Source organism: Nocardioides sp. LS1 (genome assembly GCF_003865225.1).
GTDB lineage: Bacteria > Actinomycetota > Actinomycetes > Propionibacteriales > Nocardioidaceae > Nocardioides > Nocardioides ginsengisegetis.
In genome coordinates this window covers 1-57,671 of sequence record NZ_BIFF01000006.1, presented here as the reverse complement: position 1 = coordinate 57,671, position 57,671 = coordinate 1, and the positions used below count along the sequence as shown (strand labels likewise).

At 72.5% G+C, this 57,671-nt stretch carries 50 protein-coding genes and 1 tRNA gene (1 of these 51 running past the window's edge); 39 read left to right on the top strand and 12 right to left on the bottom strand.

Annotation, left to right across the window (positions count from 1 at the left end):
• Both EJF31_RS17805 and EJF31_RS17800 read left to right on the top strand, forming a co-directional pair.
• Positions 1-37, top strand: partial view of a hypothetical protein gene (locus tag EJF31_RS17805; protein ID WP_125038524.1) — the end only. 488 nt of this gene lie to the left of the window's left edge; the window shows 37 of its 525 coding nt (coding positions 489-525); its start codon lies beyond the left edge, outside the window; its stop codon occupies positions 35-37.
• 11 nt (positions 38-48) lie between these two features.
• Positions 49-378, top strand: coding sequence for an MGMT family protein (locus EJF31_RS17800; RefSeq protein ID WP_260430942.1), 330 nt, complete (start codon positions 49-51; stop codon positions 376-378).
• Here the strand turns inward: EJF31_RS17800 and EJF31_RS17795 are convergent.
• Genes EJF31_RS17795 through EJF31_RS22175 form a run of 3 tightly spaced genes read right to left on the bottom strand, consistent with a single transcriptional unit; the run spans position 341 to position 3,995 of the window.
• On the bottom strand, positions 341-1,753 hold the full coding sequence (locus EJF31_RS17795; protein WP_125038522.1) for a DUF1116 domain-containing protein: 1,413 nt from the start codon (positions 1,751-1,753) through the stop codon (positions 341-343). The two genes, EJF31_RS17800 and EJF31_RS17795, sit on opposite strands and share 38 nt — an antisense overlap.
• The gene (locus tag EJF31_RS17790; RefSeq protein ID WP_125038521.1) at positions 1,750-3,195 is read right to left on the bottom strand and encodes an FdrA family protein; all 1,446 of its coding nucleotides are present in this window, start codon (positions 3,193-3,195) and stop codon (positions 1,750-1,752) included. The genes EJF31_RS17795 and EJF31_RS17790 overlap by 4 nt, the downstream gene beginning before the upstream one ends.
• The gene (locus EJF31_RS22175) at positions 3,192-3,995 is read right to left on the bottom strand and encodes a DUF2877 domain-containing protein (RefSeq protein WP_221767650.1); all 804 of its coding nucleotides are present in this window, start codon (positions 3,993-3,995) and stop codon (positions 3,192-3,194) included. The genes EJF31_RS17790 and EJF31_RS22175 overlap by 4 nt, the downstream gene beginning before the upstream one ends.
• A gap of 75 nt (positions 3,996-4,070) precedes the next feature.
• Between EJF31_RS22175 and EJF31_RS17775 the strand changes: the two genes are divergently transcribed.
• The 16 genes from EJF31_RS17775 (at position 4,071) to EJF31_RS17700 (ending at position 24,964) form a co-directional block, all read left to right on the top strand.
• Positions 4,071-5,354: a CdaR family transcriptional regulator gene (locus EJF31_RS17775; RefSeq protein ID WP_125038520.1), complete on the top strand. Its 1,284-nt coding sequence runs from the start codon at positions 4,071-4,073 to the stop codon at positions 5,352-5,354.
• Between the two features lie 178 nt (positions 5,355-5,532).
• On the top strand, positions 5,533-6,921 hold the full coding sequence (locus tag EJF31_RS17770) for a uracil-xanthine permease family protein (protein WP_125038890.1): 1,389 nt from the start codon (positions 5,533-5,535) through the stop codon (positions 6,919-6,921).
• 27 nt (positions 6,922-6,948) lie between these two features.
• Entirely contained in the window at positions 6,949-7,776 is an 828-nt protein-coding gene (locus EJF31_RS17765) for a xanthine dehydrogenase family protein subunit M (RefSeq protein ID WP_125038519.1), read from the top strand.
• Positions 7,773-8,282: a (2Fe-2S)-binding protein gene (locus EJF31_RS17760; protein ID WP_125038518.1), complete on the top strand. Its 510-nt coding sequence runs from the start codon at positions 7,773-7,775 to the stop codon at positions 8,280-8,282. Before EJF31_RS17765 ends, EJF31_RS17760 begins: the two co-directional genes overlap by 4 nt.
• A complete protein-coding gene (cutA, locus tag EJF31_RS17755) occupies positions 8,279-10,675 on the top strand; it encodes an aerobic carbon-monoxide dehydrogenase large subunit (RefSeq protein WP_125038517.1) in 2,397 nt (798 codons plus the stop codon). Before EJF31_RS17760 ends, cutA begins: the two co-directional genes overlap by 4 nt.
• On the top strand, positions 10,672-11,319 hold the full coding sequence (locus tag EJF31_RS17750; RefSeq protein ID WP_125038516.1) for a carbon monoxide dehydrogenase subunit G: 648 nt from the start codon (positions 10,672-10,674) through the stop codon (positions 11,317-11,319). The genes cutA and EJF31_RS17750 overlap by 4 nt, the downstream gene beginning before the upstream one ends.
• Positions 11,319-12,704, top strand: a complete 1,386-nt coding sequence (locus tag EJF31_RS17745; protein WP_125038515.1) for an amidase — start codon at positions 11,319-11,321, stop codon at positions 12,702-12,704. The genes EJF31_RS17750 and EJF31_RS17745 overlap by 1 nt, the downstream gene beginning before the upstream one ends.
• Before the next feature lie 23 nt (positions 12,705-12,727).
• The gene (locus tag EJF31_RS17740; protein WP_125038514.1) at positions 12,728-14,287 is read left to right on the top strand and encodes a SpoIIE family protein phosphatase; all 1,560 of its coding nucleotides are present in this window, start codon (positions 12,728-12,730) and stop codon (positions 14,285-14,287) included.
• A 606-nt stretch (positions 14,288-14,893) separates the two neighbouring features.
• Complete coding sequence (locus tag EJF31_RS17735; protein WP_260430941.1) at positions 14,894-15,568, top strand: 1-acyl-sn-glycerol-3-phosphate acyltransferase; 675 nt, start codon at positions 14,894-14,896, stop codon at positions 15,566-15,568.
• Positions 15,569-15,656: 88 nt separating this feature from the next.
• Positions 15,657-17,816, top strand: a complete 2,160-nt coding sequence (locus EJF31_RS17730) for a hydantoinase/oxoprolinase family protein (RefSeq protein WP_125038512.1) — start codon at positions 15,657-15,659, stop codon at positions 17,814-17,816.
• Entirely contained in the window at positions 17,816-19,795 is a 1,980-nt protein-coding gene (locus EJF31_RS17725; RefSeq protein WP_221767649.1) for a hydantoinase B/oxoprolinase family protein, read from the top strand. The genes EJF31_RS17730 and EJF31_RS17725 overlap by 1 nt, the downstream gene beginning before the upstream one ends.
• Positions 19,792-20,496, top strand: a complete 705-nt coding sequence (locus EJF31_RS17720; protein ID WP_125038511.1) for an SDR family oxidoreductase — start codon at positions 19,792-19,794, stop codon at positions 20,494-20,496. Before EJF31_RS17725 ends, EJF31_RS17720 begins: the two co-directional genes overlap by 4 nt.
• A gap of 12 nt (positions 20,497-20,508) precedes the next feature.
• Complete coding sequence (locus EJF31_RS17715; RefSeq protein WP_125038510.1) at positions 20,509-22,005, top strand: CoA-acylating methylmalonate-semialdehyde dehydrogenase; 1,497 nt, start codon at positions 20,509-20,511, stop codon at positions 22,003-22,005.
• An 88-nt stretch (positions 22,006-22,093) separates the two neighbouring features.
• A complete protein-coding gene (locus EJF31_RS17710; protein WP_125038509.1) occupies positions 22,094-22,804 on the top strand; it encodes a hypothetical protein in 711 nt (236 codons plus the stop codon).
• Positions 22,805-22,908: 104 nt separating this feature from the next.
• The gene (locus EJF31_RS17705; protein WP_125038508.1) at positions 22,909-23,844 is read left to right on the top strand and encodes a carbamate kinase; all 936 of its coding nucleotides are present in this window, start codon (positions 22,909-22,911) and stop codon (positions 23,842-23,844) included.
• Between the two features lie 25 nt (positions 23,845-23,869).
• Positions 23,870-24,964 (top strand): ring-opening amidohydrolase, encoded by a 1,095-nt coding sequence (locus EJF31_RS17700; RefSeq protein ID WP_125038507.1) that lies wholly within the window; start codon positions 23,870-23,872, stop codon positions 24,962-24,964.
• A gap of 32 nt (positions 24,965-24,996) precedes the next feature.
• Here the strand turns inward: EJF31_RS17700 and EJF31_RS17695 are convergent, their stop codons facing one another.
• A complete protein-coding gene (locus EJF31_RS17695; protein WP_125038506.1) occupies positions 24,997-25,593 on the bottom strand; it encodes a TIGR03086 family metal-binding protein in 597 nt (198 codons plus the stop codon).
• Positions 25,594-25,849: 256 nt separating this feature from the next.
• On the opposite strand from EJF31_RS17695, the gene EJF31_RS17690 reads away from it, so the two are divergent.
• The 3 genes from EJF31_RS17690 to EJF31_RS17680 are packed head-to-tail and all read left to right on the top strand — an operon-like array spanning position 25,850 to position 30,893.
• Positions 25,850-26,770 carry an ABC transporter ATP-binding protein gene (locus EJF31_RS17690; RefSeq protein ID WP_260430940.1) on the top strand — a complete coding sequence of 307 codons (921 nt, stop codon included), beginning with the start codon at positions 25,850-25,852 and terminating at the stop codon, positions 26,768-26,770.
• Entirely contained in the window at positions 26,767-28,128 is a 1,362-nt protein-coding gene (locus tag EJF31_RS17685; protein WP_125038504.1) for an ABC transporter permease, read from the top strand. The genes EJF31_RS17690 and EJF31_RS17685 overlap by 4 nt, the downstream gene beginning before the upstream one ends.
• Positions 28,125-30,893, top strand: a complete 2,769-nt coding sequence (locus EJF31_RS17680; RefSeq protein ID WP_125038503.1) for a bifunctional YncE family protein/alkaline phosphatase family protein — start codon at positions 28,125-28,127, stop codon at positions 30,891-30,893. Before EJF31_RS17685 ends, EJF31_RS17680 begins: the two co-directional genes overlap by 4 nt.
• Positions 30,894-30,953: 60 nt before the next feature.
• Here the strand turns inward: EJF31_RS17680 and EJF31_RS17675 are convergent, their stop codons facing one another.
• The gene (locus EJF31_RS17675) at positions 30,954-32,111 is read right to left on the bottom strand and encodes a CaiB/BaiF CoA-transferase family protein (RefSeq protein ID WP_125038502.1); all 1,158 of its coding nucleotides are present in this window, start codon (positions 32,109-32,111) and stop codon (positions 30,954-30,956) included.
• An 82-nt stretch (positions 32,112-32,193) separates the two neighbouring features.
• Here EJF31_RS17675 and EJF31_RS17670 point away from each other — a divergent pair, with 82 nt between their 5' ends.
• Genes EJF31_RS17670 through EJF31_RS17660 form a run of 3 tightly spaced genes read left to right on the top strand, consistent with a single transcriptional unit; the run spans position 32,194 to position 39,353 of the window.
• Positions 32,194-35,445, top strand: coding sequence for an ATP-dependent DNA helicase (locus tag EJF31_RS17670; protein ID WP_125038501.1), 3,252 nt, complete (start codon positions 32,194-32,196; stop codon positions 35,443-35,445).
• Positions 35,442-38,693 (top strand): ATP-dependent DNA helicase, encoded by a 3,252-nt coding sequence (locus EJF31_RS17665; protein ID WP_260430939.1) that lies wholly within the window; start codon positions 35,442-35,444, stop codon positions 38,691-38,693. The genes EJF31_RS17670 and EJF31_RS17665 overlap by 4 nt, the downstream gene beginning before the upstream one ends.
• A 9-nt stretch (positions 38,694-38,702) precedes the next feature.
• Positions 38,703-39,353, top strand: a complete 651-nt coding sequence (locus tag EJF31_RS17660) for an SDR family oxidoreductase (protein ID WP_125038500.1) — start codon at positions 38,703-38,705, stop codon at positions 39,351-39,353.
• Between the two features lie 3 nt (positions 39,354-39,356).
• Here the strand turns inward: EJF31_RS17660 and EJF31_RS17655 are convergent, their stop codons facing one another.
• Together EJF31_RS17655 and deoD are read right to left on the bottom strand one after the other, a co-directional pair.
• Positions 39,357-40,418: an NAD(P)-binding domain-containing protein gene (locus EJF31_RS17655; RefSeq protein ID WP_125038499.1), complete on the bottom strand. Its 1,062-nt coding sequence runs from the start codon at positions 40,416-40,418 to the stop codon at positions 39,357-39,359.
• Between the two features lie 27 nt (positions 40,419-40,445).
• The gene (gene deoD / locus EJF31_RS17650; protein WP_125038498.1) at positions 40,446-41,162 is read right to left on the bottom strand and encodes a purine-nucleoside phosphorylase; all 717 of its coding nucleotides are present in this window, start codon (positions 41,160-41,162) and stop codon (positions 40,446-40,448) included.
• A gap of 47 nt (positions 41,163-41,209) precedes the next feature.
• Between deoD and nudC the strand changes: the two genes are divergently transcribed.
• Positions 41,210-42,121, top strand: a complete 912-nt coding sequence (gene nudC, locus EJF31_RS17645) for an NAD(+) diphosphatase (protein ID WP_125038497.1) — start codon at positions 41,210-41,212, stop codon at positions 42,119-42,121.
• Positions 42,122-42,178: 57 nt separating this feature from the next.
• Here nudC and EJF31_RS17640 read toward each other — a convergent pair whose 3' ends face one another.
• Positions 42,179-42,430 (bottom strand): mycoredoxin, encoded by a 252-nt coding sequence (locus EJF31_RS17640; RefSeq protein ID WP_125038496.1) that lies wholly within the window; start codon positions 42,428-42,430, stop codon positions 42,179-42,181.
• Between the two features lie 78 nt (positions 42,431-42,508).
• Here EJF31_RS17640 and EJF31_RS17635 point away from each other — a divergent pair, with 78 nt between their 5' ends.
• The 5 genes from EJF31_RS17635 (at position 42,509) to EJF31_RS21965 (ending at position 45,933) form a co-directional block, all read left to right on the top strand.
• Positions 42,509-44,548: an ATP-dependent DNA helicase UvrD2 gene (locus EJF31_RS17635; protein ID WP_125038495.1), complete on the top strand. Its 2,040-nt coding sequence runs from the start codon at positions 42,509-42,511 to the stop codon at positions 44,546-44,548.
• Between the two features lie 142 nt (positions 44,549-44,690).
• Positions 44,691-44,912 carry a hypothetical protein gene (locus EJF31_RS17630; RefSeq protein WP_125038494.1) on the top strand — a complete coding sequence of 74 codons (222 nt, stop codon included), beginning with the start codon at positions 44,691-44,693 and terminating at the stop codon, positions 44,910-44,912.
• 142 nt (positions 44,913-45,054) lie between these two features.
• Positions 45,055-45,378: a WhiB family transcriptional regulator gene (locus EJF31_RS17625; protein WP_125038493.1), complete on the top strand. Its 324-nt coding sequence runs from the start codon at positions 45,055-45,057 to the stop codon at positions 45,376-45,378.
• Positions 45,379-45,460: 82 nt separating this feature from the next.
• Positions 45,461-45,616: a hypothetical protein gene (locus EJF31_RS17620; RefSeq protein WP_246377084.1), complete on the top strand. Its 156-nt coding sequence runs from the start codon at positions 45,461-45,463 to the stop codon at positions 45,614-45,616.
• A gap of 143 nt (positions 45,617-45,759) precedes the next feature.
• On the top strand, positions 45,760-45,933 hold the full coding sequence (locus EJF31_RS21965; RefSeq protein ID WP_182541638.1) for a hypothetical protein: 174 nt from the start codon (positions 45,760-45,762) through the stop codon (positions 45,931-45,933).
• Between the two features lie 6 nt (positions 45,934-45,939).
• Here EJF31_RS21965 and EJF31_RS17615 read toward each other — a convergent pair whose 3' ends face one another.
• Both EJF31_RS17615 and EJF31_RS21960 read right to left on the bottom strand, forming a co-directional pair.
• The gene (locus EJF31_RS17615) at positions 45,940-46,815 is read right to left on the bottom strand and encodes a hypothetical protein (RefSeq protein WP_125038491.1); all 876 of its coding nucleotides are present in this window, start codon (positions 46,813-46,815) and stop codon (positions 45,940-45,942) included.
• A gap of 144 nt (positions 46,816-46,959) precedes the next feature.
• Complete coding sequence (locus EJF31_RS21960) at positions 46,960-47,118, bottom strand: DUF5679 domain-containing protein (RefSeq protein WP_091115022.1); 159 nt, start codon at positions 47,116-47,118, stop codon at positions 46,960-46,962.
• Positions 47,119-47,310: 192 nt separating this feature from the next.
• Here EJF31_RS21960 and EJF31_RS17610 point away from each other — a divergent pair, with 192 nt between their 5' ends.
• From EJF31_RS17610 to EJF31_RS17600, 3 genes are all read left to right on the top strand, one after another.
• Positions 47,311-48,120 carry an enoyl-CoA hydratase/isomerase family protein gene (locus EJF31_RS17610; protein WP_221767648.1) on the top strand — a complete coding sequence of 270 codons (810 nt, stop codon included), beginning with the start codon at positions 47,311-47,313 and terminating at the stop codon, positions 48,118-48,120.
• Positions 48,121-48,448: 328 nt separating this feature from the next.
• Positions 48,449-49,486 (top strand): PHP domain-containing protein, encoded by a 1,038-nt coding sequence (locus EJF31_RS17605; protein ID WP_125038490.1) that lies wholly within the window; start codon positions 48,449-48,451, stop codon positions 49,484-49,486.
• 8 nt (positions 49,487-49,494) lie between these two features.
• Positions 49,495-50,040, top strand: coding sequence for a M48 family metallopeptidase (locus tag EJF31_RS17600; RefSeq protein WP_125038489.1), 546 nt, complete (start codon positions 49,495-49,497; stop codon positions 50,038-50,040).
• Between the two features lie 16 nt (positions 50,041-50,056).
• Here EJF31_RS17600 and EJF31_RS17595 read toward each other — a convergent pair whose 3' ends face one another.
• Entirely contained in the window at positions 50,057-50,599 is a 543-nt protein-coding gene (locus EJF31_RS17595) for an NUDIX hydrolase (RefSeq protein WP_221767647.1), read from the bottom strand.
• Positions 50,596-51,948 carry a zinc-dependent metalloprotease gene (locus EJF31_RS17590; RefSeq protein ID WP_125038488.1) on the bottom strand — a complete coding sequence of 451 codons (1,353 nt, stop codon included), beginning with the start codon at positions 51,946-51,948 and terminating at the stop codon, positions 50,596-50,598. The genes EJF31_RS17595 and EJF31_RS17590 overlap by 4 nt, the downstream gene beginning before the upstream one ends.
• Before the next feature lie 55 nt (positions 51,949-52,003).
• On the opposite strand from EJF31_RS17590, the gene EJF31_RS17585 reads away from it, so the two are divergent.
• The 6 genes from EJF31_RS17585 (at position 52,004) to EJF31_RS17560 (ending at position 57,540) form a co-directional block, all read left to right on the top strand.
• A complete protein-coding gene (locus EJF31_RS17585; protein WP_125038487.1) occupies positions 52,004-52,432 on the top strand; it encodes a molybdenum cofactor biosynthesis protein MoaE in 429 nt (142 codons plus the stop codon).
• A gap of 71 nt (positions 52,433-52,503) precedes the next feature.
• A complete protein-coding gene (locus tag EJF31_RS17580; protein WP_185736339.1) occupies positions 52,504-52,737 on the top strand; it encodes a hypothetical protein in 234 nt (77 codons plus the stop codon).
• 42 nt (positions 52,738-52,779) lie between these two features.
• Complete coding sequence (locus tag EJF31_RS17575; protein ID WP_125038486.1) at positions 52,780-53,829, top strand: PDZ domain-containing protein; 1,050 nt, start codon at positions 52,780-52,782, stop codon at positions 53,827-53,829.
• A gap of 21 nt (positions 53,830-53,850) precedes the next feature.
• On the top strand, positions 53,851-54,450 hold the full coding sequence (locus EJF31_RS17570) for a PPA1309 family protein (protein ID WP_221767646.1): 600 nt from the start codon (positions 53,851-53,853) through the stop codon (positions 54,448-54,450).
• Between the two features lie 3 nt (positions 54,451-54,453).
• Positions 54,454-57,393 carry a UPF0182 family protein gene (locus EJF31_RS17565; RefSeq protein ID WP_125038485.1) on the top strand — a complete coding sequence of 980 codons (2,940 nt, stop codon included), beginning with the start codon at positions 54,454-54,456 and terminating at the stop codon, positions 57,391-57,393.
• Positions 57,394-57,466: 73 nt separating this feature from the next.
• Positions 57,467-57,540, top strand: a tRNA-Met gene (locus EJF31_RS17560).
• Positions 57,541-57,671 lie beyond the last annotated feature (131 nt).

Here is a 57,671-nt window from a genome sequence, read left to right as displayed (position 1 = left end):
GCTCGTCGCCACCGTGGCCTTCACGGGCCAGGAATGAGGGATTCTCCCGTGTCCGACCGGATCGACCCCGAGCTCTACGCCGAGCACGTCCTCTCCTGCGTCGAGCAGGTTCCGCGCGGCCGGGTCACGACGTACGGCGCCATCGCCGAGGTCGTCGGCGCCCACCTGGGCGGCGGCGGGCCGCGCCAGGTGGGCTCGATCATGGCGTCCTACGGCGGTCCGGTGCCGTGGTGGCGCGTCGTCCGTGCCGACGGCTCGCTGCCGGCCAGCCACCACGACGAGGCGCGGCAGGCCTACCTCGAGGAGGGCACGCCGCTGCGCCCGTCCGGCAGCGTGGACATCAGGAAGGCGTTCTGGCGCCCGCCCGAGATCGGCTGAGCTCGGCCAGGCGGGCCAGGGCCGCCGGGAAGATGTCGGCCGGGGGAGTGACCAGGCCGGCGCCGACCTGCCCGACGCCGGCGACGCGGCCGGCCATGCCGGTGTTGATCTGGGGCAGGATCCCGGTGCGGCAGACGCGGGTCACGTCGATGCCGCTGGGCACGCCCTGGAACTCCAGCACCGGCACGGTCCAGCGGGGGTTCTCACCGAGCGTGATCTCGTGCATCCGCCGGGTCGTGGCCAGCGCGTCGGGGACCGAGCCGCCGACCAGCCGCACGATCGCCGGGGCGGTGGCCATCGCGAAGCCGCCGATGCCGGCGGTCTCGGTGATGGCCGAGTCGCCGATGTCCGGGTTGGCGTCGTCCGGGCCGTAGTCGCCGAGGTAGAGGCCCTCGGCCACCTGCGCCGGACCGGTGAACCACTCGTCGCCGGTGCCGGCGACCTGGATGCCGAAGTCGGTGCCGTTGCGGGCCATCGCGACGACCATCGTGGAGCCCTCGATGCCCCGGGCGGCGTCGAGCGCCAGCTTGCAGGCGGGCATCGCGAGGTTGAGGAAGAAGTGGTCGTTGCCGCCGACGAAGCGCAGCGACTCGGCCACGTCGGCGCTGTCCATGCCGCTGCTGACCATCGCGGGGGCGAGGTCGCGCAGCAGCATCAGGGTCCCGGCGCGGTTGCGGTTGTGGGCCTCGTCGCCCATCTGCAGCATCTGGGTCAGGATGCCGGTCACGTCGACCGGTCCGGTGCCGCGGACCGCGCGCTGGAGCAGCGGCCCGAGCACCTCGCGCATCCAGCGGAGCCGGGTCAGCACCTCGGGGGAGTAGGCGCCGTAGCGCAGCACCTTGCCGAGGCCCTCGTTGAGCGAGCAGTGGGTGCGCCGGCCGGTTGCGGGGTCCTCGAGCACGAACATCCACATGCTCGGGGTCACGACGCCGGCCATCGGGCCGACGGCCGCGTGGTGGTGGCACGGGTCGAGGCTGACGCCGTCGCCGGTCTCGAAGAGGCGTACGGCGTCCTCCGGGTCGTCGACGAGCCCCTCGAGGGCCGCCCCGCCCATGAGCGCGCCGCGGAGCGGGCCGGACGCGCGGGCCCACTCGATCGGCGGGCCGGCGTGCAGGAACTGGCCGCGCTCGAGGCCGAGCACCTCCGAGGCGGGGGCGACGTCGACCAGCATCGCGGAGACGTCGAGCATCGCGGCCAGGGCACGGGCGTTGGCGTCGCGGCGGAGCGGGTCGGCCGCGACCGTGGCGAGGTCGGACTCGGTGCCGGTCATCGGCGGGCGCCAGTCGACGCGCGTCACGTCGACAGCCTGGGCCGCGACGGCGTCGGCGAAGAGGTCGGCGCCGGCCGAGATGACGTGGGTGGGCGTGGTGGTCATGCGGAGGCTCCCTGGCTGGGCTGCACGGACTGGACGAGCTCGATCGCACGGCGGGTCGCACGGGCGTTGGACATGTGCACCTCGGCGCCCGCGCCGACCAGCGCGCGGACCTGCGTCTCGAGGCCCTGCGGGTCGCCGTCGGTGCCGATGACGGCGACGACGAGCGGCTTGTCGATCGCGGCGAGGACCGGCGCCAGGGCGGTGCCCGGGTCGGGCTCGGCGCCGTGGCCGAGGACGACGTCGAGCAGGATCACCGCGGTGTCGGGGTCGGCGGCGGCCTTGGCGAGGTGGTCGAGGCGCAGCGTCGGGTCGATCATCGGGTGGGCGCGCCCGGCGGTGTAGGCGTCGTCGCCGAAGTCCACGAACGTGTGGCCCGCGTCGGTGCCCAGCGCGGCGGCCGCGAGCAGCTTGGCCTCGCTGGCGAGGGTGCCGCCGACGAACAGGCCGCGCAGGAGGGTGCCGCCGGTCGGGGCGGCTGCCTCGCCGCAGACCGGCCAGGTGGGGACCTCGCGGCCCATCCGGGCCAGGACGGCCTCGGCGGCGTCGGTGAGGTCGGGCTGGCCGGCGCCGAGGAGGGCGAAGGACACCGGCGTGGCCAGCGTGTCGGCGTACGCCCGGATCTCGGCGGCGACGTCGGCGGCCGGCGGCTTGGACACCACGACGATCAGCTCGACGGCAGGGTCGGCGTCGAGGCGGCGCATGGCCTCGCGGGTGGCGAGACCACGGACCTCGGAGGACAGGTCGCGCCCGCCGACGCCGAGCGCCGACGTGACTCCCACGCCGGCGTGGTCGAGCAGGGCGAGCAGCTGCTGGCAGCCGGTGCCGGAGGCCGCGACGATGCCGACGGGGCCGGGATCGACGGCGTTGGCGAAGCCGAGGCCGAGGCCACCGACGACGGCCGTGCCGCAGTCGGGTCCCATGACCAGCAGCCCGCGCTCGGCGGCCGTCCGCTTGAGGGCGAGCTCGTCCTCGACGGACACGTTGTCGCTGAAGACCATCACGTCGCGGCCGGCGTCGAGCGCGTCCATCGCCTCGACCAGCGCGCTGGCGCCGGGCACCGAGACCAGGACGAGTGCGTCGGCGGCGTCCCGGGCGGCCGTGGCGGTGGTGCGGTGCGGAGCCACCTCGGCGGTGCTGTCCGAACGGCGGTTGGCGTCGGCCAGCGCCCGGTCGACGCCGGCCAGGGCCGCCTCGAGGGAGCCGCCCTCGGCCAGCCTGATCGCCACGACCATGTCGTTGGCGGTAGCGGTCGGGGGGACCTCGAAGCCCATCTCGGTCAGCACCTCGATGTTGAGGCCGGTCGCCATCGCGACCTGGGCGGCGGCGACGCCGTCGACGCCCTGGACGGCGCGGCTGACCTGCAGCAGGGTGACCGAGTCGGCGTAGGCGCCGCTGCGCAGCTCCACGTGGGTGGTGCTGGCGCTGGTGTCGGGGCGGCTCATGCCGCCACCTCCTTCTGGTGGGTCGAGATCGGGGGACGGGGCAGGCTGGCCAGCGCCAGGCGGGCGCCGTACAGGAGGGCGGCGCCGGAGCTGTGCCCGACGGACTGGAGGACGGCCGCCCGGTCGGCCTCGGCGGGGGTGCCGAGCGCCGCGAGCCACGCCGAGAACTGCGGGAGCACCTCGCCGTGGAGGGCACAGTCGAGCAGCGTCGCGGAGAGCAGGGTGGTGCCGGGCAGGAGTGCGCGGACGGCCTCGTCGACCTCGGGGGTCGGCACGCCGGCGGCCCGGTGGGCGGCCAGCCACCCGCAGAGCAGGTCGTCGCCGGAGGGGGTCAGCCCGTCGCCGCGGCCGACGAGGCGCGCGACGTCGTCGAGCCCGAGCGGGCGCCCGACCAGGCCCAGGGGTGCGACGAGCCCGACCACCGTGGTCGGGGGGATGACCTGGGTGATCGGGCTCGCCGTGGTGCCGGAGGCCCGAGGATCGAGCCGCGGTGCGGAGACACAGAGCACCCGACCGACCACCAGCGGCGTGCCGTCGAGGTGGAGGACCCCCGCTCGAACGTACGCCGAGCGTCCGGCGACCGCTCCGAGATCGGCATTTCTTGACCTGAGCGCGCAGGGCACCGCCGAGGCGGCCGCGGAGACGACCCCGAGGCACCAGCCGTCGAGGTCGACGTAGACGGCGTCACGGCCCCGGTGGACGACCCGGAGGGAGCCGTCGGGGGCGGCCCGCAGCCGGTCCCGGACGCGCGGCGGGGCGCTCACGGGGAGGCTGGCCGGCAGGCCGGGGGAGGGGCTCACCGAGTCGACGCTAGTGGGGAGGATTACCGTTTGCCGATGTGAGGTTGTGCCAACGATCGGCCGGACAGGGTGCACATGTTGATAAGCGGTAGTTCGAGCAACGACCGCGACGCTGCGAGCGCCGCCCTGGCGCGCGTCGACGCCCTCCACACCGGGCTGACCCAGATCGTCCTCGAGGGCGGCAACCTCGACGGGATCGCCGCCGAGGTGGCTCGCGTGCTCGACGTCGGGGTGCTGTTCACCTCCAGCGACGGGCGGGTGCGGGCGCAGGCGATCCGCGAGGACCTGCAGGCCCTCCTCGAGGAGCACCACCTCGTCGACCCCACCGGCCGGATCCGGGTCGAGCGGGTCGGCAACGACGGCGTCCCGATGGGCCCCGGCGAGGTGCTCGGCCTCCGCGTCGCCGCCGGCGGCACCGACCTGGCCCGCCTCGTGTGCGTCCGCTCGACCGAGAAGATCTCCAGCGACGACGTGCACGCCCTCGAGCGCGCCGCCGCCGTGGCCGCCCTCCTGCTCACCCGCGAGGAGGCCGTGACCGCGGTCGAGAACAAGTACCAGGGCGACTTCCTGCGCGACCTGTTCCTGCGCCGGGCCGGCGACGAGCAGTACGTCGCCGAGCACGCCGACACCTTCGGCTGGGACCTGCGTCGGCCGGTCGTGGTCGTGGCGGCCGAGATCGACCCGCCGACGGGTGAGGACGCCGCGGCCTCGCGGGTGCAACGGCGCCAGTGGCAGGAGCGCTTCTCCGCGGCCTGGCGCCAGGTCAGCCGCAACCTCGACACCGGAATCCCGACCGTCGACTTCTCCTCCGAGGTCGTCACGCTCCTGCCGCTGGCGGAGGGGGACGACGACCCGGTCCCCGGCCACGACGTCGTACGCCGTGCGGTGACCGCGGTCTCCGGCGACAAGGGCGGCGGCCGCCGGCCGTTCTCCGTCGGGGTGAGCCGGGTCGCCCACTCGCTCGACGAGCTCCCCGACGCCTACGGCCAGGCCCGTCGGGCCGTCGACGTGGGGCGCCGGGTCAACGGGCCGGCGTCCACGACCTTCTTCGACCAGCTCGGCCTGCACCGCCTCATCGCCCTGGTGCCCGACCACGCCGAGCTGAAGTCCTTCACCAAGGACGTGCTGGGGCCGCTGTCCGAGCAGACCACGGAGGCCGCGGACCTGCGCGAGACCCTGCAGGTCCTGCTCGACACCAACTTCAACGTGGCCGAGGCCGCGCGCCTGCAGTTCTTCCACTACAACACGATGCGCTACCGGGTCTCCAAGCTCGAGCGGCTGCTCGGGCCGCTGTCCACAGACCAGCACCTGCGGCTGGACGTGGCCGTGGCACTGCGGGTCCTGGAGATCACCGGCTGACCACGCCCGCATGACGCGCGCCAGGCCGATCCCGTCTCGTGCCGCGCCGACAACACCTGCCAGCGGCACCGGTGTTCCTTCGGCATCTGTCGCCGTCGAGGGTGTGTCATGGCTCTCATAAGTTGAGGGCCTCGGGGCCACCCCAGCGTTCAGCGAGGAGAAAACGTCAATGTCAACGATGTTCAAGTGGGACGTGGTCGACCCGGCCCCCGGTGAGCCGGTCGGACCGCGTCAGCGGCTCAGCTGGGGCCGCACCGCCGGCCTCGGCGCCCAGCACGTGGTCGCCATGTTCGGTGCCACGTTCGTCTTCCCGTTGGTGATGGGGCTCGACCCCAACCTCGCCATCATGTTCTCGGGCATCTGCACCATCCTGTTCCTGCTGATCTGCAACAACCGGGTGCCGAGCTACCTCGGCACCAGCGCGTCGTTCGTGGCCAGCGTGGCGGCGATCCGCACCTCCAACCCCGCGGGTGACTCCGCGGACGTCACCGGCGCGATCATGGTCGCCGGCATCGTGCTGCTGCTGGTGGGCGTGCTCGTGCACTTCGCCGGCGCCGGCCTGATCCACAAGATCCTGCCGCCGGCCGTGACCGGTGCCGTGGTCATGCTGATCGGCTTCAACCTGGCGCCGGTCGTGGCCCAGATCTACTGGCCCCAGGACCAGTGGGTCGCGCTGCTCACCGCCACGTTCATGGTGTGCGCCGCCGTGCTCTTCCCGGGCTTCTGGTCGCGGATCGCGGTCTTCCTGGCCCTGATCTTCGGCTACCTCGTGTCGTGGCTCTTCGACGGCATCTTCGGCCAGATCACCTCGGTGCTCCCGACCGGTCCCGACGCGGTCTCGCACGACCGCGTCAGCTGGGCCGGCGTCAAGGCCGCCGACTGGATCGGCTTCCCCAGCGGCACCCTGTCCGACGGCGTCTCCGTCGTGCACGGCCCCAGCTTCTCCCTGACCTTCATCCTGCTCGTGCTGCCCGGTGTCATCGCCCTCATCGCGGAGAACACCGGCCACGTCAAGGCGGTCGCGGAGATGACCGGCGAGGACCTCGACCCCTACGTGGGCCGCGCGATCGGTGCCGACGGCCTGGCCACCGCGCTCGCCAGCGCGTTCGGCGGCTCGCCGACCACGACGTACGCCGAGAACATCGGCGTCATGGGTGCCACCAAGGTCTACTCGACCGCTGCCTACTACGTGGCCGCCGCGGTCGCGATCCTGCTCGGCCTGTGCCCCAAGTTCGGCCAGATCGTCAGCGCCACCCCCGGTGGTGTGCTCGGCGGCATCACGGTCGTGCTCTACGGCATGATCGGCCTCGTCGGCGCCAAGATCTGGGTCGAGAACCGGGTCGACTTCGGCAACCCGGTCAACCTCGTGGGTCTCGCCGCGGGCATCATCGCCGGCATCGGCGGCGTCACGCTGAAGTTCACCGACAACTTCTCGCTCAGCGGCATCGCCCTCGGCACGATCCTGGTGATCCTCTACTTCCACCTGGTCAACCGGGGCACGCACGGCACCAACGTGATCACCGTCGGTGACCACCCCGTGCACCAGCCCACCGAACACAAGCACTGACCCGCACCACCAAGCACTGAGGAAGTTGTGAAACCAGCACCGTTCGACTACCACCGCCCGGGGACCCTCGCCGAAGCACTCGAGAGCCTGGCCGGCCGGCCGAACGCCAAGGTGCTGGCCGGAGGCCAGAGCCTGGTCCCGTTGCTGTCGATGCGGCTCGCGGCCCCCGCGATGCTCGTCGACATCAACGGGCTCCCGGGCCTGGCCGACATCACCGTCGACGGGTCGGGCGTGCGCATCGGCGCGCTCGCCCGGCACGCCGACGTCCTCGCCTCGCCCGACGTCCGCCGGGTCCAGCCGCTCGTCCCGCTGGCCCTGGCCAACGTCGCCCACGCGACCATCCGCAACCGCGGCACCACCGTCGGCTCGATCGTGCACGCCGACGCGGCCGCCGAGATGCCCGTCGTGCTGAGCCTGCTCGGCGGCTCGGTCGACGTGGCCTCCGTCCGTGGCACCCGCACCATTCCCGCCGACGAGCTGTACGTCGGCCCGCTGGAGTCCTCGCTCGCCCACGACGAGATCGCCACCTCCGCCTTCTTCCCGGCGCTGGCGCCGGGCGCCGGCGTGGCCTTCGAGGAGATCGCCCGTCGCCACGGCGACTACGCCCTGTGCGGCGTGGCCGCGCTGGTCGACGGCGACTCGGTGCGGGTCGGCTACGTCTCCGTCGCCGACGTCCCGACCGTGGTCGACCTGACCGGCGTCCCGCTCGAGCAGATGGGGGAGGCCGCGCTCGCGCACCTCGACCCCGCCGACGACATCCACGCGACCGCGGCCTACCGCGCCCAGCTGGTCCGCGTGCTCACCACCCGCGTCGTGCGCGCTGCGCAGGAGAACGCGAAGGAGAACCAGTCATGACCGAGCAGCTCCACGACGTACGCCTCGTCATCAACGGCACCACCCACGACGTGCAGGTGCCGGCCCGGCGCCTGCTGTCCGACGCGATCCGGCACGACTGCGGCCTGACCGGCACCCACGTCGGCTGCGAGCACGGCGTCTGCGGCGCGTGCACCGTCCTGGTCGACGGCCGTCCGACCCGGTCCTGCCTGATGTTCGCGGTCTCGGCGGTCGACACCGAGATCACCACCGTCGAGGGGCTCACCGAGGCGGACGGCTCGCTCAGCCCCGTGCAGCAGGCCTTCTCGGACTGCCACGGCCTGCAGTGCGGCTTCTGCACGCCGGGCTTCCTCACCACGATCACCGCCGGGCTGCGCGAGAACCCCACGCCCACGCACGAGGAGTGCCGCGACATGATCGCCGGCAACCTGTGCCGCTGCACCGGCTACCAGAACATCGTCAAGGCCGTCGAGCGCGCCGCCGAGCTGATCACGGCAGGCTCGACCGACGACAGGGACGCGTCGTGACCACCAAGCTGATGGGCCAGGGCGTCAAGCGCGTCGAGGACCAGCGCTTCCTGCGCGGCCACGGCCGCTACGTCGACGACATCGGGGTCGACTCCAGCGAGAAGCTCCTGCACGCCGCTGTCCTGCGCTCGCCCCACGCGCACGCCCGGATCGTCGACATCGACGTCGACGAGGTGCTCGACATCGACGGCGTCCACGCCGTGTGGACCTGGGACGACCTGACCGGTCCGATGGCCGAGCCGCTGCCGCTGCTCATCCCGCACCCGGCGCTCACCCACGGCCGCACGCAGTACGCCCTGGCCCGCGGCGAGGTCAACCACGTCGGCGAGGCGATCGCCTTCGTCGTCGCCGAGGACCGCTATGTCGCCGAGGACGCGGTCGGGCGGATCAAGGTCACCTACGAGCTGCTGCCGCCCGTCGTCGGCATCGACAACGCGCGCGCCGCCACCCGCCTCGTGCACGACGACGTGCCCGGCAACGTCGGCGCGCGGCTCGAGCAGAACGTCGGCGACGCCCCGGCGGCCATCGCGACGGCGCCGCACCGCCTCGAGCTGGACCTCACCATCGAGCGCAGCGCCTGCATGCCCATGGAGGGCCGCGGCACCGTGGCCCGCTGGGACGCCGACATCAACCGGCTCCAGGTGTGGACCTCCACGCAGACCTCGACCGGCGTCCGCGCCGCCGTCGCGGTCAAGCTCGGCCTCGACCTCGGCCAGGTCGACGTGATCACCCCCGACGTGGGCGGCGGCTTCGGGGTCAAGATCAACCACCCGTGGCCCGAGGAGCTGCTCGTCCCGCTGGCGGCGCGCACCCTCGGCCGCACGGTGAAGTTCACCGAGGACCGGCGCGAGCACTTCATCTCCTCGGCGCACGAGCGGGCCCAGACCCACCACATCGAGGTCGGCTTCGACGACGACGGCCGGCTCCTGGGCCTGGACGTCGAGTTCTGGCACGACCACGGCGCCTACACGCCCTACGGCCTGATCGTCCCGATCATCACCTCGACCCAGCTGCTGGGCCCCTACAAGCCGCAGAACTACCGCGTCGTATTCGAGTCGCTCTACACCAACACCGTCATCGTGACGCCCTACCGGGGCGCCGGCCGCCCGCAGGGTTGCTACGCGATGGAGCGGACGATGGACGCCATCGCCGAGTACCTCGGCAAGGACCGCACCGAGGTGCGGTCGGTGAACTTCATCCAGCCCGACGAGTTCCCCTACGACCAGGGGATGATCTTCCAGGACGGCCGCGAGCTGGAGTACGACTCCGGCGACTACCCGGCCTCGCTGGAGAAGATCAAGGCGCTCGTCGGCTGGGACGACTTCCCGGCGTTCAAGGCGGCCATGGCCGCGCAGGGCCGGAAGGTCGGCATCGGCCTGGCCTGCTACGTCGAGGGCACCGGCGTCGGCCCCTACGAGGGCGCGCACGTGCACATCGAGACCTCCGGCAAGGTCAAGGTCGCGACCGGCCTGACCACGCAGGGCCAGGGCCACGCCACCGTCTTCGCCCAGCTCGTCGCCGACGAGCTCGGCTGCCGCTTCGAGGACGTCGAGGTCGTCACCGGCGACACCCGGCGGATGCCCTACGCCGTCGGCACGTTCGCCTCGCGCGCCGCGGTGATGAGCGGGTCCGCGATCCACCTCGCGGCCAAGCGGGCCAAGGAGAAGGTCCTCAAGATCGCCGCCGACGCGCTCGAGGCCGACCCGGCCGACCTGCAGATCGTCGACGGGGTCGTCTCGGTCAAGGGCTCGCCCGGGACGTCGATCGACCTCGGCACCGTGTCGGTGCTGTCCAACCCGCTGCGCTACGCCTTCGACGAGGCGTCCAAGGCGGCCACCCAGTTCTCCGTCGGCGACCCGGGCAAGCCGCCGGTCGCCGAGGACGACGAGCCGGGCCTGGAGGGCAAGGACTTCTACTCGCCCGAGCGGGCGACGTTCGCCTCCGGCATGCACGCCGTCATCGTCGAGACCGACCCGCTGACCGCCGAGATCACGATCCTCAAGTACGCCGTCGTCCACGACTGCGGCCACCTGATCAACCCGATGATCGTCGAGGGCCAGATCCACGGCGGTGTCGCGCAGGGCGTGGGCGGCGCGCTCTACGAGCGGATGGCCTACGACGAGTCCGGGCAGCTGCTCAACGCCTCGTTCATGGACTTCCTGATGCCCTACGTCACCGAGATCCCCGACGGCATCGACATCGACCACCTCGAGACCCCCTCGCCGCTCAACCCGCTCGGCATCAAGGGCGCGGGGGAGGCCGGCGTGATCCCGTCGGCCGCCGTCTTCGCGTCCGCGATCGAGGACGCCGAGGGCTTCCCGATCACCGCGATGCCGATCTCGCCGTCCGAGCTGTTCACCCTCCGCCAGACCCATCTCAAGGACCCCTCATGAAGATCGCCGGCGCCAACACGCTCCCGTTCCCCGTCGCCCAGGTGTGGGACTCGATCCTCGACCCGCGCGTCCTCGTCGCCACGATCCCCGGCTGCGAGCGGCTCGAGACCACCGGCGACCACGCCTACGCCATGACCGTCACCGCCGGCGTGGCCGCGATCAAGGGCACGTACGCCGGCTCCTGCGCGCTGTCGGACCTGCACGAGCACGAGTCGCTCGTCATGCACCTGCAGGGCGCCGGCGCACCGGGCACGATCGACGCGACGGTCGACGTACGCTTCAGCGAGCTCGAGCCGGGCGTCACCCAGATCGCCTACGAGGCGGACGCCGTCGTCGGCGGCATGGTCGGCGGGGTCGGCCAGCGGATGCTGACCAGCGTCTCCAAGCGGATGGCCGGGGAGTTCTTCGGCAACGTCGGCAAGGAGATCGCCTCGCCCGGCGCGACCGTGGCCGCCCCCGTGGAGACCACCACCGCGGCCTCCGGTGCGCCGGTCTTCACCGCGCCCGCGAAGGCCGCCGGTGCCGGGATCTCGGCAGGCTCGATCACCAACAGCGACGACTTCGTGAAGGGCATCGTCGTCGGAGCCGGCCTCGTGCTGCTCGGCGTCGTGGTCGGCGGGATCTTCGGGCGGCGGCGTCCCTGATGGAAACCGTCTCGGTCGACTCGACCGCCCGCGCGATGGTCGCGGCGGTCCGGTCGCGGGAGATCTCCGCGCGCGAGCTGCTCGACCTGCACCTGGCCCGGATCGCCGAGCGCAACCCCGAGCTCAACGCGATCGTCAGCCTCGACGAGGAGCGGGCCCGGGAGGGTGCCGCGGCCGCCGACGCCCACCTGGCCTCGGGCGCCGAGGTCGGGCCGCTGCACGGCCTGCCGTTCGCCTTCAAGGACACCCACGCGGTCGCCGGGTGGCGCACCACCTACGGTTCACCGCTGTACGCCGACCACGTCCCGGACACCGACGAGCTGATCGTCGAGCGGGTCCGGCGCGCGGGCGTGGTCGTGATCGGCAAGACCAACGTGCCGGAGTTCGCGGCCGGGTCGCACACCTTCAACACCGTCTTCGGCACCACCCGCAACCCGGTCGACCCGTCGCGCTCGGCGGGCGGATCCTCGGGCGGCGCCGCATGCGCCCTCGCCGCGGGCATGGTGCCGCTGGCCGACGGCTCCGACATGGGTGGGTCGCTGCGCAACCCCGCGTCCTTCTGCGGCGTCGTCGGGCTGCGGCCCTCGCTCGGCCGGGTGCCGGAGTGGCCGCTCTACAACCAGTTCGAGACCACCTCGGTCGGCGGCCCGATGGCCCGCAACGTCGGGGACCTCGCGCTCCTGCTGTCCGTCCAGGCCGGCCCCGACCCGCGCACCCCACAGGCGCTCGGCCAGCCCGGGTCGACGTTCGCGCCGCCCCTCACGGGCACGCTGGCCGGTCTCCGCGTCGCGCTGTCGGCCGACCTCGGCGGTGCCTTCGACGTCGACGACGCGGTCGCGTCCGTGGTCGCCGGCTCCGCTGCCGTCTTCGCGGCCGGCGGCGCCGTCGTCACCGAGGCCCACCCCGACCTCGCGGTCGCCGACGACACCTTCCGCACCCTGCGCGCCTGGCACCTGCAGGCCAAGCTCGGCCCCCTGCTCCGCGAGCACCCCGACTCCTTCAAGCAGTCGCTCGCCGACAACATCCGGCTGGGGGAGTCCCTGACCGGCGCCGACGTGGCCCGCGCCTACACCCAGCGGACCGCGCTGGCCGAGACGATGCGCCGCTTCTTCGAGCAGTACGACGTCCTGGTGCTGCCCGTCTCGCAGGTGCCGCCGTTCCCGGCCGACCAGGAGTTCCCGCACACCATCAACGGGCGGCCGATGGCGACCTACCTGGACTGGATGCGCTCGGCCTACCTCATCACCGTGACGGGCTGCCCGGCGCTCGCCCTGCCCGCGGGACGGACGCCGGACGGCCTGCCCGTCGGCATCCAGGTCGTGGCGCCGCACGGCCAGGAGCGACGGCTGCTCGAGGTGGCTTCGGCATTCGAGGCCGCGCACTGACCTCGTCCCACTAGATTCGGCGCGTGGACGCCCTCTTCCGTGACGCCGACGCGCTGCTCGACGCCTACGCGGCGGTCGACTGGGCAGCAACTCAGCTCGGTCCGGTGGACGGGTGGAGTCCGGCGCTCCGCGGTGCCGTCGACCTGATGCTCAACACCCCCAACCCGGTGACCCTGATCTGGGGAGCCGAGCTCGTGCTCGTCTACAACGCGGCGTACGCCGAGCTCATCGGCGGCAAGCACCCGGCCGCCCTGGGTCGCCGCTGCGTCGATGTCTTCCCCGAGGCATGGGACGTGATCGGCCCGCTCCTGGAGGGCGTGCTGCTCGGCTCCGGCCGGGTCTTCATGGAGGACAGCTACCTGCCGCTGCACCGCAACGGCTTCCTCGAGGAGTGCTGGTTCAACTACGCCTACTCGCCCGTGCACGCGCCCGACGGGTCGGTCGAGGGCGTCATCGACATCTGCAACGAGGTGACCACGGAGGTCCTGGCGGTGCGCCGCCTCGAGCTCCTGACCCGGTTGGCGAACGCACTGGCCACCGCGGAGAGCGACGACGAGGTGGTCGCCCGGGCTCTCGAGGTGCTCCGGGCGGACCCGGCCGACCTGGTCGAGGTGGAGCTGTGGATGGGAGGGACGGCACCGCCGGACGCCGCGCTCCCGCAGCCTCCCGACGTCTCCACGCAGATCGCCGAGACCGACCAGGGCAGCGTCGCCTGGCTGCGGCTGCCCACGCACGACCGGGTGGCGAAGCAGGCCCGCCTGGTGGCCAGGCTCAGCCCGCAGCTGCGGCCCGACGGAGACTTCCTCGACTTCCTCGGCCTGATCTCGGTGCCGATCGCCCAGGCCCTCGACCGGGTGGCCGCGCGGGCCGGAGAGCGCTCGCTCTCGGAGTCCCTCCAGCGCAGCCTGCTCACCCGGCCGGACACCATCGGCTCGCTGGAGGTGGCGGTGCGCTACCTGCCGGCGAGCGAGGCGATGCAGATCGGGGGAGACTGGTACGACTCCTTCCCGCTGCCCGACGGCGGGCTCTGCGTGGTGGTCGGGGACGTGGCCGGGCACGACCAGCGCGCGGCGGCCGCGATGGCCCAGTTGCGCAACGTGACGCGCGGGCTGGCCTACGCCGGTGCCGCCTCGCCGGCCCAGGTGCTGCACGGCCTGGACCGCGTCATCGACGGACTCGACGTCGACGTGGTGGCCACCGCGGTGCTCGCCACCTTTGCGCCGGCCGAGCAGGGGCACGCGGTCCGGTGGAGCAACGCCGGGCACCCGCCCCCGGTGCTGCTGCGCGCCGACGGCGAGGTCTTGCTGCTCGAGCGCCGGCCCGACGTGCTGCTCGGCCTGACCGCGCGCCCGGTGCGGGAGGAGCACGAGGTGCCGCTCGAGCCCGGTGATGCGCTGGTGCTCTACTCCGACGGCCTCGTCGAACGCCGGGGCGTCGACCTGGAGGACAGCCTCGGCTGGCTCACGGATCGGCTCGCCGGGCAGCAGCACCTCGACCCCGAGTCGCTCTGCGAGCGCCTGCTCGACGGCATCACGCGGGTCGAGGACGACATCGCCCTCCTCGTCGTACGCCGGGGCGCCTGAGCCCGGTCCAGACCGGCTCTCCACAGGTGTGCGCGTGGTCTGTGGAGAATGGGCCATTTCCTGTGGAGAGGAGGCCCCGGGCTGTGGAACCCGTTGTGGAGGATCGGCGCGCGCCGGGATCGCCCGCAGTTTCTCCGCCGAACCGCTTGCGCCCGCCTCCCGGGAGGCATAGAACTCTCCTCACGAGATCCTGCAAGGGAGATCGCGACAGCTCGGAGACGAGGGTCCAGACGGCGGGGCAACCCGCCGCGGTGGCAGGGTGATGATGCCGCCGGGGCCGGAGCCGACGAGCGGTCGACCGGAAGCGTCACCGGACCGGTCACCCAGAAGGGCCCTTGAACCTCATACGTCCAAGGGCCCTTCGCCTATGTCGGGCCCTTTCCTGAGCGGGGCTCCGGGAGGACGATGGAGGCGCGGTCCCTCCGCGTCCGGTCCGGTCGCGATCGATGTCCCGGAGTCGTCGGTCAGCACCAGGAGTCCGGCCGCGCCGGTGGGTGGTCCCGAGCCACCCACCGGACGGGCTCCTGCCCCTGTCTCGACCCGCGTGTCGGCCCACTCCTCGGCGTGCGTGCCATGACACCGGCCGGTAACCGCAAGACTGGTGCCGTGACCGCGACCTACAGCGTCCTGCACTCGATCGTCCCCCCGATCGCCCGGACCGTCTGGCGACCGACGGTGCGCGGGCTGGAGAACGTCCCGACGTCCGGCGGCGTGATCCTGGCCAGTAACCACCTGAGCTTCGTGGACTCCGTGGTGATCCCGTGCGTGGTGCCGCGCAAGGTCGTCTTCCTCGCGAAGTCCGACTACTTCACCGGCACCGGCCTCAAGGGCCTGGCCTCCCGACTGTGGTTCGAGGGCATCGGGATGCTGCCGGTCGACCGCGACGACAGCAAGGCCGCGCTCGCCTCGCTCGACACCGCGCTCGAGGTCCTCGGCCGGGGCGAGGCGTTCGGCATCTATCCCGAGGGCACCCGCTCGCGCGACGGCCGGCTCTACCGCGGCCGCACGGGCGTCGCCCACCTCGCCCTCACCGCCGGTGTCCCGGTCGTGCCGGTCGGCCTGACCGGCACCGAGAAGGTCCAGCCGGTCGGCTCCACCGTGCCCCGGATCGTCCCGATCACGGTGGAGTTCGGCGCCCCGATCCACGTCGCCGGTCGCTTCGACGGGGTGCCCCAGGGCCGCGCCCGCCGCGAGGTGACCGACGAGATCATGACGGCCATCCAGGCCCTGTCGGGCCAGGAGGAGGCGGGGATCTACAACGAGCGGGCGCCCGACGCCTGACTCGCTGGCAGACGTTGCCGACGAACCGCCGGTCCGTCGGCAGATTGTGCCGTGGTCCGGCGATCGACGTACCGATTGAATCGTGCCCATGGCCTCCCCGAACTCCCGCACGATCCGGATCGGCATCGACACCGGCGGCACCTTCACCGACGTGGTCGCCTTCGACGAGGAGTCGGGGGAGCTGGTCACGACCAAGACCCCCTCCACGCCGGGCAACCCCGCCGACGGCTTCCTCGCCGGCATCGACAAGGTGCTCGGCCTGCTCGGCGCCGGTCCGGACACCATCGACGCGGTCAGCCACGGCACGACCGTCGCGACCAACCAGCTCCTCGAGGGGAAGGTGGACCGCCTCGGGTTCATCACCACCGAGGGCTACGAGGCGATGCTCGAGATCGCCCGCCAGTCGGTGCCCGACGGCTACGGCAACTCCTACTTCTGGGTGAAGCCCGACCGCATCGTGCCCCGTGACCTCGTCAAGGGCGTCGGCGGCCGGCTCGACTTCACCGGTGCGGAGGTGCGGCCCTTCGACGAGGAGTCGGCCCGCACGGCCGCGCGCTGGTTCCGCGCCCAGGGCATCAACACCCTCGGCGTCTGCTTCCTGCACGCCTACGCCAACCCCGAGCACGAGGAGCGGATGCGCGCCGTGCTCGCCGAGGAGCACCCCGACGCGGTGGTCTCGCTGTCCAGCGAGGTGCTGCGCGAGTACCGCGAGTACGAGCGGGCCATGACCACGCTCGTCGACGCCGCGGTCAAGCCCCGGCTCTCGGCGTACGTCACCAACATCAAGAGTCGCCTCGAGGCGCTCGACGACCGGACCATCCCGTTCTACGTGATGAAGTCCAACGGCGGCGTGCTGTCGGCCGATGAGGTCGTCCACCAGCCCATCACCACGGTGCTGTCCGGCCCGGCCGCCGGTGCGCTCGGCGCCGCGCTGATCGCCAAGGTCGCCGGCTTCGACAAGGTGCTGACCTCCGACGGCGGCGGTACGTCGACCGACGTGTCGGTCGTCATCGACGGCGAGCCGACGCTGACCACCGAGGGCTCGGTCGGTGCCTTCCCGTCCAAGATCCCGATGATCGACGTGGTGACCGTCGGTGCCGGCGGCGGCTCGATCGCCTGGCTCTCGCCCGAGGGCACCCTCAAGGTCGGCCCCCAGTCGGCCGGCGCCGACCCCGGCCCGCTCTGCTACGGCAAGGGCGGCCTGGACGTCACCATCACCGACGCCCACGTCTTCCTCGGCCGGATCCCCCCGCACCTGCTCGGCGGGGAGATCCCGCTCGACGTGGACGCGGCCCGCGAGGGCATCCAGAAGCTGGCCGAGCAGCTCGGCCTGACCCCGGAGGCCTGCGCCACCGGCATCCTGGAGATCTCCGCCTGGAACCAGGCCAACGCGCTGCGCCAGGTCACCGTCAAGCGCGGGCTCGACGTCCGCGACTTCACGCTCACCACCTTCGGCGGGTCCGGCTCGCTGCTGCTGTGCCGCCTCGTCGACGTGCTCGGCCTGCCCGCCGTGCTGGTCCCGCCCAACCCGGGCAACGTCTCGGCCTTCGGCCTGCTGACCGTCGACGTGAAGAACGACTACGTGCAGACGCACGTCTCGCTGGCCGACCACCTCGACCCCGCGTCGGTGGCCACGATCCTCGACGGGCTCACCGCCCAGGCGGCCTCCGCCCTGACCAAGGAGGGCTTCGCCGAGGGCGAGCACTCCTTCGTCCGCACCGCCGACGTGCGCTACTTCGGCCAGGCCTTCGAGGTGCGGGTGGGCGTGCCCGACGGCCCGATCGACGCCGTCGTCCTCGACGAGGTGGCCGCCCGCTTCCACGCCGAGCACAAGGCGCTCTACGGCTACGACTTCGCCGGCGACCCCACCCAGCAGGTCGAGTGGGTCAACCTCCGCGTCTCGGGCATCGGCCCGATCCAGCGGCCCGAGATCAAGCGCCACGCGGTCTCGGCAGGCTCGACCACCGAAGCAACGGGCTCGACCACCGAAGCAACGGGCTCGTCCACCGGAGCAGCGACCGAGAAGGGCCGCCGCCAGGTCTGCTTCGACGCCGCCGAGGGGTACGTCGACACGCCGGTCCTGTGGCGCCCCGACCTCGGCCCCGGCACCGTCGTGACCGGTCCGGCGATCATCGAGGAGTTCGGCTCCACGGTGCCGCTGCACCCGGGCTTCACCGCCCGCATCGACGAGTTCCTCAACATCATCGTCACCCGCGTCGACACCGCCGCCACGAAGGAGAACAACTGATGTGCACCAGCTCCGCCGTGACCGGGTTCGCCGCCCCCGCCGACACGGGCAGTGGTGAGAGCCGCCGCGCTCCCACGCAGTTCCCCTTCGGCCACCTGACCGCCGACGCGGGTGCGAGCGCCGACCCGGTGCTCGTCGAGATCGTCCAGGGCTCCCTGGCCTCGGTCGAGATGGAGGTCGAGACCGCCATCGGACGCACCAGCCGCAGCCCGATGATTCGCGACGCCCACGACTTCCGTGCCGGCATCCACGACCGGCTGCTGCGCAAGCTGACCGGCCGCTCCTACTCCGCGCTCGTGCACCCGATCGCGCGGGACTTCCCGATCGAGGAGATGCGCGAGGGCGACGTCTTCTTCCACAACGACGTCTACCGCTCCGAGGGCGGCATCGGGCACCTGCCCGACCTGTGCGTCACCGTGCCGGTGTTCGCGGGCGCGGAGGGCGAGCGCCGGGTCGTCGCGTTCGTCCAGGCCTTCGGCCACCACGACGACATCGGCGGCGCCGTGCCCGGCTCGATGCCCTCCAACGCCACCAGCGTCTTCGAGGAGGGCCTGATGGTCCCCCCGATCCGGCTCTGGGACGCCGGCGTGCCCAACCGGGCCGCGCTGAGCATCATGACCCGCAACTCCCGGATGCCCGAGTCGCTCTCCGCCGACCTCGACGCCGAGTGCTCCGCCTGCCTCATGGGCGCGCGTCGCCTCGGCGAGCTGTTCGACCGCTACGGCATCGAGACGGTCGAGTCCTGCTTCGACGCGATCATCGACCGGACCACCACGACGTACCGTCGCGAGATCCTCAGCAAGATCCCGGTCGGCAGCTGGGTGTGGGAGGACTACGCCGAGCACGACGGTGTCGACGAGCCGATGCTGCACACGCAGCGGATCACGCTGACCCGTACGGCGGCCGAGGACCCGGAGGGGGAGCGGCTGATCCTCGACTTCGGCGGCACCTCGCCCCAGGCCAAGGGCCCGATCAACCACTGCGGCGACTACAGCGACGGCGTCTTCCTCAAGAAGTGGCTGGCGCCGATCCTGCGCAACCTCGCCGACACCCCCGAGCGGATGGCCGAGCTCGACGTCAACGAGGGCATCGTGCCGCTCATCGAGATGCGCTTCCCACCGCCGGGCACGCTGCTCACGCCGGTCTTCCCAGCGCCGACCAACGCCCGCACGTTCGTGATCCTGCGGCTGCTCGGCGTGCTCGCGGGTGTGGTCGCCAAGGCGGTGGACGGCAAGATGCCGGCCGACCAGGAGACCATCCGCTACACCGGCGTCTACGGCGACGACCTCGAGGGCCGTCCCTACCTCATGCGCGAGGTCCTCGGCGGCGGCTCGGGCGGCCGTTACTACGCCGACGGCGAGGACACGATCCACGTCGTGCCGGACTCGCGGAACCTCCCCAGCGAGTTCACCGAGGCCCGCTTCCCGTTCCGCGTCGAGTCCCTCGGCCTGGCCATGGACTCCGGCGGCGCCGGCCAGTTCCGCGGCGGACTGGGCTACGAGAAGCAGATCCGGATGCTCAAGGACGCGCACTTCATGTCCATCGCGGACCGCTCGATCCTGGCCTGCTGGGGCGTCAAGGGCGGCCTGGCGGGCAAGCCGTTCCAGGTCACCGTCGACCCCGGCGGCCCGAACGAGCGCGAGGTCGACGCCCTCGCCGACGCCGAGCCGATCAAGGCCGGCGAGCTGGTCCGGATCCGCACCACCGGTGGCGGCGGCTGGGGCAACCCGCTCGACCGCGACCCGGCCCTCGTGGTCCGCGACGTCGTGTGGCGCAAGGTGTCGGCCGAGGCCGCGCTCGCCGACTACGGCGTGGTCCTCACGGGATCGCTCGACGACGACTCGCTGGCCCACGACGAGGCCGCCACCGCGGCCGAGCGGGCCGGCCGTCCCGAGGCGAGCGAGGCCTTCTTCGACCGCGGTCCGGGCTACGCCCACCTGGCCGGCGGTGCAGCGTTCGCCCAGGTCGACCTGGTGTGAGCACCCGCGTAGCGGTCGTCGGTGGGCACGGCAAGACCGGCCGTGCCGTGGCGACCGCGCTCGGGGCTCGGGGCGTCGACGTCGTCGTCACGGGCCGGGCCGAGTGGGAGAACCTGACGGCCGCGCTCGTGGGGTGCGCTGCGGTCTACGTGATCGCGCCCAACCTGGACGTCGACGAGCCCGGCTACGTCGCGCACGTCCTCGAGGCGGCCCGCAAGGCCGAGGTCGGCCGGGTCGTCTACCACTCGGTCGCCTCGCCGCACCTGCCTGCGCTGCCGCACCACCTCGACAAGGCCGAGTCCGAGGACCTGGTCCGGCGCTCGGGGCTGCCCTGGACGATCCTCCAGCCGGGGCCCTACCTGCAGAACCTCGACCTCACCACCACCGTCCGGCTCCCGTACGACGCCCACGCGACGTTCGGGTTCGCCGACCTGGCCGACGTCGGGGCCGCCGCCGCGGTCGTGATGCTCGAGAGCGGCCACGCGGGAGCGACGTACGAGCTGGCGTCGCGGGTCGCCACGGTGGCCGAGCTCGCCGCCGAGGCCGGTGTCGACGTCGTCGTGGAGCGGCCGACCGGCCGCCCGGGCAGCCGCGAGGAGGCCCTCCTGCGGGCGATGTTCGACTACTACGACCAGCACGGTCTCCCCGTCGGCACGCTGCCGTTGCGGGCCCTGCTGGCGCGCGGGCCGCTCGAGGAGTAGGAGAGTGGGGTCATGAGGACCATCGACCACTGGATCACCGGACGCCCCGCCACGGGGGAGTCCACCCGCACCTCGCCCGTCTTCGACCCCGCCACCGGCCAGCAGCAGGCCGAGGTCCGCCTCGGCAGCACCGCCGACGTCGGCGCCGCCGTGGCCGCGGCGAAGGCGGCGTTCCCGGACTGGTCGCAGACCTCGCTCAGCGCCCGCGCCAAGGTCCTGTTCGCCTTCCGCCAGCTCGTGCACGCGCACGCCGACGAGCTCGCCGCACTGATCACCGCCGAGCACGGCAAGGTCCTCTCCGACGCCGTGGGCGAGGTCCAGCGCGGGCTGGAGGTCGTCGAGTTCGCGTGCGGGATCCCGCAGCTGCTCAAGGGGGAGTACTCCGACCAGGTCTCGGCCGGCGTCGACAGCTACTCCTGGCGCGAGCCGCTCGGCGTGGTCGCCGGCATCACGCCGTTCAACTTCCCGGCGATGGTGCCGATGTGGATGTTCCCGGTGGCGATCGCCTGCGGCAACACCTTCGTCCTCAAGCCCAGCGAGCGCGACCCCTCGGTCTCCCTGCGCCTCGCCGAGCTGTGGCGCGAGGCCGGCCTGCCCGACGGCGCCTTCAACGTGGTGCACGGCGACAAGGAGGCCGTCGACGCGCTCCTGGACTCACCCGACGTCGCGGCCGTCTCCTTCGTCGGGTCCACACCGATCGCCCGCTACATCCACGAGCGCGCGACGGCGACCGGCAAGCGCGTGCAGGCCCTCGGTGGCGCGAAGAACCACGCGATCGTGCTGCCCGACGCCGACCTCGACTTCGCCGCCGACCACCTCTCGGCCGCCGCCTTCGGCTCCGCCGGCGAGCGCTGCATGGCGGTCTCGGCCGCGGTCGCCGTCGGCGCCTCGGCCGACCGGCTCGTCGAGGCCCTGGGGGAGCGGGCCCGCGCGGTCGCGGTCGGTCCCGGCAGCGACTCCACCAGCGAGATGGGCCCGGTCATCACGCGCGACGCCCAGCAGCGGATCCTCGGGCTGATCGACGCCGGCGAGGCCGAGGGCGCGCGGGTCGCGGTCGACGGGCGCGGGTACGTCGTGCCCGGCCACGAGGACGGCTTCTTCGTCGGCCCGACGGTCCTCGACGGCGTCACCACCGGGATGGACGTCTACCGCCAGGAGATCTTCGGCCCGGTCCTGTCCGTGCTGCGCTGCCGCGACGTCGACGAGGCGATCGCGATGGTCAACGCCAACCCCTACGGCAACGGCACCGCGGTCTTCACCAACAGCGGCGAGGCGGCCCGCCGGTTCCAGCGGGGCGTCCACGTCGGGATGATCGGTATCAACGTGCCGGTGCCGGTCCCGATGGCGTTCCACTCCTTCGGCGGCTGGAAGGACTCGCTGTTCGGCGACACCCACGTGCACGGCCCCGAGGGCGTCCGGTTCTACACGCGGGCCAAGGTCGTCACGGCCCGCTGGCCCGCCACGAGCGCGGCCAGCGACGCGAGCTTCCACTTCCCGACATCGCGCTGACGGCCGGGTCGGGACCGGGTCCTTGTCCCGGGCCGCGCTGCGACGCACCATGGAGGATGGGTGGGGAGCCCGTCGAAAGGTGAGGCCCATGGACACGCTCGATGTCCTGCGGAGTTCGGTCCTGCACACCCACGAGTCGCTCGCGCAGCGCTACGACGAGGCCAGCGCGATGCTGTCCACGCCGGGGCAGCCACGCAAGGGGCTCGAACCCATCGACACGTTCCTGTCGATCGCCAGCAAGCACCTCAGCGCCGTCGATGCGGTGCTGCTCGCCCAGGTGCGCAAGCACGTGCCCCAGGGCGCCCAGCTCGTCCACGACTACCTCCACGCCGCCCGGGAGCTCGAGCTGGCGCTGGCGCACGTGAAGGCGCGGGAGTACGGCTCGGTCTTCCAGGCCGGCCGGGCCTGGTCGTCGGTCTGGGGCGACGTCGAGCACGCGCTCGCCGAGCACCGGCACCACGAGTTCGTGCTCGTGGAGATGCTCGCCGCCCACCTGACCCGGGCCGAGCTCGACGAGCTCGCCGAGCGGCTCCACCAGGCGGAGAAGGGCGCCCCGAGCCGGCCGCACCCCTATGCGCCGCACACGGGCCTCTCCGGCCGCCTGGCCCGGCGGGTCCTGCACGCCGCCGACTCGTTCTGGGACGCCGCCGAGGGTCGGATGGTCCCCGAGCCCGAGCGGCCGCCCCACAAGGACCCCGGCCTGTTCGCGCAGTACCTCCTCGCCGACCCGCGCTTCGACGAGGAGGAGGTCGCCCGGCAGCGCCTGGAGGCCCGAGAGCGTCGCGCCCGCCCGGCGTAGGAGCCGGACCGGCCGGCACGTTGGCAACACCTGCCATGGGACTGCCCCTGTGTTGGCCGTAGTTGCTGGTGTCCGGGGGCGTCCCGGGGCCTAGGTTCGTCTGCATGAAGGTCCTCCTCGCCCTCGGCGGCAACGCCATGACGAATGCCGACGGCCGGGCCCGTCCGGAGGACCAGATCGCGGCCGCGCAGACCGCGATGGCCGCCGTCGCCGACCTGCTCGAGCACGACCACGACGTCGTGATCACCCACGGCAACGGCCCCCAGGTCGGCAACCTGCTCGTCAAGAACGAGCTCGCCGCCAGCGTCGTCCCGCCGGTCCCGCTGGACTGGTGCGGCGCGCAGACGCAGGGCACCCTCGGCTTCGTCCTGATGAACGCGCTCGACCACGCCCTCGCGGTCCGAGACCTCGACCGTCGTACGGCGGCCGTCGTGACGCGGGCCCTCGTGGCCTCCGACGACCCCGGCTTCACCCACCCGACCAAGCCGATCGGCCGGTTCCTCCCGGCCGCTGAAGCGGCCGTGCTCGTCGAGCACGGCGAGACCTGGGAGGACCGCGGCGAGAAGGGCTGGCGCCGGGTCGTCGCCTCGCCCGAGCCGCTCCGCATCGTCGACGCGCCGGCCGTCCAGGCGCTCGTCGCCTCCGGCTTCGTCGTCATCGCCAACGGCGGCGGCGGGATCCCGGTCGTCCAGGCGCCCGACGGCCGCCTGCGCGGCGTCGAGGCCGTCATCGACAAGGACCTCGGCGCGGCCCTGCTCGCGCGCAGCGTCGACGCCGACGTGCTCGTCGTCGCGACCGACGTGCCCCAGGCCGTGCTCCGCTGGGGCACCCCGGACGCCGAGCCCGTCGGCACCGTCACCCTCACGCAGATGCGCAAGCTCGCGGCCGAGGGCCACTTCGCCAGCGGCTCGATGGGCCCCAAGGTCGACGCGGCCTGCCGGTTCGTCGAGCAGGGCGGCACCCGCGCCGTCATCACCAGCCTCGACCACATCGTCGACGCCGTGTCCGGAGACTTCGGCACCGTCGTCGTCAGCGACTGACCGCCCCCACGAAAGGACCCCTCCCATGCCGGACGCCATCGAAGTACGCAAGGTGCCGATCCACTCGGTCGCCGACGCCAGCGAGCTAGCCAAGCTCATCGACGACGGGATCATGGACGCCAGCCGCGTCATCGCGATCATCGGCAAGACCGAGGGCAACGGCGGGGTCAACGACTACACCCGGATTATCGCCGACCGTGCCTTCCGCGAGGTGCTCGTCGAGAAGGGCGCCCCGGCCGACCAGGTCAAGCAGATCCCGATCGTGTGGTCCGGCGGCACCGACGGCGTGATCAGCCCCCACGCCACGATCTTCGCCACGACCGACGCCGAGCCCAGCGACGAGCCGCGCCTCACGGTCGGCTTCGCGATGAGCGAGCAGCTGCTGCCGGAGGAGATCGGCCGCACGCCGATGATCACCAAGGTCGCCGCCGCCGTGAAGGAGGCGATGGCCAAGGCCGGCATCACCGACCCCGCCGACGTGCACTACGTGCAGACCAAGACCCCGCTGCTGACGATCCACACGATCCGCGACGCCAAGTCGCGCGGCAAGTCCGTGTGGACCGAGCACACCCACGAGTCGATGGACCTCTCCAACGGCGTGACCGCGCTCGGCATCGCCGTCGCGCTGGGCGAGATCGAGATGCCCACCGACGCCGACGTCATGCACAACCGCGACCTGTTCTCGGCCGTGGCGTCCTGCTCCTCGGGCGTCGAGCTCGACCAGGCGCAGGTCGTCGTGGTCGGCAACGCCACCGGTGTCGGCGGCCGCTACCGCGTCGGTCACTCGGTCATGAAGGACGCCCTCGACCAGGACGGCATCTGGGACGCCATCCGCTCCGCCGGCCTCGACCTGCCCGAGCGTCCGCGCACCTCGGACCTCGACGGCAAGCTGGTCAACGTCTTCCTCAAGTGCGAGGCGTCGCAGGACGGCACCGTGCGCGGTCGCCGCAACGCGATGCTCGACGACTCCGACGTGCACTGGCACCGCCAGATCAAGGCGACGGTCGGTGGCGTCACCGCCGCCGTCACCGGCGACCCGGCCGTCTTCGTCTCCGTGTCCGCCGCGCACCAGGGCCCCGAGGGTGGGGGCCCGGTCGCGGCCATCGTCGACCTGGGCTGACCCCCCGCTGTCCAGGTTGCGTCAAAAGGACGTCATGCGGTCGGAGCTGCACCCAGCTCCGACCGCATGACGTCCGACGTGATTTCGGGCGCCAGTTCGGGGGAGCGACCGGCGAAGGCAGCCAGGCGCTCGTACGCCGTCGCGTGGTCGTCGACGGCCACCTCCGGCGCGAACGCCGTACCCCGGTTGTCGGCCGTCATCCCCGCTCGCATGAAGGCCAGGGCCGTCTCCGCCACGCGATCGTCGAGCCGCCAGCGATAGCCCACCGCCCGCGCCAGGTCCCACGTGTGCACCGCGAACTCCGTGGTCTGCCAGTCGACGATCCGCGCCTGCGCCCGGTCGCCCTCCTGGTGCCACAGGTGGATCAGGTCGTCGGCCGCGGACCGGAACTCCGACGCCCACTCCTGCTCGACCGGAGGCGCCGGGGCCGACCAGTCGGCCTCCCCGCCCCGCATCGTCTCGGCGAAGCGCCGCGGCCCGGCCACGAGGTGGGCGACCAGCTGGCCGACGTCCCAGTCCGCGCAGGGCGTGGGCTGCCCCAGCTGGTCGTGCCGCACCGAGGCCAGGACGTCGCCGGCCTGGTCGAGTGCGTGGGAGAGCGTGACGACGGCATCGTTCGGCATGGTCATGGCGATTCCTCCGCCACCCACGCTACGCGCGCTCGGGCCCGACCGGGAGGGGTCGACCCGGCGCAACTGCCGGGGCGTACGCCGAGATGCGGCTGCGTTCGCCGAGCGTTTGGCAAACCGAGCCGGTCAGGTCACCCGCGGCCCCTAGCTTCCTCGTCCGGAAGGTTGTTTCGGGCACCGACCTGGCCGGCTCCCTCGGGGTGCCGGCCCGACGGAGGAGCACATGCGGTCAACCGCTGCGATTCGGGCGCGCGGTGTGAGCAAGACGTTCGGCGAGGTCATCGCCCTCGACGGCGTCGACCTCGACGTCGCTCCCGGGCACATCCACGGGCTGGTCGGGCCCAACGGCGCCGGCAAGACCACGCTCCTCGGCCTGCTGCTCGGGCTGGTCGTGGCCGACGGCGGGACCCTCGAGATGCTCGGCGCGTCCGTGGGTCGCGCGTTCGCCGTGCCGGGCGGCGTCGCCGGGTTCGTCGAGGGCCCCGGCCTCTACCCGACGCTGACCGCCCGCCAGAACCTCGCGGCCCTCGCGTCCCTGCGCAGCGAACCGACCGCCCGCGGAGCCGACGTCGACGCGCTCCTCGACCGGGTGGGGTTGCTCGAGGTGGCCGGTGACGCCGTCCGCGGCTTCTCCCTGGGCATGCGTCAGCGGCTCGGCCTGGCCGCCGCACTGCTCGGTGAGCCGCGCCTCCTGGTCCTCGACGAGCCTGCCAACGGGCTCGACCCGGCCGGCAAGCGGCAGGTGCACGAGGTGCTCGCCGGCCTCGCCGAGGCCGGCACGACCGTCGTCCTGTCGAGCCACCGGATGGACGACCTGACCGCCCTGTGCGACGAGGTCACCCTGCTGTCGACGGGCCGGGTCGTCTTCTCCGGTCCGGTCGCCAAGCTGGCCGCGGAGAGTGGCGACCTCGACTACCGGCTCGTCACCTCCGACCCTGCGGGCGCCCGCCGGGTCGTCGACGGTACGCCGTCGCTGAGCCTGGTCCCCGGCCGCCGCGCCCAGGCACCGCGGGACGAGCACGCGCTCGTCGTCCGTGGTCCCGAGGCGGCCCTGGACGACCTGGTGGGGCGACTGGTCGGCGCCGGGATCGCCATCCGCGAGCTCGGGCCGGTGGTGCCGCTGCTCGAGGCGGCCTTCCTCGCCCTGACGGGCACCGACGAGGAGGCCGCACGATGACCGCGACCGCGATGGCCGCGCCCACCCCGGTCCCACCCGTGGCGCTGCGCCGGGGCTACCGCTTCGAGCTGGTCAAGCTGGCCTCGCAGTGGCGCCTGCGGCTGGTGGCACTCGCCTGCCTGGTCGCCCCGGCGGTCTACACCGCCGTCGTCAGCAGGCAGACCTCCCTGCCCGCCGACGCCGTCTACGGCCGGTGGATGGGCCAGTCCGGCTGGGCCGGTTCCCTGGTGGTCCTCGCCTTCGTCGGGACCCTCGTGCTCCCGCTGCTCACCTGCGTCGTGGCCGGCGACGTCTTCGCCGTGGAGGACCGGCTCGGCACCTGGCGACACCTGCTGGTCGCGGTCCGCTCGCCCCGCCGGATCTTCCTCGCCAAGGTGCTCGCCGCGCTCACCGTGACCCTGGCGCTGCTCGCGGCGCTCGCCGTGTCGTCGCTCGTGGGCGGCCTGGCCTCGATCGGCAGCCACCCGCTGCCCGGACTGGACGGGCACCCGATGGGCACCGGGCAGCTCGCCCGGACCGTCCTGCTGGCCTGGCTGGGCATCGTGCCGCCGACGCTCGCCTTCTCGGCGGTCGGCCTGCTGGGGTCGGTGGCCCTGGGCCGCTCGCCCCTGGGACTGCTCATGCCGGTGGTCCTCGCGCTGGTGCTCGAGGGCCTGCAGCTGCTGCCCGTGCCCGTCGCGTTGCGGGTCGCGCTGCCGATGAGTGCGTTCACGACGTACCGCGGCCTCCTCACCGAGCCGGGTCAGCTCGGGCCCTTCTGGGTGGGGCTGGCGGTCAGCCTGGCGTGGACGGTGCTCGCGACGCTGCTGGCCTATCTCCTCTTCGTGCGCCGTGACTTCACCGGTGCGGGCCACGACGGCTCGGGCCGCCGCGTCCTGGTCCTGGGCGTGGCCCCCCTCGTCGGCCTGGTCGCGGTCACGACCTTCGCGGTGGCCGGTGCGACCGGCGCCACCGGGACCGGCATCGACCGGGCGAAGCTCGAGGCGGCCCTGGCCACGTCGTTCTCCCACCTCTACGTGCTGCAGACCGACGAGCTCCACCGCCCGGCCGTGACGGAGGAGCAGCTGCGCACGACCGCCCGCTGCGACAAGGGCGGTGACCGGGCAGTCGACAGCGGTCCCGGCGCGGACTGGCGGTGCGTCGTCACGTGGACCCTCCCGGGTGCGACCGCCACCGGGAGCGCGGTCTACCAGCTCGACGTCGCCGCCGACGGCCGGTTCGTCGCCGACGGCGACGGGCCCAAGGAGGTCAACGGCTACTTCCAGCTCCACACCCCCAGCGGGGACGCCCCGAACCCGCTGTGGCAGTTCGACGGAGTCGTCGACCTGCTGGCAACCACCAAGGAAGGTTCTCGATGAATGTGACGCGCAACCGCGTGGTGAAGGCCGAGCGTCGGTTCTTCTCACGCACGCAGCAGGTGAGTGCCGTGGCCGCCGGTCTGGCCCTCGCGGTCAGCGGCGGTGTCGCCTACGCCACCACCGTCGGCTTCGGCCAGCGCCAGGTCGGCAGCGAGTACGCCGACGGTCTCCAGATCTCCTCCGACCAGGTCCTCCAGCCGCTCGGCGACCGGACCATGACGCCGTACGGCAAGTTCATGGGCTCCACCGTCAGCCCCGACGGCCGGTTCCTCGCCGCCACCTCGACCGACCGTGGCGTCTCGCTCCAGGTCTTCGACCTCGCCACCAACCAGCTGGTCTGGCGCGGCGGCTCCGCCTCCGGCGTCAACGCCAAGCTGGCCGACAACACCGTCGGCCAGGAGGGACCGCTCTACTCGCCGGACGGCAAGGTCCTGTGGATGCCGAACGCGACCGGTCTCACCCGCTTCCCGGTCAACCCCGACGGCTCGCTGGGCTCCGGCACCAAGGTCTCGATCCCCAGCCAGGGCGACCAGAAGGCGCTGACCTCCGGCCTCGCCTACTCGGCCGACGGCGCCACGCTGTACGCCGGGGTCAACGGCCAGAACACCGTGGTCGCCATCGACCCGGCCGCGGGCACCATCACGCACACCTGGGACGTGGGGATCGCCCCGCGCCAGCTGAAGCTCGTCGGCACCAAGCTCTACGTCAGCGACGAGGGCGGCCGCCGCGCCGTCGCCGGCGATGCGACCCAGGGCTCCTACGGCACCGACGTCCCCGCCGACCCGGTCCTCGGCACCTCGACCACGGGCGTGCTCAGCACCATCGACACGGCCCACCCCTCCGCCCCCGTCGGGCAGGTCAAGGTCGGCCTGCACCCGACCGCGATGTACGCCAAGGGCAGCGTCCTGTACGTCGCCAACACCAACGACGACACGGTCTCCGTCGTCGACACCACGACCGACGCGGTCGTCCAGACGGTCTCGACCCAGCCCTGGCAGGGCTCCAAGGTCGGCTACGAGCCCGACGCCGTCGCCGTCCAGAACGGGCGCCTCCTCGTCAGCCTCGGCCGGGCCAACGCGATCGCGGTCTACCGGCTCGGCCAGGGCGCGCTCGACCCGGTCCGCTACGTCGGTCTCGTGCCGACCGACTACTACCCCGAGGAGGTCACCCCGGTGGGCGACCAGCTCGTGGTGACCAACCGCCGCGGCATCGACGCCCGCGGCCCGCTCCTCACCTTCAACGCCGGCTACGGCACCACGCCGGCGACCGGCCACGGCACGCACGGCACCACGGCCTCGCTGACCCGCTTCACCCTTCCCTCGGACAGCGACATCAAGGAGACCTGGACCCCGACGGTCTTCCACCAGAACGGCTGGGGCGACGCGAACACCGACGTCAAGCACGCCTCCGGCAGCCGGGCCAGGGCCGTGCCGGTGCCCAAGCGGATCGGCGACCCCTCGACCATCAAGCACGTGTTCATGGTGGTCAAGGAGAACCGGACCTACGACCAGATCCACGGCGACATGCCCGAGGGCAACGGCGACGCGTCGCTGGCCCAGTTCGGCGAGCAGGTGACGCCGAACATCCACGCGCTGGCCCGCCAGTTCGGCCTCTACGACAACACCTACGACATCGGCACCAACTCCGCCGAGGGCCACAACTGGATCATGCAGGGCGACGACCCGGAGTACACCGAGTCGAGCGCCGGCGAGTACACCCGCAGCTACGACACCGAGGAGGACGTGCTCGGCCACCAGCGCTCCGGCTTCCTCTGGACGGCGATCCAGGCGGCCGGCCACAGCGCGAGGAACTACGGCGAGTTCCTCTACACCGAGGGCAAGCCGTCCGGGAGCTGGCAGCAGTACTACTGCGCCTCGAAGAGCGTCGAGGACGGCGGCGACCCGGCCCAGCTGACCTCGCCGGAGCTCAAGGGTGACTACGGCTCGGTGATCCCGTCGCTCAACGACATCACGAACCCGACCTCCCCGCCGTTCGACCTGTCGATCCCCGACCTCTACCGCTACCAGATCTGGAAGCAGGACTTCCTGAAGTTCGGGCCGGCCGACTTCAACATGCTGTGGATGTCCGACGACCACACCGGCGGCCCCGTCTCGGCCCGGTCGGAGGTCGCGGGCGGCGACGTCGCGCTGGGCAAGGTCGTGCAGACGATCTCGCACAGCCCCTACTGGAAGAACTCCGCGATCTTCGTGGTCGAGGACGACAGCCAGAACGGCGCCGACCACGTCGACGGGCACCGCGCGCCCATCCAGGTCATCAGCCCGTGGGCCGCGCACGGCAAGACCGTGTCGACGTACTACTCGCAGATCTCCATGGTCCGCACCATCGAGCAGATCCTCGGTGCGGAGCCGCTGAACCAGAAGGTCGCCGCGGCCACGCCGATGTTCGACGCGTTCCAGGCCACGCCGGACCAGACGCCGTTCACCGCGAGGCCCAACCGCATCTCGCTCACCGAGAACATCGCCACGCCGCCCTCGTGCGGTCTCGACACCCCCAGCAGCGGTGCGGCAGCCGCGGCACCCGTCCCGGCGAAGTACGTCGCCTACCAGCAGGCCTGGCAGCAGTGGGCGGCGAAGCAGCACCTGACCGGCGCGCACGCCCGGCCGGACTTCGCCAACCCCGAGCAGATGAACCGCTTCACCTGGTACGACGCCCACAACTGGGGCACGCCCTACCCGGGTGACCCGCAGATCTACCTGCCCCAGCAGGTGCCGGGCGCTGCGCTGCCCGGCTCGGACACCGACTGACCGATCGAGTCGGCGCAACTGCCGGGCATCAACACGGCAGTTGCGCCGGCTCGACGGGGGTCAGGAGTCGAGCCACTCCCGGATCGACTCGTTGTGCTGCCCCAGGGTCGGGGGAGCGGCGTGCGTGGCGCGCCCCCCGGAGTAGGGGTTGTCGTCGAAGCGGATGGGGGAGCCGGGGATCTTCAGCTTCCCCTGCGTGGCGTGCTCGACGTCGAGGAGGAGGTGCTGGGACAGCGTCTGGTCCCACGTGTAGACGTCGTCGAGCGAGCGCACCTTGCCCGACGGCACCCCGGCCTCCGACAACAGCGCGAGCCAGTGCTCCGCAGGCTGGTCGGCGAAGAGCGTCTCGATGCGCGCGATCAGCTCGTCGCGGTGCGCGACCCGCTCCACGTTGGTGGCGAAGCGGTCCTCGGCCGGGTCCCAGCCGAAGGCGCCGCACAGCGCACGCCACAGCCCCTCCGAGCCACAGGCGATCTGGACGGGCGCGGTCTGCGTGGCGAACATGCCGTACGGCGCGATCGCGGGGTGGTGGTCGCCCGCGAGGCCCGGCACCTCGCCGGCGACGGTCCAGCGCGTGCCCTGGAACGCGTGGACGCCGATCATGCCGGCGAGGAGCGACGTACGCACCACGCGGCCGCGGCCCGTCGTGCTCCGCTCGTGGATGGCGGCGAGAACGCCGAAGGCACCGTTCATGCCGGCCAGCAGGTCGGCGATCGGGACCCCCACCTTGGTGGGCTGGGTCGTGCCGGTGATCGACATCAGGCCGCCCTCGCCCTGTGCGATCTGGTCGTAGCCCGACCGGGTCGCCTCGGGGCCGTCGTGGCCGAAGCCGGTGATCTGCAGGACGACGAGGCCAGGGTTGATCTCGTGCAACCGCGACACCGGGAAGCCGAGGCGGTCCAGCACGCCGACGCGGAAGTTCTCCATCAGCACGTCCGCGCGTGCGACCAGCCGGGCCAGGACCTCCTGGTCCTCGGGCTTCTTCAGGTCGAGGACCAGCGACTCCTTGTTGCGGTTGGTCGAGAGGAAGTACGTCGACTCGCGCTCGTCCTCCTCGCCGATGAACGGCGGTCCCCAGCCCCGGGTGTCGTCGCCGGTGGGCGACTCGATCTTGATCACCCGCGCGCCCATGTCGCCGAGCATCATGCCGGCGTGCGGGCCGGCCAGGGCGCGGGTCAGGTCGAGCACGATCAGGTCAGCCAGGGGTCCCTCGGTCATGGGCTGAGCCAATCACGCACGGCCACCGCCGAGAACGGCAGACGTTCACAGTGCTGTCGGCGCCGGATGATTGAGTAACGACATGCAGCCGACGACCTACCGCCTCGTGCGTCCCGACGTCGTCACCGAGCTGCCGACCCTCGACCGCCACCAGCAGCAGGTCGTCGACCACCCCGGCGGGCCGCTGCTCGTGCTCGCCGGTCCGGGCACCGGCAAGACCACGACGCTGGTCGAGGCCATCGTCGACCGCATCGAGCACCGTGGTGCCGTGCCCGACCAGGTGCTCGCCCTGACCTTCAGCCGCAAGGCCGCCGAGCAGCTGCGCGACCGTGTCACCGCTCGCCTCGGACGCACGATGAGCACCACCCTGAGCTCGACGTTCCACTCCTTCGCCTACGGGCTCATCAGGAAGTACGCGCCCGCCGAGCTCTACGAGGCGCCGCTGCGCCTGCTGAGCGCCCCGGAGCAGGACGTCGTGCTGCGCGAGCTGCTCACCGACAACCCCGAGTCGGTCACCTGGCCCGAGTCGCTCACCCGCGCGCTCGGCACCCGCGGGTTCGCCCGCGAGGTGCACGCGGTGCTTTCCCGCGCCCGCGAGAAGGGGCTCGACGGGCGGGCGCTGCACACGCTCGGCGTCGAGGAGGGGCTGCCGGAGTTCCAGGCGGCCGGCCTCTTCCTCGACCAATACCTGACCAACCTCGACTCCCAGGGCGCCATCGACTACGCCGACCTGATCCGCCGGGCGACCATCGAGGCCGAGGCTCACCGCGACGAGCTCCGGGCGCGGCTGCGCCACGTCTTCGTCGACGAGTACCAGGACACCGACCCCGGTCAGGTCGCCCTGCTCCGGGCCCTGGCCGGCGACGGACGGGACCTCACGGTCGTCGGCGACCCCCACCAGTCCATCTACGCCTTCCGCGGCGCCGAGGTGCGCGGCATCCTCGACTTCCCGACCGACTTCCCCCGGGCCGACGGCCGCCCGGCCGATGTCGTCGCGTTGCGCACCACCCGCCGGTTCGGCCCGCGCCTGCTCGTGGCCTCGCAGCGGGTGGCCCACCGCCTGGCCCTGCCGGGCAGCATTCCGACCGAGGCGCGCGAGGCGTTCCTCGCGCCGGAGGCGGTGGCCGGCCCGCTCGGCGACGGCCGGGTCGTCGTCCGCACCTTCGACACCGAGCGGGCCGAGGCGGAGCACCTCGCCGACCTGCTCCGCCGGGCCCACCTCGAGGACGGCGTCCCGTGGGACGACATGGCCGTGCTGGTCCGCTCCGGCCGCACCTCCATCCCGCCGCTGCGCCGGGCGCTCGGCGCGGCCGGCGTGCCCGTCGAGGTGGCCAGCGACGAGGTCCCGCTGGTCCGCGACCCCGCGGTGCTGCCCCTGATCGACGCGCTCCGGGCCGTCGTCAACCTCGACAACGACGAGCCCGACCACCTCGACCACATCGACCCGTCGCGGGCCGAGGCCCTGCTGCTGGGCCCGTTGGGCGGCCTCGACGCCGGCGACGTACGCCGCCTCGCGCGCCGTCTCCGCACCCGCGAGAAGGCCCTGAGCCACGAGGAGGCCCGGTCGCCGCTGCCCAGCCGCGAGCTGGTCCGCAAGGCCGTCGTCGACCGCCACTTCCTCGACGGGCTCGACGGGCCGGAGGTCGTCAAGGCCCGGGCGCTGACCCAGCTGCTCGTCGACGCCCGCGAGGAGCTGGCCGGCGGCGCCTCGGCCGAGGAGCTGCTCTGGACGCTCTGGTCCCGCACGGGCTGGCCGCAGCGACTGCGGCGCTCGGTCGACCTCGGCGGCGGCGCGGCCCGGCGTGCCCACCGCGACCTCGACTCGGTCTGCGCCCTCTTCGACATCGCGGCCCGGGCCGAGGAGCGCCGCGACCACGTGGGCGTGCGGGCGTTCCTCGCCACCCTCGTGGCCCAGCAGATCCCGGCCGACACCCTGGCCGACCGCGGCGCCCGCGGCGCTGCCGTGCGCCTGCTCACCGCCCACCGCTCCAAGGGGCTGGAGTGGCGGCTCGTGGTGATCGCCCACGTCCAGCAGGACGGCTGGCCCGACCTGCGCCGACGCTCCACGCTCCTGCAGGCCGACCGGATCGGCCAGGGCCACGTCGTCCCTCCCGTCTCCAGCCGTGAGCTGCTGATGGAGGAGCGGCGCCTCTTCTACGTCGCGGCCACCCGTGCCCGGCAGCGCCTCGTCGTGACCGCGGTCGCCAGCGCCGACGACGAGGGCGAGCAGCCCTCGCGGTTCCTCGACGAGCTGGGCGTGACGGTCGAGAAGGTCGTCGGCCGGCCGACCCGCCCGCTCTCGATGTCGGGCCTCGTCTCCGAGCTGCGCCGCACCCTCGCCGATCCCGACACGAGCGAGCCGCTCCGCGAGGCAGCGGCCCGGCGACTGGCCCGGCTCGCCGGCGAGACCGTCGGCCAGCGCCAGCTCGTCCCCAGCGCCGACCCGTCGACCTGGTGGGGCACCCGCGCCGCCAGCCGCTCGGTCCAGCCGGTCCGCGAGCCCGACCAGCCGGTGCCGGTCTCGGCCAGCGTCCTGGAGGGCCTCGGGGTCTGCCCGACCCAGTGGTTCCTCGAGCGCGAGGCCGGGGGAGTGGCGCGCGCCCACCAGTCCGCCAACCTCGGCGAGATGGTCCACGCCCTGGCCCAGCGGGTCGCCGACGGCGAGCTCCCGGCCGGCCGCGACGACGTCGACCTGCTGATGTCCCACGTCGACCAGGTCTGGGAGCGCCTCGACTTCCGGACCCCGTGGTCCAAGGCCCGCGAGCACGACCGGGTCCGGGCCGCACTGGCGCGCTTCCTCGCCTGGCACCACGACAACAGGCGCACCCTGCTGGCCACCGAGGCGCAGTTCTCCACCGTCGTCGGGCTCGCCGACCCTTCGACGGGCTCAGGAGGGCCCGGCGAGCAGGTCCGGCTGACCGGCTATGCCGACCGCCTCGAGCTCGACTCCGACGGCAAGGTCGTCGTCGTCGACCTCAAGACGGGCCGGCGACCACCCACCAACAAGTCCGTCGAGGGCCACGTCCAGCTCGGCCTCTACCAATACGCGGTCGACCACGGTGCCGTCGACGAGACGGTGCCCGGGGCGGAGGCCGGCGGTGCCGAGCTCGTCCAGCTCGGCGTCATCGACGGCGGGCCCGACGCGCTGGTGCAGCGCCAGCCCGTCCAGCCCGAGGACGGCTCCCAGCGCGACGACCTGCGTGCCCGGCTCGCGCACAGCGCGGTGCTGCTCCGCACCGAGACCTTCCCGGCCGTGGCCGGCGACCAGTGCCGCGACTGCTCCTTCGTGCCCATCTGCCCCATCAAGAGCGCAGGACCGGTGACCTCCCAGTGAGCACGACCAGCACCACGACCGCCACCACGCGGGCCATCCGGACCCCCCAGGACCTCCAGGCCGTCATGAGGACGGCCTACGCCCCGAGCGAGCAGCAGTGGGCGGCGATCTCCGCGCCGCTCACCCCTGCGGTCGTCATCGCCGGCGCCGGCTCGGGCAAGACCACGCTGATGGCGGCGCGGGTCGTCTACCTCGTCGTCACCGGCCAGGTCCGCCCCGACGAGGTGCTCGGCCTCACCTTCACCACCAAGGCGGCCAGCGAGCTGCGCGGCCGGATCCGCAAGGCCCTCAAGGAGGCCGGCGCGCTCGAGGAGCCCGAGCAGGCCGGTGACGACGGCCCGGCCGACGTCCTCGAGCCGACGGTGGCGACGTACAACGCCTATGCCTCGGGGCTCCTCACCGACCACGGCCTGCGGATCGGCCACGAGCCCGACACCCGCGTCATCACCGACGCCGCCCGCTACCAGCTCGGCGCCCGCGTGGTCGACCGCTACACCGGCGTCGTCAACCACCTCACCGACCACCCCGAGACCGCGATCCAGAACCTCCTCGCCCTCGACGGCGCGATGAGCGAGCACCTCGTCGGACCCGCCGACGTGCGCGCGGCCGACGCCGAGGCGCGCGCCGGGTTCGCGGCGGCGCTCGCGGAGGAGGAGGCCGGCAAGGGCCGCAAGACCTACCGCGAGCCGCTCGAGAAGGCCATCTTCGCCATCGACCGGCGCGGGGAGCTGCTCGGCCTGGTCGAGGCCTACCGGCGGCTCAAGCGCGACCTGGGCCTCATGGACTACTCCGACCAGATCGAGCTCGGCGCCCGGCTCGCCAGCGACCAGCCCGACGTGGGGGCCAGCGAGCGGTCGAAGTTCAAGGTCGTCCTGCTCGACGAATACCAGGACACCTCCGTCGCCCAGGCCACGATGCTCTCGCGGCTCTTCTCGGGGCCCGACCTCGAGCACGGCCTGGGCCACGCCGTCACCGCCGTCGGCGACCCCAACCAGGCCATCTACGGCTGGCGTGGTGCCTCGGTGTCCAACATCCTCAACTTCGCCGACACCTTCCCGGCCGCCGCCGGAGACGTGCCGACCTACCCGCTGACCGTCAACCGGCGCTCCGACCGGCGGATCCTCGACGTGGCCAACCGGCTGGCCGCCCCGCTCTACGACCGCTACGACCAGGTCGAGCGGCTCGTCGCCGCCGACGGTGCCGCCGACGGCTCCGTCGCCGCGGCGGTGTTCCCGACCCACGCCGACGAGCTGGTGTGGTTGGTCGAGGCCGTGAAGGCCGCCCACCACGAGTCCTGGGCCGACATCGGCGTGCTGACCCGCGACAACTCCCACGCCGAGGACGTCTTCGACGCCCTCACCTCGGCCGGCATCCCGGTCGAGATCGTCGGTCTCTCCGGGCTGCTCCGGCTGCCCGAGGTCGCCGAGATCGTGGCCACCCTCCACCTGCTCCACGACGTCACCGCCAACGCCTCGCTGCTGACCCTGCTGACGGGTCCGCGCTGGGCGATCGGCCCGCGCGACCTGCGCCTGCTCAGCCGCCGGGCCAACGAGATCGCCGGACGGTCCGGCCGCGGCACCGCCCCCGCCTCGGTCACCGACCACCTCGTCGAGATCGCCGACGGCATCGACCCGGCCGAGATCCCCTCGCTCGACGACGCCCTCGCCGACCCGGGGGAGCACCCCTACTCCGCCGAGGCGCTGGAGCGGTTCGCGCTGCTCTCCGCCGAGCTCCGGATGCTCCGGCAGGCCGTCGGCGAGCCGCTCCTCGACATCGTCCGCCGGATCATCGACACCAGCGGCACCGACGTCGAGCTGGCCTCCGCCGTCAGCCCCGCCGCAGCCGCGCGCCGCGACAACCTCGACCTGTTCGTCAAGGCCGTCGCGGAGTTCCAGGCCGTCGACGGCGACGTCACCCTGCCCGCGCTGCTGGCCTACCTCACCGCCGAGGACGACCAGGGCAACGGCCTCGACGTGGCCACCCCGACCGAGGCCGACTCGGTCAAGCTGCTCACCGTCCACCGGTCCAAGGGCCTGGAATGGGCCTCGGTGTTCCTCGTCGGTGTCTGCGAGACCCGCTTCCCCTCCAACAGGTCCCGCACCCTGTGGACCTCCTCGCCCTCGATCCTCCCGGCGCCGTTGCGCGGCGACGCCCCCGACCTGCCCCAGCTGGCCGGCTTCGACAAGGCCGCCCTCGACGCCTACCGGTCCGCGACCCGGGCGCACGACGCCGAGGAGGAGCTGCGCCTCGGCTACGTCGCCTTCACGCGGGCGGCCCACCACCTCGCGGTGACCTCCTACCTCTGGAGTCCGCGGACCACGCCCTTCGGCCCCTCCGACTACCAGCTCGTCGTCCGCGAGCAGCTCGAGGCCTGGGGCGAGCCGGTCACCGACTGGCTCGACAAGCCCGTCAAGGGCGACCCCAACCCCTACGCCGCCGTCGACCCGTCCCGGCCCTGGCCGACGACCGAGACCGGGCTCGAGGCCGCACGCCGTATCGAGGCGGCCCGCCGGGTGCGCGAGGTCGACCCGGCCGCGGCGGACAGCGAGCTCGACATGATCGAGTCGGCCCGGGTCGCCGACTGGGACATCGAGCTCGAGCGGCTCGTGGGCGAGGCCCGCCAGGAGCGCTCCTCCGACATCTCCGTGGAGCTGCCCAGCAGCCTGTCCGCCACCGCGCTGGCCCGGCTGCGCGACGACCCCGAGCAGTTCGCCCGCGAGCTGGCCCGGCCGATGCCGCGCCCGCCGTCGTCGGCGGCCCGCTTCGGCACCCGCTTCCACGCCTGGGTCGAGGCCCGGTTCGGCCAGCAGGACCTCTTCGACTTCGACGACCTGCCCGGCCGCGCCGACGCCGGCATCGACGACGACACCGACCTCAAGGACCTCATCGCGACCTTCGAGGCGGGGCCGTTCGCCACCCGCATCCCCCACCAGGTCGAGGCCCCCTTCGCCCTCGTGCTGGCCGGCCAGGTGGTCCGGGGCCGGATCGACGCGGTCTACACCGAGACGCTCCCCGACGGCACCGAGGGCTTCCTCGTCGTCGACTGGAAGACCAACCGCACCGCCACCGCCGACCCGCTCCAGCTGGCCCTCTACCGGCTGGCCTGGGCCGAGCTGCACGACGTGCCGCTCGACCGGGTCCGCGCCGCGTTCTACTACGTCCGCACCGGCGACGTCGTCGCCCACGACCGGCTGCCCGGCCGGGCCGAGGTCGAGGGCCTCCTCGCGGGAACGGGGACGGCCTCCTAAGGTCGACCCATGAGCAAGCCGGTGATCGTGGTCGTGGCAGCAGGTCCGGGGGTGAGCGGGTCGGTGGCCCGCCGGTTCGCGCAGGACGGCCACGACGTCGGCCTGATCGGGATCGACGACGGCCCGCTGGCCGAGCTCAAGGCCAGCATCGACGGCGCCGACGTCCAGACCGTCGTCGCCGACCTCACCGACACCGAGTCGGCGACCCACGCGATCCGGACCCTCGGCGACCACTTCGGCCGCATCGACGTCCTCCACTTCAACCCCAGCGCCTTCCGCGAGAAGGACCCGCTCGAGCTCACCGTCCCCGAGCTGCTCCAGGACGTCGCGCTCGGCGTCGGTGGGCTGTTGACCGCCGTCCAGGCCGCCCGGCCCTACCTCTCGCGCGGCGGCCGGGTCACGGCCACCGGCAGCATGGCCGCCGACCAGCCGTGGCACCGCGCCGCCTCGCTGGGGGTCCAGAAGGCCGGGTTGCGCAACCTGGTCATCAGCCTGGACAAGACCCTCGAGCCCGACGGCATCCGGGCGGTGTCGGTGACCGTGCGCGGCACGCTCGCGCGCGAGGGTGCGTTCACCCCCGACCGGGTGGCCGAGGCGATCCACGCCGCGGCGACCCAGGACGAGGCCGGCTGGCAGGCCGAGGTGCCCTACTCCGGGTGAGCCTCAGCCGGTGGTGCTGAGCGCGTTGCCGTCCAGCTCGTCCAGCCACCGGGCCACACCGCGGGCGGCCGTCCGGCCGGCGCGGTTGGCGCCGATGGTGCTGGCCGACGGCCCGTAGCCCACCAGCTGGACCCGTCGGTCCGCCACCGCCGTGGTGCCGTCGAGCTGCACGCCGCCCTGCGGTGAGCGCAGGCGGAGCGGTGCGAGGTGCCCGATCGCCGGACGGAAGCCGGTCGCCCACAGGATCACGTGGGCCGGCTCGTAGGACCCGTCGGCCCACCGCACGCCCCCGGGCTCGACGGAGGAGAACATCGGCCGGCGTGCGTAGGCACCGAGCCCTTCGGCGGCGCGCTCCTGCTCGCGCAACGCCAGCCCCGTCACGCTCACGACACTGGCCGGCGGCAGGCCACGGCGTACCCGCTCCTCGACCAGCGCGACGGCCCTGCGGCCGGCGTCGGGGGTGAAGTCGTCGGTGCGCCACACCGGCGCGCGCCGGGTGACCCAGATCGTCTCCGTCACGGGGGCCAGCTCGCCGAGGAACTGCACGGCCGACGCGCCACCACCGACGACCACGACCCGTCGGCCGCGGAAGTGCTCGGCGCCCGGGTAGCCCACGGTGTGCAGCTGCTCGCCGGCGAAGGTGTCCATGCCGGGGTAGCGCGGCACGAACGGGTGCGACCACGTGCCCGTCGCGTTGACCAGGGTGTGGGCCGACCAGGCGCGGTCGCCGGCGTGGACCACCAGCACGCCCGCGTCGTCGGTCACGCGGTCCACCCGGACCGGCCGCAGGACGGGGAGGGCGTGCTCGCGCTCGTAGTCGGAGAAGTACGCCGGCACCACGACGTTGGCGCGGCGCTCCGACAGCCCGGGCGAGCCCGCGTCGGGCAGCGCCGCGACCCCGTGCACGTCACGCATCGTCAGCGAGTCCCAGCGGTGCTGCCAGGCCCCGCCGGGGGCGGGGTCGGAGTCGAGGACGACGTGGGAGATGCCGAGCCGTTGCAGGTGGTAGGACGAGGACAAGCCGGCCTGGCCGGCGCCGATGACCAGCGAGTCGAGGACGTCCACGGAAGGTGAACGCCCGGCGGTGACCGCTTAGTCCCGCGAGAATGCGGCGCCGAGGGCGATCTCGATCATGGCGCCGAAGGTCTGCTCGCGCTCCTGCGACGTGGTCTCCTCACCGGTGACGATGTGGTCGGAGACGGTGCACACGGCCAGCGCCCGCGCACCGTGCTTCGCCGCGAGCGTGTAGAGCGCACTCGCCTCCATCTCGACCGCGAGCACGCCGTACTCCACCATCCGCCCGACCAGCTCCGGCCGCGGGCTGTAGAACGAGTCGCCGGAGAAGATCAGCCCGACGTGCACGGCGGCGTCGCCGGCCAGCGACGTGGAGGCGTCGTGGGCCGCGCGCAGCAGCCCGAAGTCCGCCACCGGGGCGTAGTCGAGCCCCTCGAACCGGATCCGGTTCATCGAGGAGTCGGTGCAGGCGCCGGAGGCGATCACGATGTCGCGGACGGCGAGCTTCTCGCTCAGCGCGCCGCACGAGCCGACCCGGATCAGGGTCGTGACGTCGTACTCCGACATCAGCTCGTTGGCGTAGATGGCCAGGGAGGGCTGTCCCATGCCGCTGCCCTGGACCGAGACGCGGTGGCCGCGCCAGGTGCCGGTGTAGCCGTACATGCCCCGCACCTCGCTGTAGCAGCGGGCGTCGTCGAGGAAGTTCTCCGCGATCCATCTGGCACGCAGCGGGTCGCCGGGCATGAGGACGACGGGCGCGATGTCTCCGGGCTGTGCTCCGATGTGGGTGCTCACGTGGGGGCAGCCTAGGCCACTCCCGGGGGAGTACTAGCCTCGACCGCGTGACCTTCCCGCACGTGAAGCTGTCCGCCAACCCGCACGACCGCAGCGGCGTACGCCGCGGCGACGAGGCCTGGCTCGACGAGAGGTGGGCCGACCCCGACAGCCGGGTGCTGGTCGTCTCCGGGACCCGGATCCGGCCCGTCGACGGCCGCCTCGACTGGGTCTCGCCGCAGGAGGCCCCCGACGGGCTGCGCGTGCTGCTCGGCGAGCAGGACGGCCGCACCTGGTTCGCCGTCGTCGTCGACCCGGCCGTCGCGCCGGGGGAGAAGTCCGAGTGGTTCGGGCTGCGCGGCGTGCTGCCGCACCTGGCCGACGGCGGGCTGCCCGAGGCCCCGCTCGTCTTCCACGCGATCGGGCTCGCGGAGTGGCTCTACGCCACGAAGTTCTGCCCCCGCTGCGCGGGCGGCCTCGAGCCCCGCAACGCCGGCCACGAGCTCGTCTGCACGAGCTGCGGCAAGGCGCAGTTCCCGCGGACCGACCCGGCCGTGATCATGCTCGTCACGTCGGGGGAGCCGGGCTCGGAGTCCGAGCGCTGCCTCCTCGGGCGCCAGGCCGTCTGGCCCGAGGGCCGCTACTCGACGCTGGCCGGCTTCTGCGAGCCGGGCGAGACGCTGGAGGACGCCGTACGCCGCGAGGTCGCCGAGGAGGTCGGCATCCGGGTGGGCGACGTGGAGTACTTCGGCAACCAGCCCTGGCCGCTGCCGGCCAGCCTGATGCTCGGGTTCATCGGCCGCGCCGACTCCACCGACATCCGTGTCGACGAGGACGAGATCGAGGACGCGCGCTGGTTCACGCGTGCCGAGATGAAGGCCGGCGCCGAGGACGGCTCACTGGTGCTCCCCGGCGGCGTCTCGATCTCCCGCTCGCTCGTCGAGCACTGGTACGGCGGCCCGCTGCCGGGCACCTGGTGACGACCACTGGCCGTCATTCGGTGGTCGAGGAGGTTGCGCAGCAACCGTCTCGAGACCTCAACTGGCCAGCTCGGCCAGCTTCTCCTTGACCTGGATCAGCGACGGGTTGGTGTGCGCGGACCCGTCGGAGTAGACCAGCGTCGGCACCGTCTGGTTGCCGTTGTTGGCGGACTCGACGATCTGCGCCGCCTCGGGGTTCTGCTCGATGTCGACGACCTCGAACGCGATCCCCTCGCGGTCGAGCTGCCCCTTGAGGCGGTGGCAGTAGCCACACCACGGGGTGGAGTACATCGTGAAGGAACCACTCATTCGAACTGTCGCCTCCGGCGTCTAGGGTCGTGCAAGTCAACGAAGTCTCAACCATCCTTCCCCAGGAGTTGTTCCTCCATGCCCACCCCCGACGACCTTCTTGCGGCGCTCGACCCGGAGCAGCGCCGGGTCGCGGAGGCGCTGCGCGGTCCGGTGCGGGTGCTGGCGGGTGCCGGCACCGGCAAGACCCGCGCGATCACCCACCGGATCGCCCTCGGGGTGGCCACCGGCGTCTACGCGCCGACCGAGGTGCTGGCCGTCACCTTCACCACCCGGGCCGCGGGTGAGATGCGGGGCCGGCTGCGGGCGCTGGGTGCGGGCGGGGTGCAGGCGCGGACCTTCCACTCCGCGGCGCTGCGCCAGCTGCGCTACTTCTGGCCCACCGTCCACGGCACCGAGCTGCCCCAGCTGATCGAGTCCAAGATCGGGCTGCTCGCCACCGCCGCCCGCAAGCATCGGTTGAGCGCCGACCAGGCGCTGCTGCGCGACCTCGCCTCCGAGGTGGAGTGGGCCAAGGTCAGCAACGTCCACCCCGACGACTACGCCCGCGTCGCGTCGACCCGCGGTCGTTCGGTGACCGGCCACGACGCCGACACGGTGGCGCGCGTCTTCGGCTCCTACGAGGACGTCAAGCGCAGCCAGGGCCGGATGGACATGGAGGACGTCCTGCTCTTCAACGCCGGCATGCTCGCCGACGACGAGCGGGTCGCCGCCCAGGTCCGGCGCCAGTACAAATGGTTCGTCGTCGACGAGTTCCAGGACGTCTCGCCGATCCAGTCCGCGCTGCTCGACCTGTGGCTCGGCGGCCGCGACGAGCTGTGCGTGGTCGGCGACCCGGCGCAGACCATCTACTCCTTCGCCGGCGCCAACGCCTCCTACCTGCGCGACTTCGCCCAGAAGCACCGCGGCACCACCTCGATCGAGCTGGTCCGCAACTACCGCTCCAGCCCCGAGGTCGTGCAGGCCGCCAACACCCTGCTCGCCCGCTCCGCCAGCAAGGGCGTCGAGCTGCGCGCCCAGCGCCCCTCCGGCCCGGCGGTCACCTACACCGCGCTGCCCGACGAGGTCGCCGAGGCCCAGCACGTCGCGGCCCGGATCGCCAAGCTCCGCGAGCAGGGCCGGCCGCTGGCCGAGGTCGCCGTCCTGTTCCGCATCAACGCCCAGTCCGAGGCCTTCGAGGACGCCCTCACCAGCCGCGGCATCCCCTACGTCATCCGCGGCGCCGCGCGGTTCTTCGACCGGCCCGAGGTGCGGGAGGCGGTGACCCGGCTCCGCGGGGCCGCGCGCTCCGGCGAGGGCGGCGAGGGCCCCGAGGGCCTGCTCGAGACCGTCCACGGCACCCTGGCCGGCATGGGCTGGACCCAGCAGGCGCCGGCGACCCGCGGCCAGACCCGCGACCGCTGGGAGTCCTGGCAGGCGCTGGTCAGCCAGGCCACCGAGTTCGCCAAGACCGACGGTGCCGACCTCGGCAGCTTCGTCGACGACCTCGACCGCCGGGCCTCCGAGCAGCACGCCCCGGTCGCCGACGGCGTCACCCTGGCCACGTTCCACGCCGCCAAGGGCCTCGAGTGGGACTCGGTCTTCCTCTGCGGCCTCCAGGACGGCACCCTGCCGATCACCTACGCCGAGGGCCCGGCCGCCATCGAGGAGGAGCGCCGACTCCTCTACGTCGGCATGACCCGCGCCCGGGTCGACCTCGCGCTGTCCTGGGCGCTGGCCCGCAACCCCGGCGGTCGCGGCAGCCGCAAGCCCTCGCGCTTCCTCGACCCGCTGCTGCCCGAGGACCACAAGGTTGAGCAGGCCGCCGCCCGCAACCGCAAGGTGGCGAGCTGCCGCGAGTGCGGCAAGCCGCTGCACTCCGGCCCGGAGAAGAAGCGCGGCCGCTGCGAGGACTGCCCGGCGTCCTACGACGAGGAGCTGTTCGAGCGCCTGCGTGACTGGCGCAAGGAGCGGGCGGGGGAGGAGAGCGTGCCGGCCTTCGTGGTCTTCACCGACGCCACCCTGCAGCTCATCGCCGAGCACCGGCCGACGACGCCCGAGGCGATGCTGAAGATCAGTGGTATAGGCCGGTCCAAGCTCGACAAGTACGGCGACGACGTGCTCGCCCTGCTCCGCTGAGCCCGATTTCCAACTTTTTTTGAGAAATACCCAGTAAATCGTTTGCCCATTACACGGAACGCGCGATAGTTTTCCAGCACAGCAACCCGCGCACTCGGCCTTGACAACGCCGGCGCCCGACTCACCGAAGGAGGTGGCCCTGATGATCAACACCTTGACCCAGATGGCGGTTCAGATCCCGTCGTCCTTCGGCATGCCCGCATCCGGCCACGCCTTCGTGACGACCGCGGGCATCTGCGGCACCCCGGTTGCGACCACGTCCGTGCTCCGCGACCGCAAGGCCGCCCTCGTCATCACGGGAGCCCCGGGCTACGCCCAGGGCACCTTCCCGGGGACCACTGCCTGGAGACCACCGACCTGTTGACATCGTCAACAGCATCGGCAGCCTCCAGGCCGCGGAACCCTCACCGGGATCCGCGGCCTTTCTGTTTCCCCGGACGAGTCGCACGAACCCCCAAGTTTCCTGCAACACCCGACGCGATCAGGTCAGACGAAGGAGGTGACACATGACCATCAGCGTTCTCGACCGCAACGATGGGGCTGCCGAGCCGACCCTGGGACATCTTCATGACCAGGCCGGCCAGGTGGACGTCGAGCTGCTGCCGTGCCGGGCCAACAACCCGGAACTGTGGTTCGCCGAATCTCCCGCCGACGTGGAGTTCGCCAAGACGCTCTGCCAGGACTGCCCGGTCCAGGCACTGTGCCTCGACGGCGCTCTCGAACGACGTGAGCCCTGGGGCGTCTGGGGCGGTGAGCTCTTCCTCCAGGGAGTGGTGATCCCCCGCAAGCGGCCCCGCGGCCGCCCTCGCAAGAACGAGGTGGCCGCGTAAGCGTCCGCCGTCGCCCGACAACGAAAGACCTGGAACCCATCCCATGAACACTGCACAGAACCGGAGCACCACCATGAGTCTCATGCACGAAAACCTGGCCCGCGCGCAAATGTCCGCGCGCCTGGGAGAGGCGCAGCAGTTGCGACAGGGTCACCTTCTGGCCCGTTCCCGCCGACTCAGCCGCAAGGCCGAGCTGGCCGCGCAGCAGGCACGTCTCGCCCTCGCCCGCGCACTGTAGGACCGGAGCACGGCGCCCGTCGGGCGCACATCTCCGGGTAGGAACACCTGATCGCGGGTGACACAGAGAGCCGGGCATGACGCCGTCGTCGTGCCCGGCTCTTGTCATGCCCGCCGGAAGTCGGCGGGGCGTAGGTTGGCGCCATGACGCAGTCCGTGACCACCTGCGACTTCTGCGGGCGCCAGGAGCAGGACGAGGCGAAGACCCTCACGTGGAGCATCTCGGTCGAGAACGGCCGGCGGCGCACCTACTGCGACACCTGCTCGCGCGCGAACCTGCGCGCCATGGAGGGCAAGCTCGACAGCGAGTACTGGTAGTCCGGGCTACCCCGCCAGCGCGTCGCCCCACGAGCAGCCGCAGTGCGGATGCCGGGCGTACGTCGATCGCCGCGGCAGCGACGTACCGCCGGTCGCGCCGACCTCGAGCGTGGCCGACCACGTGGCCGGCTCGTCACCGTCGAGCACGCCGACCACCTCGCGGACGGCCCACGCCAGCGTGAGCGCCGTCCGGACCGGGTCACGCGGCTCCGGCCCGGGCGCGGGACGGTCCGGCCACTGCTCGAGCAGCAGCGAGCGCCGCGGATCGGCGTCGGCGTGGTGGGCGTCGACGCAGCGGGTGCAGGCCGTGGTCCCCGGCACCACGAACGGGCCGACGACGCCGCCGGACACGACCAGGTGGGGGAGTCCCTCGCGGACCAGGTGGTCGAGGTCGGCGCGCGGCACGACCGTGTCGGTGGCGACCACGACGAGGTCGGCGTCGTCCTCGACGGGCTCGACTCCGGACCGCACCAGCAGGTCGGTGAGCGGGGCCGCCAGGTCGGGCGCCGCGTGGACGGCCACCCGCGCGTCGCGTCGGGCCGCGAGCCGGCGCAGCGCGTCGGTGCCGTGCTCGGCGAAGACCGACGCCGTCGCCGCCCGGTCCGCCGCCGCGGCGAGCGCGGCGTCGAGCGCGTCGGCGTCGACCAGCAGCCCGGCCTCGTGCAGGGCGGCCAGGGTGCGGTGACCGATCGGGGTGGACGGGCGCACGGGCGTGCCTCGGCGCAGCCCCTCCAGCAGGGCCCGGACCTCGGACAGGTCGGGGACCACGAGGCGGCGCGGCGGGTCGATGCCGACCTGCAGGTGGTCCTCGTCGCGGCGCAGGACGCGCAGTCCGGGCAGCAGGACCGGCCGCACTGGCAGGCCGTCAGGGAGCAGGGTCATCCCGGCACGATGGCACGGGAGCCCGACCGCCCGCCGACGCTCTCCACAGGCGCCCGGGCCCAACCCCCGAAATGGCCGGCGGCGCCGCCGGTCACGTGGACCGGGCGGCGCCGCCGTCTCAACTCGTGGGGCGATCTCTCGCGATCAGGCCTTGCCGAGGATGCGGTTGAGGTTGGTGCTGCAGACGGGGCACACGGCCTTGGCCATGCGGGTGCCCTTGTCGTTGACCTTGACCTCGCCCTCCGCCTCGCGCTTCTCCTTGCACTTCACGCAGTAGAACTCGCCGCTCCAGGTCTCCGCCATGACGGCCTCCTTGCCTATGTATTTCTTTCGGTCGTCGCGACGGGGATAAAGGGAAGCCCGCCGGAAGCCCAACAGCGGTTGCCGTCGAGCCGCCTCGACCCTACGGCACACGCCCGCCCAGCGTGCGCAGGCGCACCGTTTTGCGTGAAGCGGGTCACGGCGTGTCGCGAGCGCGCTCAGTACGTTGTGCGCATGTCGACCACCCCTGAGATGACCCTGCCGCACCTGCGCGTCGAGCGCCCGCGTGACGGCGTGGTCCTGCTGACCCTGGACAACACCGAGATGCGCAACGCGATGTCGGACGAGATGACCTCCTCCTGGGTCACCGCCGTCGACGCGATCGCCGCCGACCCGAGCGTGCGTGCGGTCGTGGTGACCGGGGCCGGATCGGCGTTCTGCTCGGGCGGCAACACCAGCTGGATCGCCAGCGAGCCGGACGCCTCCGTCGACCGGCTGCGCACCCGGATGCTGGCGTTCTACCGGTCCTGGCTGTCGATCCGGAAGCTCGAGGTGCCGACCATCGCCGCCATCAACGGTCCCGCGATCGGGGCCGGGCTGTGCATGGCGCTCGCCTGCGACATCCGGTACGCCGCCTCCGGCGCCCGCATGGGCGTGCCGTTCGTGAAGCTCGGGATGCACGCCGGCATGGCCGGCACCTACCTGCTGCCCAACGTCGTGGGGGAGGCCCACGCCCGCGACCTGCTGCTCACCGGGCGCGTCGTCGACGCCGACGAGGCGCTCCGCCTCGGCCTGGTCTCGCGGGTCGTCGAGCCGACGAGCTTCCTGGACGAGGTGGTCGAGACCGCTGCCGGGATCGCCGCGACCGCGCCGATCGCCAGCAAGCTGACCAAGCTCGCGCTGCAGGGCGGCGGCCACGCCGACCTCGAGAGCTGCCTGCAGTGGGAGGCGATGGCGCAGCCGATCACGCTGGCCACCGAGGACCTGCAGGAGGGCATCCGCGCCGCGCAGGAGAAGCGGGCGCCGGAGTTCCGGGGCCGCTGAGGGCCGCTGGACGTGAAGAGACCCCCGAGCCCGTCTCGCGACACGTGCCTTCCCCTTGCTCGTGTCGGTCGACGGGCCGGGGGCCTCGTCTGCCGCAGACGCTACGAGCGCGGCCGGGCGCGGTCAACGGAGTCCACCGGATCCGACTCCCAGCCTGTGGACAAGGTTGTGGACAACCCTGTGGACGAGGCGGCCGGACCGGTGGAGAACCGCCCTCCGACCGGGAGAACGCTGTGGATTCGCGCGGCACCGGGGCGACGTACGGCGCGCTGACCAGCAAGAATGTCTGTCCACGGGCTGTGGAGAAAAGAAATCGGGAGGTCCAGGCGTGTCGGAGGCGTACGACGGGGGCGCGGTCGCGGCCCTGCGGAGGATCGCCTTCCTGCTGGAGCGGGCGCGCGAGGACACCTACAAGGTCAAGGCGTTCCGCGGCGCGGCCGCGGCGATCCTGCCGCTGTCCGCCGACGAGCTGGCGGCGGCGGTCGCCGACGGGACGGTCACGAAGCTGCCGGGCGTCGGCGCGAGCTCGGCGAAGGTGATCGCCGACGCGGTGGCCGGCGTCGTGCCCGAGCGGCTCGCGAAGCTGGAGCAGGAGCACGGCGGCCCGTTGACCACCGGGGGAGCCGACCTGCGGGCCAGGCTCCGCGGCGACCTGCACTCCCACTCCGACTGGTCCGACGGCGGCTCGCCCATCGAGGAGATGGCCTTCACCGCGATCGAGCTCGGCCACGACTACCAGGTGCTGACCGACCACTCGCCGCGGCTGAAGGTCGCCCGCGGACTGAGCGCCGAGCGGCTGGCCCGCCAGCTCGACGTCGTCGACGCCGTCAACGACCACCTCTCCGGCACCGGCTTCACCCTCCTGAAGGGCATCGAGGTCGACATCCTCGACGACGGCGGGCTCGACCAGACCGACGAGCTGCTGGCCCGCCTCGACGTCCGCGTCGCCAGCGTCCACTCCAAGCTGGCCATGGACGCGCCGGCCATGACCAAGCGGATGATCGGCGCGATCCGCAACCCGCGGACGAACGTCCTGGGCCACTGCACCGGCCGGCTCGTGACCGGCAACCGCGGCACGCGCCCGGGCTCGCAGTTCGACGCGGAGGCGGTCTTCGCGGCGTGCGTCGAGCACGATGTCGCGGTCGAGATCAACGCCCGCCCGGAGCGCCGCGACCCGCCCACACGGCTGCTCGAGCTGGCCCGCGACCTGGGCTGCCTGTTCTCCATCGACAGCGACGCGCACGCCCCCGGACAGCTCGACTTCCTCGTCTACGGCTGCGAGCGGGCCGAGGCGGCCGGCATCGACCCGGACCGCATCGTCAACACCTGGCCGCAGGAGCGCCTGCTGAGCTGGGCGAACGGTTAGTTTGAGCCATGACCACCGAGCCGCCGCGACCCGAGGTGGAGGTACGTCGCTCCAAGCGTCGCCGGCGTACCGTCTCGGCCTACCGCGACGGCGACCGGATCGTGGTGATGATCCCCGCCTCGCTCTCCCGCAAGGAGGAGGCCGAGTGGGTCGAGACGATGCTGGCGCGGCTCGAGCGGTCCGAGAAGCGCCGGCGTCCCTCCGACGACGTGCTGCTGCAGCGCGCCCTCGGGCTCAGTGACAAGTACCTCGGCGGGCTGCCCCGGCCCGAGTCGGTGCGCTGGGTGGAGAACCAGAGGTCGCGGTGGGGCTCCTGCACGCCCGGTGACCGCACGATCCGGCTCTCGGCGCGGCTGCAGGGGATGCCGGCCTGGGTCATCGACTACGTGCTGGTCCACGAGCTCGCGCACCTGCTGGAGACCGGCCACGACGCGAAGTTCTGGGCGTGGGTCGACCGCTACCCGCACGCCGAGCGGGCGAAGGGCTACCTGCTCGGCTGGTCCGCCGCGGCGAAGCTGACGCTGCCGCCGGGCTACGAGGCCGAGGCCGACTGAGCCCCGCGGAGGGCGCTCAGGCGAACCTGGCGCGGGCGACCGCGATCAGCTCGTGCATCTCCGGCTCGAGATCGGGCAGGTCGTCGACGGGCCACCAGCGCACGTCCAGCGACTCGTCACTGGTGGCGTGCTCGGCCCCGGCCGGTGCCTGGGCGACGAACCGGACGTCGAGGTGGCGCACCTCGCCGCGCGGGTCGCAGAACGGCACGGCGTGCTCGTCGAGGTGTGCGGGGACGGGGTCGAAGCGGAGGTCGGCCAGCCCCGACTCCTCGCGCGCCTCGCGGAGCGCGGCGTCGACCAGCGTCCGGTCGCCCGGCTCGCAGTGACCGCCGAAGGCGAACCAGCGGCGCGCCTTGCGGTGCAGGTTGAGCAGCACGTGCTCACGCGACTCGTCGATAACGAGCGTGCCGGCGGTCAGGTGGTCGGGGAAGCAACCGCGCCAGACCCCGTCGTCGTGCGCGGCCAGGTGGTCGACGTACCGCTGGCGCAGCTCGTCCTGGGCGGGCGTGGGCGCGACCCAGCCGCTGAGCACCGCCAGCGCGTCGGTGTGGAGGCTCACTCGCCGTCGAGGAGGCGCTTGAGGCCGGCGTCGAAGTCGTCGTCGGTCATCTCGGCCGGAGCCGAGGCGTCCTCGCGGAAGCCGAGCGGGTCGTCGAGGTCGGCGGCCGTCGGCAGCAGGTCGGGGTGCATCCAGACGCCGTCGCGGGCCTCGGTGCCCTGCCGGGTGCGCAGCGAGCCCCACAGCGTGGAGGCGTCGCGCAGCCGGCGCGGGCGCAGCTCGAGCCCGACCAGCGTCGCGAAGGTCTCCTCGGCGGGACCGCCGGCGGCCCGGCGGCGCCGGAACGCCTCCTGGAGCTTGGTCGCGGCGGGCATCCGCTCGTGGGTGGCCTGGCCGACGACCTCGTCGACCCAGCCCTCGACCAGGGCGAGGGTGACCTCGAGGCGGTTGAGCGCGGCCTCCTGGGCCGGCGACTTGGGCAGGTCGAAGAGGCCGCCGTCGAGGAGCTCCTGCATCGACTCGGGGTTGGCCGGGTCGACGCCGCGCATCTGCTCCTCGATGCGGCCCTGGATGCCCTCGGCGTTGATCTCGATGCCGCGGGCGTAGTCGGCCACCGCGCCGATGAGGTGCTCGCGGAGCCACGGCACGTGGGCGAACAGGCGCTGGTGGGCGGCCTCGCGCAGCGCGAGGTAGAGCAGCACGTCGTCCTCGGTGACGTCGAGGCCCTCGGCGAAGGCCGCGATGTTGGCGGGCACGAGGGCCGCCTTGCCGGCGGGGGCGAGGGGCAGCCCGATGTCGGAGACGCTCAGCACGTCACCGGCCAGCGCGCCGAGGCCGCTGCCGATCTGGGTGGCGAGCATGGCGCCGACGGCCTTGCCGAGGATGCCGAGGATCGGCGCGGACATGGCCCGGGCCTCCTCGGGCAGCGCGCCGCCGAGCGCGTTGACCGAGCCCTCGGCGATCGGCTCGACGAGCACCTTCCAGACGTCGGTGGTGCCGACGATCCACTCGGCGCGGCTCCAGGCCGCGGTCGAGGTGACGCCGGAGGGGAACGAGGTGGTCTCGTCGAGCCAGTGGTCGGCCAGCCGCACGGCGTCGGCGACGGCGTCCTTCTGCTTCTGCGTGGGGGAGGGGTCGCTGGTCCGCGCCGCGCTCTTGCGGGCGAGGTCGAGGGCGTAGTCCCAGTTGAGGGTGCCCTCGTGGGGCTGCATGAGGGACTGGAGCTGGCTGAAGAGCTGGCCGAGGTCGGGCATCTGGCCGCCGGGGCCACCGAGGCCCATCCCGCCGAGGGCGCCACCCAGCCCGCCGAGCCCGCCGGCACCGAACAGCTGCTCGAAGGGCGTGCCCTTGAAGGGGTTCTGGCCGCTCTCCTCGGGCTCGTCGGAGTTCTTGCCGGGGTCGTCGCTCATGCCCCAACCGTACGCGGCAGCGGCAAGACGCGAGCCCGCCCACTAGGGTCGGGACGTGAGCAATCCCGCCGTCCGCCTGGTCGCCATCCGGGACACCCCGCTCGACGTGGCGGAGGTCGTGGCCTGTCTGGATGACGAGGCCTCGGGCGGCCTGACGCTGTTCGTCGGCCGCGTGCGCGACCACGACGGCGGCAAGGACGTCGACGGACTGGACTACTCCGCGCACCCCACCGCCCTGGACAAGATGCGCGAGGTCTGCGAGCGCGTCGCCGAGGAGTACGACGTGCACGGCGTCGCCGCCGTCCACCGCGTCGGTACCCTCGCGATCGGCGACATCGCCGTGGTCGTGGCCACCACGACCGCCCACCGCGGCGAGGCGTTCGCGGCGTCGCGGGCGCTGATCGACACCCTCAAGGCCGAGGTGCCGATCTGGAAGCACCAGCAGTTCGGCGACGGCACCGAGGAGTGGGTCGGCTCGCCGTAGTCCGGTGGTCGAGCTTGCCGAGACCGGTGCGCCTGCCGGGATCAAGGTCCGCGGCTCCTTACCCTTGCGGCGTGGAGATCCTCTTCTGGCTGGTGCCGCCCGTCGTCGTCACGGCCGTGGCGATGGTGTGGGTGAGCTGGCTGGGCCGCGAGGGCCGCGGCGAGGTCACCCGGGACGTGGCCGTCGCACGGCTGTCCGCCGCGATGCAGCGCGAGCCGAAGCGGCCCACTCCCTACGCCGCGCGCACGCCCGCGCGCGACCGCAGCACCGGCATCGCCGTACGCCCCTCGCGCAGGGTTTCCTGACCTGCGCCACGTCAGTTGCCGCCGGGTGAGAGGCTTGGCCGCATGACGCAGCGGATCGTGGCCGGCCTCATCGCTGCGCCCCTTCTGGTCGCCTTGTGGTGGAAGGCCGGGACGGAGGGTCTGCCCTACGTCACCTACGAGCCCGGGCTCACCCTCGACGTGCTGGCCGAGACGCACGGCAGCGAGATCATCCAGGTGACCGGCCACAAGACCTACCGCGACAACGGCGAGCTGCGGATGACCACCGTCTACGTCTCCCAGCCGCGGCCCTCGAAGGTCACGCTCTTCACGCTGATGCACGACTGGATCAGCAAGGAGGACGCGGTCTACCCCTACGACGCGGTCTACCAGCAGAACGAGACGCCCGAGCAGAACCAGCAGGAGGGCGCCGTCGACATGGTGTCCTCGCAGGACAACGCGACCGCGGTGGCGCTGCACGAGCTGGGGTACGACGTGAAGCCGGCCCTCGAGGTCCTCAGCGTCACCAAGGGTGCGCCGGCCGACGGCAAGCTCAAGGTGCGCGACATCATCGAGAAGGTCGGCGGCGTCACGGTCCGGCAGAGCGACGACCTGACCAACGCCATCGGCAACACCCCACCCGGCAGCTCGCTGCCGCTCACGGTCCGGCGCGACGGCAAGTCGGTCACCGTGCAGGTCACGCCGGTCGAGACCGACGGCTCGCCGAAGATCGGCATCCAGATCGGGATCGGCTACGTCTTCCCCTTCCAGGTGTCGGTGAAGATCGACCCCAACATCGGCGGGCCCAGCGCCGGCCTGATGTTCTCCCTCGGCATCTACGACACCCTGACGCCCGGATCCCTGACCGGCGGCGCGATCGTGGCCGGCACCGGCACGATCGACGCGAAGGGCCACGTCGGACCGATCGGCGGCATCCAGCAGAAGATCGTGGGCGCCCGCGACGCCGGCGCCCAGCTGTTCATGGTGCCGCCGGACAACTGCAGCGACGCGCTGCAGGCCCCCAACGGGGACATGCGCCTGGTGAAGGCGACGACGATGCACGACGCCGTGGCCTCGATCGAGGCCTGGGCCAAGGACCACGACGCCGACCTGCCCTCCTGCACCGACAAGTGACCCACGAGCGAATGGTGACCCGTGACTGACGACCAGCCCGACCTCAACCCGGACCTCAGCCCCGAGCTGACGGCCGACCTCGACGTCGACCCGGCCCTGGCCGCGGCAGTCCTGGAGATCGAGCAGCACATCGCGCAGGGCGGCTGGGACCAGCCCGCCCGCCTCTACGCGCTGGTCGACACGGCCCGCCTGGTCGCGCAGGAGCCCGCGCTGGCCTCGGCGATGGGGCTCGACGCGTCCTCGGCGCAGGGGTCATTGACCCCGGTCGAGCAGGACCAGCTCGCCCCCGACCGGCCGCTGGAGACGGTGCTCGAGTCGATCGTGTGGCCCGACGGCGTCGCCGGCTGTGCGGCCGTCGTCGAGCGGCTCGTGCTGCCCCCGGACGCCGACGACCAGATCCCCGACGACCCGGCCGGCGCGGAGGAGTTCGCCCGCGAGCACCCCGACCGGCAGGAGGTCCGGATCGTCGCCGGCGCCACGCGCGCGGGATCGACGTACTGCGCCCTGCGGCTGCGCGCCCACGACGACGACCAGTCCGTGGTGGGCGGGGCCGACCTCGTGCCCCAGCTCCTCGCGCTGCTCGGCGCCACGCTGACCGATGACGAACACACGGAGGACTGACCGGTGAGCGAGCTCTTCGACGACGACCCGCGCGACACCCCGCCGCCCGAGCGGCCCGGACGTCGCTCCCGCGCGCTGGTCATCACCGGCGTCGTGCTCGTCTTCGCCTTCTTCGGGCTCTCCACCTTCGCCGGGCTCTACACCGACCGGCTCTGGTACAAGGCCGGCGGCTACGGCGAGGTCTTCTCCACCCTCTTCTGGACCAAGACCGGGCTGTTCCTCGTCTTCGGCGCGCTGATGGCGATCGTGGTCGGCGCCAACATCTACCTCGCCTACCGGCTGCGGCCGATCTTCCGCCCGCACTCGCCCGAGCAGACCGGGCTGGACCGCTACCGCGACGCCGTCACGCCGATCCGCACCTGGCTGCTCGTCGGGATCTCGCTGGTGCTCGGCGCCTTCGCCGGCACGTCGTCGGTGGGGGAGTGGCGCGACTACCTCCTGTGGCGCAACGGCGTGCCGTTCCACGCCAAGGACGCCTACTTCCACAAGGACATCGGCTTCTACGTCTTCGACCTGCCGTGGCTGCACTACCTCGTCGACTTCACCCTCGCGGTCGCCGTGGTGGCGCTGCTCGCGGCCGCGATCGTGCACTACCTCTACGGCGGCATCCGGCTGCAGACCTCGCACGACCGGCTGTCCGGGGCGGCGCAGGCGCAGCTGTCGGTGCTGCTCGGCGTCTTCGTGCTGGCCAAGGCGGCCGACTACTGGCTGGACCGCTACGACCTGGTCAACCAGTCCGGCGGCCTGATCACCGGCATGACCTACACCGACGACCACGCGGTGCTGCCGGCCAAGAACATCCTGATGGGCATCGCGGTCATCTGCGCCGTGCTGTTCTTCCTCAACGTCTGGCGCCGCACCTGGCTGCTCCCGTCGGTCGGGCTGGCGCTGCTCGCGCTCTCGGCCGTCCTGCTCGGCCTGATCTGGCCGGGCATCGTGCAGCAGTTCCAGGTCAAGCCGTCCGAGGCGGACAAGGAGGCGCCGTACATCTCCAAGAACATCCAGGCCACGCGGGCGGCGTACGACGTCAGCGACGTCGAGGAGACCAACTACACCAGCAACTCCTCGGTCTCGACCGGACAGCTGGCCCAGCTCGACGGGCAGACCTCGTCGACGCCGCTGGTCGACCCGCAGCTCGTGCGCGAGACCTTCCAGCAGAACCAGCAGCCGCGCACCTACTACTCCGTCGCGCCGGTGCTCGACGTCGACCGCTACGACATCGGCGGCGTCGACCGCGCCCTGGTCCTCGGGGTCCGCGAGCTCGACCAGTCGCGGATCAACGCAGGCGACCAGAACTGGTCCAACCTGCACACCGTCTACACCCACGGCAATGGCGTGGTCGCTGCCTACGCCAACCAGCGTCCGGAGAACAACAAGGCCGAGGCGACCAGCATCCAGTGGGCCGAGGGCCTGCCGACGGCCGACGAGCCGCAGGCGCAGCACGCGCTGGGCGACTTCGAGAACCGCATCTACTTCGGCGAGCAGAGCCCCGACTACTCCATCGTGGGCAAGGCCCCCGGCGGGGCGGACGTCGAGCTCGACCTGGCCAACACCGACTCCGGGGCGGAGAACGCCAAGGACGACACCACGACGTACGACGGCACCGGCGGCGTGCCGATCGGCGGGTTCTTCAACCAGCTGATGTACGCCGTGAAGTTCGGCGAGCCGAACTTCCTGCTGTCCGAGCGGGTCAACCAGAACAGCCAGATCCTCTACAACCGCAACCCGCGCGACCGCGTCGAGAAGTTCGCGCCGTGGCTGACCATCGACTCAGACCCGTATCCCGCCGTCGTCGACGGCCGGGTCGAGTGGATCCTCGACGGCTACACGACCACCGATCGCTACCCCGGTGCCGAGAAGGACTCCTTCAAGGACATGACCGACGACTCGTTGCAGGACAACGCGGGCATCCGCACGCTGCCGACCGACGAGATCAACTACATGCGCAACGCGGTCAAGGCGACCGTCGACGCCTACGACGGCACCGTCACGCTCTACGCGTGGGACGAGACCGACCCGATCCTGCAGGCGTGGCGGAGCGCGTTCCCCGGCACCGTCAAGGACAAGTCGGAGATCCCGCCGGACCTGCTGCAGCACCTGCGCTACCCCGAGGACCTGTTCAAGGTGCAGCGGTTCCAGTACGCCCGCTACCACGTGACCGACGCCGGCGACTTCTACCAGGGCAACAACCGCTGGTCGGTGCCGGAGGACCCCAACACCAACGGGCACCTGCAGCCGCCCTACCGGCTGTTCGTCGACCAGCCCGTCGACGGTGGCGGCGAGCGCAGCACGTTCTCGCTGACGTCGGTGTTCACGCCGTACAACAAGAGCAACCTGGCGGCCTTCGTCTCCGTCGACTCCGACGCGACCGACCCGTCGACCTACGGCCGCATGCGCGCGCTGGTCCTGCCCGACTCGCGCACCGACGGCCCGGGCCTGATCGCCAACAAGTTCTCCTCCAACAGCGACGTGCGCGCCGCGCTGCTGCCCTTCCAGTCCGGTGACGCGCCGCCGATCTTCGGCAACCTGCTCACCCTGCCGGTCGCGGACGGGCTGATCTACGTCGAGCCCGTCTACGCCGTCCGCGCCGGCTCCACGTCCGGCTACCCGAGCCTGCAGTTCGTGCTCGCGTCGTACGGCGGTGAGGTGGGCATCGGCCCGACCCTCCACCAAGCGCTGGCCGACGTGCTCGGCGTCGACGGCACCGTCACGCCGCCCGACGGGGGCAACGGCAATGGGAACGGCAACGGCAACGGCAACGGGAACGGGAACAGCTCGCTCAGCGCCCAGATCCGCACCAAGCTCGCCGCCGCCGAGGGCGCCTTCGAGGCCGCCGACCGCGCCCTCAGGGCCGGCGACCCGGTGGAGTACGCCCGCCAGGTGCAGATCGGCCGCGACCTCGTCGCCGACGCCGCCAGCCTCGCCGCCCAGCAGAAGAAGTAGTCCCGCTGGTCGAGCCTGTCGAGACCCCCGATTTGGACCCGATCAGCCCATCCCGTAAGGTTCTGTTCACCGACGCGGGGTGGAGCAGCTCGGTAGCTCGCTGGGCTCATAACCCAGAGGTCGCAGGTTCAAATCCTGCCCCCGCTACAAATGTGATGTCTCAGGACATCGAGGACACCCGAACCCACGGAAGTGGGTTCGGGTGTTCGTCATTTCGGGGTTCGTGGCTGGTAGTCCCTGTTGGGGTCGATGGTCAGTTCGCGGAGGAGTTCGCCGGT

Coding starts and splice junctions, on each gene's coding strand:
- EJF31_RS17795 (WP_125038522.1), bottom strand. CDS start 1,753: ATGACCACCACGCCCACCCACGTCATCTCGGCCGGCGCCGACCTCTTC.
- EJF31_RS17790 (WP_125038521.1), bottom strand. CDS start 3,195: ATGAGCCGCCCCGACACCAGCGCCAGCACCACCCACGTGGAGCTGCGC.
- EJF31_RS17775 (WP_125038520.1), top strand. CDS start 4,071: ATGTTGATAAGCGGTAGTTCGAGCAACGACCGCGACGCTGCGAGCGCC.
- EJF31_RS17770 (WP_125038890.1), top strand. CDS start 5,533: ATGTTCAAGTGGGACGTGGTCGACCCGGCCCCCGGTGAGCCGGTCGGA.
- EJF31_RS17760 (WP_125038518.1), top strand. CDS start 7,773: ATGACCGAGCAGCTCCACGACGTACGCCTCGTCATCAACGGCACCACC.
- EJF31_RS17750 (WP_125038516.1), top strand. CDS start 10,672: ATGAAGATCGCCGGCGCCAACACGCTCCCGTTCCCCGTCGCCCAGGTG.
- EJF31_RS17745 (WP_125038515.1), top strand. CDS start 11,319: ATGGAAACCGTCTCGGTCGACTCGACCGCCCGCGCGATGGTCGCGGCG.
- EJF31_RS17730 (WP_125038512.1), top strand. CDS start 15,657: ATGGCCTCCCCGAACTCCCGCACGATCCGGATCGGCATCGACACCGGC.
- EJF31_RS17725 (WP_221767649.1), top strand. CDS start 17,816: ATGTGCACCAGCTCCGCCGTGACCGGGTTCGCCGCCCCCGCCGACACG.
- EJF31_RS17715 (WP_125038510.1), top strand. CDS start 20,509: ATGAGGACCATCGACCACTGGATCACCGGACGCCCCGCCACGGGGGAG.
- EJF31_RS17710 (WP_125038509.1), top strand. CDS start 22,094: ATGGACACGCTCGATGTCCTGCGGAGTTCGGTCCTGCACACCCACGAG.
- EJF31_RS17705 (WP_125038508.1), top strand. CDS start 22,909: ATGAAGGTCCTCCTCGCCCTCGGCGGCAACGCCATGACGAATGCCGAC.
- EJF31_RS17700 (WP_125038507.1), top strand. CDS start 23,870: ATGCCGGACGCCATCGAAGTACGCAAGGTGCCGATCCACTCGGTCGCC.
- EJF31_RS17695 (WP_125038506.1), bottom strand. CDS start 25,593: ATGACCATGCCGAACGATGCCGTCGTCACGCTCTCCCACGCACTCGAC.
- EJF31_RS17685 (WP_125038504.1), top strand. CDS start 26,767: ATGACCGCGACCGCGATGGCCGCGCCCACCCCGGTCCCACCCGTGGCG.
- EJF31_RS17680 (WP_125038503.1), top strand. CDS start 28,125: ATGAATGTGACGCGCAACCGCGTGGTGAAGGCCGAGCGTCGGTTCTTC.
- EJF31_RS17675 (WP_125038502.1), bottom strand. CDS start 32,111: ATGACCGAGGGACCCCTGGCTGACCTGATCGTGCTCGACCTGACCCGC.
- EJF31_RS17670 (WP_125038501.1), top strand. CDS start 32,194: ATGCAGCCGACGACCTACCGCCTCGTGCGTCCCGACGTCGTCACCGAG.
- EJF31_RS17660 (WP_125038500.1), top strand. CDS start 38,703: ATGAGCAAGCCGGTGATCGTGGTCGTGGCAGCAGGTCCGGGGGTGAGC.
- EJF31_RS17640 (WP_125038496.1), bottom strand. CDS start 42,430: ATGAGTGGTTCCTTCACGATGTACTCCACCCCGTGGTGTGGCTACTGC.
- EJF31_RS17635 (WP_125038495.1), top strand. CDS start 42,509: ATGCCCACCCCCGACGACCTTCTTGCGGCGCTCGACCCGGAGCAGCGC.
- EJF31_RS17630 (WP_125038494.1), top strand. CDS start 44,691: ATGATCAACACCTTGACCCAGATGGCGGTTCAGATCCCGTCGTCCTTC.
- EJF31_RS17625 (WP_125038493.1), top strand. CDS start 45,055: ATGACCATCAGCGTTCTCGACCGCAACGATGGGGCTGCCGAGCCGACC.
- EJF31_RS17620 (WP_246377084.1), top strand. CDS start 45,461: ATGCACGAAAACCTGGCCCGCGCGCAAATGTCCGCGCGCCTGGGAGAG.
- EJF31_RS21965 (WP_182541638.1), top strand. CDS start 45,760: ATGACGCAGTCCGTGACCACCTGCGACTTCTGCGGGCGCCAGGAGCAG.
- EJF31_RS17615 (WP_125038491.1), bottom strand. CDS start 46,815: ATGACCCTGCTCCCTGACGGCCTGCCAGTGCGGCCGGTCCTGCTGCCC.
- EJF31_RS21960 (WP_091115022.1), bottom strand. CDS start 47,118: ATGGCGGAGACCTGGAGCGGCGAGTTCTACTGCGTGAAGTGCAAGGAG.
- EJF31_RS17610 (WP_221767648.1), top strand. CDS start 47,311: ATGTCGACCACCCCTGAGATGACCCTGCCGCACCTGCGCGTCGAGCGC.
- EJF31_RS17600 (WP_125038489.1), top strand. CDS start 49,495: ATGACCACCGAGCCGCCGCGACCCGAGGTGGAGGTACGTCGCTCCAAG.
- EJF31_RS17590 (WP_125038488.1), bottom strand. CDS start 51,948: ATGAGCGACGACCCCGGCAAGAACTCCGACGAGCCCGAGGAGAGCGGC.
- EJF31_RS17575 (WP_125038486.1), top strand. CDS start 52,780: ATGACGCAGCGGATCGTGGCCGGCCTCATCGCTGCGCCCCTTCTGGTC.